This is a genomic window from Lentilactobacillus senioris DSM 24302 = JCM 17472 (assembly GCF_001436555.1).
GTDB classification, from domain to species: domain Bacteria; phylum Bacillota; class Bacilli; order Lactobacillales; family Lactobacillaceae; genus Lentilactobacillus; species Lentilactobacillus senioris.
This window is the reverse complement of the sequence record NZ_AYZR01000004.1, coordinates 230,687-288,357: the sequence shown is the minus strand read 5'-3', so window position 1 is coordinate 288,357 and position 57,671 is coordinate 230,687. Positions and strand designations below refer to the sequence as shown.

At 41.0% G+C, this 57,671-nt stretch carries 57 protein-coding genes and 1 pseudogene (1 of these 58 cut by a window edge); 27 read left to right on the top strand and 31 right to left on the bottom strand.

Features of this window, described 5'->3' with window-relative positions:
• The 3 genes from FC56_RS01720 to FC56_RS01705 form a co-directional block, all read right to left on the bottom strand.
• Positions 1-373, bottom strand: partial view of an ATP-binding cassette domain-containing protein gene (locus tag FC56_RS01720; protein ID WP_056977623.1) — the 5' portion only. It extends 248 nt beyond the left edge of the window; only the first 373 of its 621 coding nucleotides appear in the window; it begins with the start codon at positions 371-373; its stop codon lies beyond the left edge, outside the window.
• Between the two features lie 219 nt (positions 374-592).
• Positions 593-1,117, bottom strand: coding sequence for a helix-turn-helix domain-containing protein (locus tag FC56_RS01715; protein ID WP_056977622.1), 525 nt, complete (start codon positions 1,115-1,117; stop codon positions 593-595).
• A 344-nt stretch (positions 1,118-1,461) separates the two neighbouring features.
• Entirely contained in the window at positions 1,462-1,986 is a 525-nt protein-coding gene (locus FC56_RS01705; protein ID WP_056977618.1) for a helix-turn-helix domain-containing protein, read from the bottom strand.
• 210 nt (positions 1,987-2,196) lie between these two features.
• On the opposite strand from FC56_RS01705, the gene FC56_RS01700 reads away from it, so the two are divergent.
• On the top strand, positions 2,197-2,550 hold the full coding sequence (locus FC56_RS01700) for a hypothetical protein (RefSeq protein ID WP_054672042.1): 354 nt from the start codon (positions 2,197-2,199) through the stop codon (positions 2,548-2,550).
• 1,051 nt (positions 2,551-3,601) lie between these two features.
• Here FC56_RS01700 and FC56_RS01690 read toward each other — a convergent pair.
• From FC56_RS01690 to FC56_RS01645, 10 genes are all read right to left on the bottom strand, one after another.
• Positions 3,602-4,150, bottom strand: a complete 549-nt coding sequence (locus FC56_RS01690) for a ferritin-like domain-containing protein (protein WP_056977616.1) — start codon at positions 4,148-4,150, stop codon at positions 3,602-3,604.
• A gap of 11 nt (positions 4,151-4,161) precedes the next feature.
• The gene (locus FC56_RS01685; RefSeq protein WP_054672032.1) at positions 4,162-4,389 is read right to left on the bottom strand and encodes a heavy-metal-associated domain-containing protein; all 228 of its coding nucleotides are present in this window, start codon (positions 4,387-4,389) and stop codon (positions 4,162-4,164) included.
• A 23-nt stretch (positions 4,390-4,412) separates the two neighbouring features.
• Complete coding sequence (locus FC56_RS01680) at positions 4,413-6,332, bottom strand: heavy metal translocating P-type ATPase (RefSeq protein WP_056977614.1); 1,920 nt, start codon at positions 6,330-6,332, stop codon at positions 4,413-4,415.
• 192 nt (positions 6,333-6,524) lie between these two features.
• A complete protein-coding gene (locus FC56_RS01675; RefSeq protein ID WP_056977612.1) occupies positions 6,525-7,160 on the bottom strand; it encodes a pentapeptide repeat-containing protein in 636 nt (211 codons plus the stop codon).
• Positions 7,161-7,216: 56 nt separating this feature from the next.
• Positions 7,217-8,776 carry a metallophosphoesterase family protein gene (locus FC56_RS01670; RefSeq protein ID WP_056977610.1) on the bottom strand — a complete coding sequence of 520 codons (1,560 nt, stop codon included), beginning with the start codon at positions 8,774-8,776 and terminating at the stop codon, positions 7,217-7,219.
• A gap of 114 nt (positions 8,777-8,890) precedes the next feature.
• Positions 8,891-9,412 carry a peptide-methionine (S)-S-oxide reductase MsrA gene (msrA, locus tag FC56_RS01665; protein WP_056977608.1) on the bottom strand — a complete coding sequence of 174 codons (522 nt, stop codon included), beginning with the start codon at positions 9,410-9,412 and terminating at the stop codon, positions 8,891-8,893.
• Positions 9,413-9,859, bottom strand: a complete 447-nt coding sequence (gene msrB / locus FC56_RS01660; protein WP_054672018.1) for a peptide-methionine (R)-S-oxide reductase MsrB — start codon at positions 9,857-9,859, stop codon at positions 9,413-9,415.
• 352 nt (positions 9,860-10,211) lie between these two features.
• Complete coding sequence (locus tag FC56_RS01655; protein WP_056977606.1) at positions 10,212-10,925, bottom strand: TIGR00266 family protein; 714 nt, start codon at positions 10,923-10,925, stop codon at positions 10,212-10,214.
• 70 nt (positions 10,926-10,995) lie between these two features.
• A complete protein-coding gene (locus FC56_RS01650) occupies positions 10,996-12,414 on the bottom strand; it encodes an NAD-dependent succinate-semialdehyde dehydrogenase (protein ID WP_056977604.1) in 1,419 nt (472 codons plus the stop codon).
• 158 nt (positions 12,415-12,572) lie between these two features.
• The gene (locus FC56_RS01645; protein WP_056977602.1) at positions 12,573-13,487 is read right to left on the bottom strand and encodes a DMT family transporter; all 915 of its coding nucleotides are present in this window, start codon (positions 13,485-13,487) and stop codon (positions 12,573-12,575) included.
• A gap of 222 nt (positions 13,488-13,709) precedes the next feature.
• Between FC56_RS01645 and arsC the strand changes: the two genes are divergently transcribed.
• On the top strand, positions 13,710-14,111 hold the full coding sequence (gene arsC / locus FC56_RS01640; RefSeq protein ID WP_054669988.1) for an arsenate reductase (thioredoxin): 402 nt from the start codon (positions 13,710-13,712) through the stop codon (positions 14,109-14,111).
• Positions 14,112-14,173: 62 nt separating this feature from the next.
• Here the strand turns inward: arsC and FC56_RS01635 are convergent, their stop codons facing one another.
• From FC56_RS01635 to FC56_RS01625, 3 genes are all read right to left on the bottom strand, one after another.
• Positions 14,174-14,623: a universal stress protein gene (locus tag FC56_RS01635; RefSeq protein ID WP_056977600.1), complete on the bottom strand. Its 450-nt coding sequence runs from the start codon at positions 14,621-14,623 to the stop codon at positions 14,174-14,176.
• A 27-nt stretch (positions 14,624-14,650) separates the two neighbouring features.
• Positions 14,651-16,234 (bottom strand): Nramp family divalent metal transporter, encoded by a 1,584-nt coding sequence (locus tag FC56_RS01630; RefSeq protein WP_056977598.1) that lies wholly within the window; start codon positions 16,232-16,234, stop codon positions 14,651-14,653.
• Positions 16,235-16,351: 117 nt separating this feature from the next.
• A complete protein-coding gene (locus tag FC56_RS01625) occupies positions 16,352-16,813 on the bottom strand; it encodes a MerR family transcriptional regulator (protein WP_054669992.1) in 462 nt (153 codons plus the stop codon).
• A gap of 88 nt (positions 16,814-16,901) precedes the next feature.
• Here FC56_RS01625 and FC56_RS01620 point away from each other — a divergent pair, with 88 nt between their 5' ends.
• Positions 16,902-17,639, top strand: a complete 738-nt coding sequence (locus tag FC56_RS01620) for an SDR family oxidoreductase (RefSeq protein ID WP_054669995.1) — start codon at positions 16,902-16,904, stop codon at positions 17,637-17,639.
• Between the two features lie 53 nt (positions 17,640-17,692).
• Here FC56_RS01620 and FC56_RS01615 read toward each other — a convergent pair whose 3' ends face one another.
• Both FC56_RS01615 and FC56_RS01610 read right to left on the bottom strand, forming a co-directional pair.
• Entirely contained in the window at positions 17,693-18,181 is a 489-nt protein-coding gene (locus tag FC56_RS01615; RefSeq protein WP_054669999.1) for a MarR family winged helix-turn-helix transcriptional regulator, read from the bottom strand.
• 12 nt (positions 18,182-18,193) lie between these two features.
• On the bottom strand, positions 18,194-19,951 hold the full coding sequence (locus tag FC56_RS01610; RefSeq protein WP_056977596.1) for an ABC transporter ATP-binding protein: 1,758 nt from the start codon (positions 19,949-19,951) through the stop codon (positions 18,194-18,196).
• Between the two features lie 213 nt (positions 19,952-20,164).
• Between FC56_RS01610 and FC56_RS01605 the strand changes: the two genes are divergently transcribed.
• From FC56_RS01605 to FC56_RS01595, 3 genes are read left to right on the top strand one after another with little or no spacing between them, the layout of a single operon-like run.
• Positions 20,165-22,105, top strand: coding sequence for an OPT/YSL family transporter (locus FC56_RS01605; protein WP_056977594.1), 1,941 nt, complete (start codon positions 20,165-20,167; stop codon positions 22,103-22,105).
• A complete protein-coding gene (locus tag FC56_RS01600; protein WP_054670002.1) occupies positions 22,083-22,457 on the top strand; it encodes a PqqD family protein in 375 nt (124 codons plus the stop codon). The genes FC56_RS01605 and FC56_RS01600 overlap by 23 nt, the downstream gene beginning before the upstream one ends.
• 12 nt (positions 22,458-22,469) lie before the next feature.
• A complete protein-coding gene (locus FC56_RS01595; protein ID WP_054670005.1) occupies positions 22,470-23,909 on the top strand; it encodes a C69 family dipeptidase in 1,440 nt (479 codons plus the stop codon).
• A gap of 381 nt (positions 23,910-24,290) precedes the next feature.
• Here the strand turns inward: FC56_RS01595 and FC56_RS01590 are convergent, their stop codons facing one another.
• Positions 24,291-24,830, bottom strand: a complete 540-nt coding sequence (locus tag FC56_RS01590; RefSeq protein WP_054670008.1) for a dihydrofolate reductase family protein — start codon at positions 24,828-24,830, stop codon at positions 24,291-24,293.
• A gap of 90 nt (positions 24,831-24,920) precedes the next feature.
• On the opposite strand from FC56_RS01590, the gene FC56_RS01585 reads away from it, so the two are divergent.
• The 3 genes from FC56_RS01585 (at position 24,921) to FC56_RS01575 (ending at position 28,549) form a co-directional block, all read left to right on the top strand.
• Positions 24,921-25,898 (top strand): aldo/keto reductase, encoded by a 978-nt coding sequence (locus FC56_RS01585; protein ID WP_056977592.1) that lies wholly within the window; start codon positions 24,921-24,923, stop codon positions 25,896-25,898.
• Positions 25,899-25,972: 74 nt separating this feature from the next.
• On the top strand, positions 25,973-27,382 hold the full coding sequence (locus FC56_RS01580) for a C69 family dipeptidase (RefSeq protein WP_056977590.1): 1,410 nt from the start codon (positions 25,973-25,975) through the stop codon (positions 27,380-27,382).
• Positions 27,383-27,556: 174 nt separating this feature from the next.
• Positions 27,557-28,549 (top strand): amidohydrolase family protein, encoded by a 993-nt coding sequence (locus tag FC56_RS01575; protein ID WP_056977589.1) that lies wholly within the window; start codon positions 27,557-27,559, stop codon positions 28,547-28,549.
• A 107-nt stretch (positions 28,550-28,656) separates the two neighbouring features.
• Here FC56_RS01575 and FC56_RS01570 read toward each other — a convergent pair whose 3' ends face one another.
• The 4 genes from FC56_RS01570 to FC56_RS01555 all read right to left on the bottom strand — a co-directional run bounded on the left by FC56_RS01570 (position 28,657) and on the right by FC56_RS01555 (position 31,275).
• Positions 28,657-29,295 carry an isochorismatase family protein gene (locus FC56_RS01570; RefSeq protein ID WP_056977587.1) on the bottom strand — a complete coding sequence of 213 codons (639 nt, stop codon included), beginning with the start codon at positions 29,293-29,295 and terminating at the stop codon, positions 28,657-28,659.
• A gap of 206 nt (positions 29,296-29,501) precedes the next feature.
• On the bottom strand, positions 29,502-29,765 hold the full coding sequence (locus FC56_RS01565) for a hypothetical protein (protein ID WP_054670020.1): 264 nt from the start codon (positions 29,763-29,765) through the stop codon (positions 29,502-29,504).
• Positions 29,766-29,845: 80 nt separating this feature from the next.
• On the bottom strand, positions 29,846-30,259 hold the full coding sequence (locus tag FC56_RS01560) for a DUF697 domain-containing protein (protein ID WP_056977585.1): 414 nt from the start codon (positions 30,257-30,259) through the stop codon (positions 29,846-29,848).
• 191 nt (positions 30,260-30,450) lie between these two features.
• Positions 30,451-31,275 carry an HAD-IIB family hydrolase gene (locus FC56_RS01555; protein WP_056977583.1) on the bottom strand — a complete coding sequence of 275 codons (825 nt, stop codon included), beginning with the start codon at positions 31,273-31,275 and terminating at the stop codon, positions 30,451-30,453.
• A 173-nt stretch (positions 31,276-31,448) separates the two neighbouring features.
• On the opposite strand from FC56_RS01555, the gene FC56_RS01550 reads away from it, so the two are divergent.
• Both FC56_RS01550 and FC56_RS01545 read left to right on the top strand, forming a co-directional pair.
• The gene (locus tag FC56_RS01550) at positions 31,449-31,955 is read left to right on the top strand and encodes a MarR family winged helix-turn-helix transcriptional regulator (protein ID WP_056977582.1); all 507 of its coding nucleotides are present in this window, start codon (positions 31,449-31,451) and stop codon (positions 31,953-31,955) included.
• Positions 31,956-31,967: 12 nt separating this feature from the next.
• Positions 31,968-33,731: an ABC transporter ATP-binding protein gene (locus FC56_RS01545; RefSeq protein ID WP_056977580.1), complete on the top strand. Its 1,764-nt coding sequence runs from the start codon at positions 31,968-31,970 to the stop codon at positions 33,729-33,731.
• A 35-nt stretch (positions 33,732-33,766) separates the two neighbouring features.
• Here the strand turns inward: FC56_RS01545 and FC56_RS01540 are convergent, their stop codons facing one another.
• Entirely contained in the window at positions 33,767-35,239 is a 1,473-nt protein-coding gene (locus FC56_RS01540) for an amidase (RefSeq protein WP_056977578.1), read from the bottom strand.
• Positions 35,240-35,356: 117 nt separating this feature from the next.
• Between FC56_RS01540 and FC56_RS01535 the strand changes: the two are divergent.
• Positions 35,357-36,244 (top strand): annotated as a pseudogene (locus FC56_RS01535) (transporter substrate-binding domain-containing protein).
• A 12-nt stretch (positions 36,245-36,256) separates the two neighbouring features.
• Positions 36,257-36,958: an amino acid ABC transporter permease gene (locus FC56_RS01530; protein WP_056977576.1), complete on the top strand. Its 702-nt coding sequence runs from the start codon at positions 36,257-36,259 to the stop codon at positions 36,956-36,958.
• Between the two features lie 73 nt (positions 36,959-37,031).
• On the opposite strand, the gene FC56_RS01525 is transcribed toward FC56_RS01530, so the two are convergent.
• The 4 genes from FC56_RS01525 to FC56_RS01510 all read right to left on the bottom strand — a co-directional run bounded on the left by FC56_RS01525 (position 37,032) and on the right by FC56_RS01510 (position 40,762).
• Entirely contained in the window at positions 37,032-37,691 is a 660-nt protein-coding gene (locus FC56_RS01525) for an ABC transporter ATP-binding protein (RefSeq protein WP_054670334.1), read from the bottom strand.
• A 20-nt stretch (positions 37,692-37,711) separates the two neighbouring features.
• Positions 37,712-39,166, bottom strand: a complete 1,455-nt coding sequence (locus FC56_RS01520) for an ABC transporter permease (protein WP_056977574.1) — start codon at positions 39,164-39,166, stop codon at positions 37,712-37,714.
• 137 nt (positions 39,167-39,303) lie between these two features.
• Positions 39,304-39,831: a GNAT family N-acetyltransferase gene (locus FC56_RS01515; RefSeq protein WP_056977572.1), complete on the bottom strand. Its 528-nt coding sequence runs from the start codon at positions 39,829-39,831 to the stop codon at positions 39,304-39,306.
• Between the two features lie 70 nt (positions 39,832-39,901).
• Complete coding sequence (locus FC56_RS01510; protein WP_056977570.1) at positions 39,902-40,762, bottom strand: helix-turn-helix domain-containing protein; 861 nt, start codon at positions 40,760-40,762, stop codon at positions 39,902-39,904.
• Positions 40,763-40,899: 137 nt separating this feature from the next.
• Between FC56_RS01510 and FC56_RS01505 the strand changes: the two genes are divergently transcribed.
• The 7 genes from FC56_RS01505 (at position 40,900) to FC56_RS01475 (ending at position 48,393) form a co-directional block, all read left to right on the top strand.
• Positions 40,900-42,021, top strand: coding sequence for an acyl-CoA dehydrogenase family protein (locus FC56_RS01505; protein WP_056977567.1), 1,122 nt, complete (start codon positions 40,900-40,902; stop codon positions 42,019-42,021).
• A gap of 13 nt (positions 42,022-42,034) precedes the next feature.
• A complete protein-coding gene (locus FC56_RS01500; protein ID WP_056977566.1) occupies positions 42,035-42,811 on the top strand; it encodes an electron transfer flavoprotein subunit beta/FixA family protein in 777 nt (258 codons plus the stop codon).
• Positions 42,812-42,823: 12 nt separating this feature from the next.
• The gene (locus tag FC56_RS01495; protein WP_054670037.1) at positions 42,824-43,789 is read left to right on the top strand and encodes an electron transfer flavoprotein subunit alpha/FixB family protein; all 966 of its coding nucleotides are present in this window, start codon (positions 42,824-42,826) and stop codon (positions 43,787-43,789) included.
• A gap of 136 nt (positions 43,790-43,925) precedes the next feature.
• Positions 43,926-44,642, top strand: a complete 717-nt coding sequence (locus FC56_RS01490; protein ID WP_056977564.1) for an ABC transporter ATP-binding protein — start codon at positions 43,926-43,928, stop codon at positions 44,640-44,642.
• Positions 44,642-45,823 carry an ABC transporter permease gene (locus tag FC56_RS01485; RefSeq protein WP_056977563.1) on the top strand — a complete coding sequence of 394 codons (1,182 nt, stop codon included), beginning with the start codon at positions 44,642-44,644 and terminating at the stop codon, positions 45,821-45,823. Before FC56_RS01490 ends, FC56_RS01485 begins: the two co-directional genes overlap by 1 nt.
• Positions 45,824-45,844: 21 nt before the next feature.
• Positions 45,845-46,495 carry a TetR/AcrR family transcriptional regulator gene (locus tag FC56_RS01480; protein ID WP_056977561.1) on the top strand — a complete coding sequence of 217 codons (651 nt, stop codon included), beginning with the start codon at positions 45,845-45,847 and terminating at the stop codon, positions 46,493-46,495.
• Between the two features lie 95 nt (positions 46,496-46,590).
• Positions 46,591-48,393 (top strand): heavy metal translocating P-type ATPase, encoded by a 1,803-nt coding sequence (locus tag FC56_RS01475; RefSeq protein WP_056977559.1) that lies wholly within the window; start codon positions 46,591-46,593, stop codon positions 48,391-48,393.
• A 56-nt stretch (positions 48,394-48,449) separates the two neighbouring features.
• Here FC56_RS01475 and FC56_RS01470 read toward each other — a convergent pair whose 3' ends face one another.
• Together FC56_RS01470 and trhA are read right to left on the bottom strand one after the other, a co-directional pair.
• Positions 48,450-48,716, bottom strand: a complete 267-nt coding sequence (locus FC56_RS01470; RefSeq protein ID WP_054670044.1) for a hypothetical protein — start codon at positions 48,714-48,716, stop codon at positions 48,450-48,452.
• 82 nt (positions 48,717-48,798) lie between these two features.
• A complete protein-coding gene (gene trhA / locus FC56_RS01465; protein WP_056977557.1) occupies positions 48,799-49,443 on the bottom strand; it encodes a PAQR family membrane homeostasis protein TrhA in 645 nt (214 codons plus the stop codon).
• 150 nt (positions 49,444-49,593) lie between these two features.
• Here trhA and FC56_RS01460 point away from each other — a divergent pair, with 150 nt between their 5' ends.
• From FC56_RS01460 to FC56_RS01440, 5 genes are all read left to right on the top strand, one after another.
• Positions 49,594-50,103 (top strand): DUF1836 domain-containing protein, encoded by a 510-nt coding sequence (locus tag FC56_RS01460; protein ID WP_056977555.1) that lies wholly within the window; start codon positions 49,594-49,596, stop codon positions 50,101-50,103.
• 149 nt (positions 50,104-50,252) lie between these two features.
• Positions 50,253-50,702, top strand: a complete 450-nt coding sequence (locus FC56_RS01455) for a MarR family winged helix-turn-helix transcriptional regulator (RefSeq protein ID WP_054670051.1) — start codon at positions 50,253-50,255, stop codon at positions 50,700-50,702.
• Positions 50,692-52,071: a DHA2 family efflux MFS transporter permease subunit gene (locus FC56_RS01450; RefSeq protein ID WP_056977553.1), complete on the top strand. Its 1,380-nt coding sequence runs from the start codon at positions 50,692-50,694 to the stop codon at positions 52,069-52,071. The genes FC56_RS01455 and FC56_RS01450 overlap by 11 nt, the downstream gene beginning before the upstream one ends.
• A gap of 108 nt (positions 52,072-52,179) precedes the next feature.
• Complete coding sequence (locus FC56_RS01445; protein WP_056977551.1) at positions 52,180-52,872, top strand: NAD(P)H-dependent oxidoreductase; 693 nt, start codon at positions 52,180-52,182, stop codon at positions 52,870-52,872.
• Positions 52,872-53,051, top strand: coding sequence for a hypothetical protein (locus tag FC56_RS01440; RefSeq protein WP_054670054.1), 180 nt, complete (start codon positions 52,872-52,874; stop codon positions 53,049-53,051). Before FC56_RS01445 ends, FC56_RS01440 begins: the two co-directional genes overlap by 1 nt.
• A gap of 37 nt (positions 53,052-53,088) precedes the next feature.
• On the opposite strand, the gene FC56_RS01435 is transcribed toward FC56_RS01440, so the two are convergent.
• On the bottom strand, positions 53,089-54,612 hold the full coding sequence (locus FC56_RS01435) for an MFS transporter (RefSeq protein ID WP_056977549.1): 1,524 nt from the start codon (positions 54,610-54,612) through the stop codon (positions 53,089-53,091).
• Positions 54,613-54,793: 181 nt separating this feature from the next.
• Here FC56_RS01435 and FC56_RS01430 point away from each other — a divergent pair, with 181 nt between their 5' ends.
• Both FC56_RS01430 and FC56_RS01425 read left to right on the top strand, forming a co-directional pair.
• Entirely contained in the window at positions 54,794-56,644 is a 1,851-nt protein-coding gene (locus FC56_RS01430) for a hypothetical protein (protein WP_056977547.1), read from the top strand.
• A 72-nt stretch (positions 56,645-56,716) separates the two neighbouring features.
• Complete coding sequence (locus tag FC56_RS01425) at positions 56,717-57,589, top strand: DegV family protein (protein WP_056977545.1); 873 nt, start codon at positions 56,717-56,719, stop codon at positions 57,587-57,589.
• Positions 57,590-57,671: the final 82 nt, after the last annotated feature.

Genomic DNA, 57,671 nt, shown 5'->3' with positions numbered 1-57,671 from the left:
GCGAATACTTTTTAATTGGCAAATTGATGTAATCGGTCATTTTCCAAAAATTAATTTCGACATCTATTTCTAGGTCGGAGTGCCATAATTTTTTCACCAGTTTTAAATAATCCATTCCAGACATATTTTGATCAAGCCAATCAGAAGTTTCGTAATAAAAGACTTGGTGTTTGTGTTGGTCGAAAGGTAGTTGATCAAAGGTGACCGTCCCCTGATCTACCGCCTTTAAGTTGACCAGGGAATGAAAGAATGTCGTTTTCCCAGAACCATTAGTGGCGGAAATCAAATACGAGTTTCCCTTTTGAAACTGATAGCTAAAATTTTGGAGAATAACTTGGCGGGTGGATAGGGTTAGATTCTGAATGACTAGCATGTGATTGCTCCTTGAAGTTAGATTATTAATAGCATAGTTCATCTAATTAATTAAAAAGAGAACGTAGCAGTTTACATCGCTTGATGTAAACTGCTACGTTCTCTTTTTTGAGTTGCAAACCAACGATTGCAAGTTTGCGAATTAAGTTTGCATTAACCGTCGACAAACAAAAAAGTAAATAAGTCTACTCTAAATGTATCCTTGCTCGCATATTAAGCACTAATCAATTCTATAAACCTCAGTGTGGGTAGGTTCTAACCAATTATCGCTAAGAAAAATATACGTTCCCCATGCGCTGATCAATATGACAATGATACTGACTAAATAAATAGTTTTATGCAGCGCATTATACCTATTGTTTCGCCACATTACATACATTGGCAAAATAATTCCTACCGGGGGGACAATTGCCGAAGCAAGCACCAAAATTAATAGTATAAAACCTTCATTTCTATTCTGATATAGCTCGGTATTAATCTTGCCAAGTTCGGCCCGATCTTCTTTAATTTTTTGGTCATTATTTTTAATTTGTTTCCGAAGTTCTTCATTATTTTGTACTAACTCATCGATTGATTTTTGGTAGAGATCACTTAATAAAATTAAGTTGTCCATATCCGGATACGCACGACCATTTTCCCACTTCGATATTGACTGGCGGGAAATATGTAAGATGGTTGCCACATCATTTTGCGATAAATTTCGTGTTTTTCTAGCCTGTTTTAATTGAGACGCCACAGAATCCATTGATTAACTCCCTTACAATACAAATAACTACAAAGATAAAAGTAAACTTGATAACCCTCTAATACCGATATAAAGAATTTTTTTGCTCAGTTATCCCGTCTTATCATTAAAGTTGAACCTGTCGCAAAAAAACAAGCATAGCAATAACGTAAAGAACGATAGTAAAAATTCCGGAAAAGACAAGATATTTTAAATATAGGGTTTTATTAAAAGCGAAGTTAAACCCCTGCCCTACATACATTCCTACGTAGGCAGCTAGTAGTGCAATACCAACACAGACAATAAAGAAAACTATCATAATTTCTCCTATATTTTAATTAATAAAATCAGTATTCAGTTATTTTCTAATCAATTCTATAAACGGTTGTCCCTTTATCCAGCCAATTGTCGCTAATAATAACGTAGCAACTAATCAAGCTTATTATCATTACAATCAAAGATACTAAAATAATGATTTTGTAGAAACTATTATATTTTGAATTTTTGTAAAAAATAACATATAACGGCATTATCACCCCCACTGGCGCAACTAGGGAAGATACTAGAACCAAAATCAGCAGTATGAAGCCTTCATTTCTATTCTGATATAGCTCGGTATTAATTTTGCCAAGCTTGGCCCGATCCTCTTTGATTTTTTGGTCATTAGTTTTAATTTGTTGCCGAAGTTCTTTATTGTTTTGAACTAGTTCATCGATTGATTTTTGATAGAGATCACTTAATAAAATTAAATTATCCATGTCCGGATACGCCCGCCCGTTTTCCCACTTAGAGATGGATTGGCGGGAAATATGTAATATGGTCGCCACGTCATTTTGAGAGAGTTTTCGTTCTCGTCTGGCTTGTTTCAACTGAAGTGCTATGGATTCCATTATCATTCTCCTTTTTGGGGATAATGTAATGATACAACCCTCTCAATATATTTATAACCTATTTAGAAAAAAATAATCCAAAAAGCATATTTTTATTTTCCGTGAAAGTTGAATTAACTAGTAAAAAATCATCAGCTTTATTCATGAGATGTAATATGTGTTAAAATAATAGCGATATAATTATTAATACATAGAGACGGAGATTGATTAATGAAAAAATTAGGTATCATTATTACCACAGCCACGTTAGGATTAAGCTTATCAGCTATTTCCATTCAGCCAGCAGCAAGTGCAAGTGCTTGGACTAAAAAGGCACTTCCCCACAGATTACGTCACACTTGGTATTCAAAATATGGATATCGAAACACCATACACTTTTACGCTCATTCAGTTAAGTTCAAAGGAAACGGCGCTGGTATAGCAAGAGTAAAAAAATGGCGTTATATAGGTAACGGTAAATATCAAATGAAACTTAGTGATAGAAGTGGCTATCCATTCGGAGTTCATTATTTAGGTCGTAATCATATAACCGCATACACTATGGATCATTCTTACTTTAGATAATTTATTAAATATTCTGGTTATCTTAGCAGTTGTCATTAAAATCTAATTGTAATTTCATAGTAGTCATTGAAGTTATCTTAAATAAAAAGGTAGAGAAATCAATTTGGGTTTCCCTACCTTTTTGTTTATTTCACTTCTTTCAGACCAGCCAAGTTAAAACGACCGAGCATTGCTTGTAATTCTGCGATGTTATGATTGATGCAATTGGTTTGCAACTAGTTCGCAAACTTTAAGTTTTGAGAATAACTTAGGAGAACATAATAGTTTATATAGCAATGTAAACCGTTACGTTCTCCCCGATCAGGTTACCTTGAGATAAGATAAATCTATTGAAACTTACTTAATTATATAAAGGAGTCACCAATAACATGAAACTAAGATTTAGAAATTATATTATTTTTTAGTTACCCTGATCTTATCAGAAATCACCTTACCTCGGCTTTGGCCGTTCATATTTAGTTCTAGTTGGTCAGATCTAAAACAATCTATCTTTTTTATGTTAGTTGCTATTTGTTGTGGTGAAATCATTGAGAAATTAAAATTAAAATGAAAAATATCCGTTGGATTAAGTAGTCTTTCACTAGTAATAATTAACCATTCTAATTAAGGAGTGTTTTATGCCTACTAAGCAAAAAATAATTAAAAGTATTACTGTATCTGCTATTTTTATTATCATCTATTTAATAATGCTTACCTTTTTTCCAAGCGACACTGTCGAATGGCCTTACATGGCTGTTTTCATCATTGTTTATAATTTGAGTCTATGGATCTTCAATTAAATTGCGAACAATCAAAATGAAACTACGGCTTAAAATGGGAAGGAAATATAAAGTGAAACAAATACTATCAACTGCCACATTTGTAATTGGTCTGATTTTATTTCTAACACAAACCACAATGACAACCAAAATAATTGGCATTATCCTAATTATCATTGGTATTCTTACCGATCCGTGGGTAATCAAACATTGAAATTCATTTCGGGATAAACAGCAATAATTTGGCCATAAGCAACAAAAAAGCATTTCAGTCCAACTGAAATGCTTTTTATTTAATCTTCGTCATCCTCTTCTTCCAAGCCCGCCAAGCCAAAACGGCCAAGCATTGCTTGTAATTCTGCAATGTTGTGGTTGTTGCTACCTAACAAGGTGGTTAGGTAACCAGCTAAGACTGGTCGGTCTTCTTTTTCAGCCAACTTGATAGCCCGGGTAACGAAAAGGTTTTCGGTGTAGTAATCGTGAGCTAATTGATCAACGATTCGTTCAGCCGTTTCGTATTTTAACTCACCAGCCTCTTCTAACATGCTGTAATCTGCAAACTCTTGAGCGGTACTAGGTGCCATTTCACCTTCATCAATCAAGACTTGGCCCAATTCAAATAGTTGGGTTTGCGCTTGCTGCAATTGGTTTGCGAACAGTTCGCGAAGAGCGGTGCGATTTAAACCAGTAACGTACCAGCTAGCTTGCATCAATTTATGGCTTAAAACTTCTAAATTAGCGACAATGTGTCCCGTCATGGCTCCCGCGGTGGGAGTATGGTGATCCTGATCTGCTTGCGTTTGTTCTTTAGCCCACATTTGGGCTGGGGTTAATTCTGACATTTTTATTCCTCCTAGGCTTCTTTAACTTTCACGTTTTTAACTTCGTAACCGAGATTGGTAACCACTGCCGCCAATTGGTCAGCGTTCACTTGGTCAGCATCAAAATCGGCTTTAACTTTAGCAGCGTTAAACAGCACTTTGACCGTTTCCACTCCTGCTTGTTGCCCTAATGCGTTTTGAATCTTAGTCATACATGATGGGCATGACAACCCATCTAGTTGTAAAATCGCACGACTCATAATCATGACCTCCTCTGGATTATTTACTTAGATTGTAAGACATTGTTAGTTGAATTAACTTGATCTGCGTCAAGTTTTGGTTTTTTTACTTGGTATTTTAATAAGCGCATAGCGTTAAAAATCACGACGAGAATACTACCTTCATGAACTAGCATCCCACTAGCCATGTAGATGTAGCCCAGCATTAATCCGACTAATAAGAAGCCCACGGTCAAGATCGCAATCGTGATGTTTTCTCTTAGGTTGGCCATGGTTTTCTGCGCTAGGCCGTAACCATGCACTAGTTCCGCAAAATCAGAACGCATTAGCACCACGTCGGAAGTTTCTACCGCTACGTCAGTTCCACCTCCCATGGCGATCCCAATATCGGCAGTCGCAATCGACGGACTATCATTGATACCGTCCCCGACAAAGGCCACTTTATGGCCGGCAGCTTGTAACTCTTTGACGATCGTTAATTTGTCCTCAGGCAACAATTCTGCTTCTACCCGGTCCAATCCTAGTTGGTCCCCTACTGCCTGAGCAGTGGCTTGGTTATCACCTGTTAGCATGATTAATTGTTGGGCCCCTAAATTACGTAGCACTCCTAATTGGGTAGCTACTTCCGGTCTGATTTGGTCAGCTACCCCAATCAACGCAACTAATTTGGCGTTCAAGGCGACTAAGACCGTGGAGCTACCAGCTTGCTGCAGTTCGCGCATGGCGGCTTCTTGTTCTTTGGTGATTAACACCTGATTAGCAGTTAATAACCGTAAATTTCCCACCAATAACTGTTCGCCGTTTTCTAAAGTGGCGACTAATCCTTGCCCCTTGATAGTGGCGACTTGTTCAATCTGTGGCACTGCCACCTGTTCAGCGTGGTCAGCAGCGTAATCTATGATAGCTTTACCCAGTGGATGGTCAGATTGCTGTTCTACCTTAGCCACCAACGGCAACACCGCTGGCGCATTCCCATATTGCCGGTAAGCCGAGACGGTAGTTTCTCCGCGGGTCAACGTTCCTGTTTTATCAAAAACAAACGTATCGACCTTCGCCAAAGTAGCCATGACGTCGCCACCCTTAATCAAGACCCCGTGGTTGGCCCCGTTACCGATACCGGCCACGTTAGACACTGGCGCACCAATGACTAATGCGCCTGGGCAACCTAGCACCAGCACGGTAATTGCCAACTTGAAATCTTGACTGAACAGCCACACCAGTAGCGCTAGTACTAGCACCGCTGGCGTATAGTACGTTGCAAACCGATCAATGAATTTCTCAGCTGGTGACTTGGCGTCTTGCGCTTCTTCCACCAGTTCAATGATTTTAGCAAAGGTGGTTTCATCTCCGACCTTCGTCGCCTCAATTTGAACGGTTCCGTTAGTTAATAGGGAACCAGAAAAGACGGCTTCGCCTACCTGTTTCTTCACTGGCTTAGCTTCTCCAGTGATCGAAGCTTCATTTACGTAGCCAGCACCGGAAACGATCGTTCCGTCAACCGGTACTTGCCCACCAGTTTTGACTAACACAACGTCACCTTCATCTAAGAAATCAACGTCTTCTTCACTGACCGAACCGTCTGGTTGTACTACGTTAGCCGTGGTCGGTGCCATTTCAGTTAATTTCTTAATTGATTGGCGGGTTTTAGCTAACGTTTTGTTTTCCAAATAACTCCCAAAGAGAAATAGGAAAGTGACCACCGCTGATTCGGCGTATTCTTGAATGATAAACGCCCCAATTACGGCAATGCTGACCAGTAATTCAATACTAATGGTTTTATAGCGTAGAGCTTCAATCGCGTTAATCACTACCGGTATGGCGGCAATCACCGACGCTATCGCTAATAGCCATTGGCTAAAGGCTGCTGCCCCTAACCATTTGGCTCCCAAGCCCGCGACTATTAAAATTCCCGTTATTACCGTCAAATGATTCGTATGGTTTCTAATCCAACGTTCAAATTTCATCTTGACGTCCTCCCTTGTGTTGATGAGTTCAGTATAGGGGGCTTGGTTCGAAAAAAAATTGATGTGGATCAAGTTATGAAAAAGAAGTGTGAATAGTTCGATAAATTTTGAGTACTAATCCTAAATGGAATAATAGTTCGAGGTGATTTTCATTCCACAAAAAAAACGCCACCCATTTGGGTAGCGCCATACCTAATATTTAATTCGAACCCCTAAATAGCTATTAGCCAGCATAGCGGCTTGCTCTTCGGTCACTGTCAACCCCCGTAAAGTTTTCGATTCTAGTTCCAAAGTCGCAAACCGACAGGAGCTAAGGTCGAGGTTTTTCAGGCTAGTATCATACAACATTAAATTATTAATATCGCAGTCCACCAACTCTGTTTCCCGCAAATTATTATCACTGAAGTTAGCATCTTTAAGATTACAACTAACGAATTGCGTTTTGCGTACGTCTAACTTATTCAAGCCGGCTAGATCCAATAAGCAGTGGTCAAACAACACCTGACTCAGGTACGCTCCTTCTAGGTTAGCCCCCACTAACTTACAATCATAGAACTCTACACGATATAGAGTGGCATTGGTTAAGTCACAATTAGAAAAATCACAGTTTTTAAAAATAACATCGGTTAATTCTAACTTAGCTAACTTACTTTTAGTGAATTTAACCCGTTCAAACACCGCCGTTTCAATGATAGCGTGGGTAATTCGTTGTTTTTCTGCATTTTCATTTTGCACTACTTTGCCGCGCAACATGGAATCTATATCATCGTAAACTTCGGCGAAGGTGCCGGCCGTCAAACTTTCTGGTACTACTTTTGCAAACTTCATCTAGTAAGCCTCCTAAATTAGAATCGGAGTTCTAGCATACCAGATTATTCGCCAAATTAAAATTGCCACTGTTTTTTAAAATTAGAGCCTTGAAAGCCTAACCGATGTTGAGTCAACGACCTAGTTACTGGATTGATTTGGATAATCTCAAAGGCACTTTCGTTTAATTTACCGATTTGGCGTTGAGTTTTACCATCGCCACGATCACTAAGGCCGCACGTTACGGTTGCAAACTGCACATCGCCGCTGAAGGCCGCATCGTCCATATGAGTATGACCAGCTAAAAATCCCGCTACGTTGTGGTGTTGAGCTTGGTGATCCACAATAGCTTGATAAATTGCATGACTTTCTTGCGCAGCTGTCCCAGCAGCTTTACCGGTATTATTTTCAAACCGTCCGCCAGCATGCCAAAGATTGGGATCAATTCCGTTAACGGTGATGTGGTCAAAAATTACTATTGTTTTATCATCATCAATTTCTGCCAAAGTCTGTTGTAACCAGTTAATCTGGGCCTCACTGTAGTGAGTGTAACCGTGACGGAAAGTATTATAGTGTTCTTCGTCCCTTGGTAAATCCGGCATATCAAAACCATCCAAGACTAAAACGACTACCGAACTATTAGGAATATCATAACGGCCAAACACCGCCTGATTAGGATTTTGGTCACCAGTGGGGATATCTAGCCACTGATCAAATGCCGCCACCCGTAAATTCTGTGCGTCAGCATTGGTAATAAGTTGATTAGGATCATACCCCGCAACGTCACGGGAATATCCTGAATTATCGTCATGGTTGCCCTGCAAAACGATGAATGGCCGTTGCCCCATCTTCATGGCATCCATTGCTCGGGTAACATCTGATTCAGAATACTCTTTGGGTTGAATGCCATCGTTAACGTCACCGCCATGAATCATTAAATCCACTCCAAAGTTTTTGGCGTAATAACTCATTAATTGAATTTCACGAAGTGCTCTCATCGTTCCCGGAGTTTTCCAGCTATCAATGTGAGTATCCGCGATAAATGCAATCGTCACGGTCCCCGCATCCGCTGTTTGACTAATCTCATTATCAATTGCCTGCATTCTAGCTAATTCCGCAGCGGTAGGCGTTACCAATTCCTGAGATGGCACTTCTTCTACTGGAGCGCTACTATCGTCACCGTTAACATCATTTTTGCCAGAATGAGAAGTAGCTGTGTACGGCCAAACCGCTTCAATGGGCTGAGCCTTATTTTGGTCTTGAACATATGAAAAGCTCTCGAAGTAGTCATACTTGGGACTAACAGTTACCTGATTGCGAAAAACGTTCAGTGAACTTAGCGGGCCCAATGGCAAATACGAACCATCCCTTAACACCGCCCAAATTCGGTTATTAGCTACTACTTTTCCCTGATACCAGATTTTATTAACTGCACTTTTAGGATAATGATGTTCAATATTTAATAGTGATACATCCGGAGTCTTGTGACTATCGACTCCTTTACCGATTAATTTGATCCAACCCTGTGTTTCGAATTGGTGTCCCTTCAAATCCGCTCTATCATTAACACTAGTCAAGCTGGGCTTTCCAGTATCTTTACCGTGAAAATCACGAATTGAGTTGTTCTTACTGTCCATAAAGCTTCCCCCTTTAGAATTAAAATCCAACTTAATTATATGAAGTTTTCAAATGAAAACCTAGATTTTAGTTTATAAATCAAAAAAGGAGACAGTTTAGCTGTCTCCTTTGTGCTAATTATTCCAATTCTGTTTAATGAATTGCTCACGTCCACCCATTTCTTCAATTTTATATCTTAACGGGTTTTTACGATAAAAATCTTGGTGTTCTTCTTCGGCTACATAAAAAGGCTTTTCAGGCTCAATTTGGGTAACAATTGGTTTCTCAAATTTTTCACTAGCTGCCAACGCCGCCTTGGATTCTTCTGCCACTTGCTTTTGTTCATCAGAATGATAGAAAATCACTGGTCGATAGCTATCTCCTCGATCTTGAAACTGACCAGAAGCATCGGTCGGATCGGTTTGACGCCAATAAATGTCTACTAACTGGCGGTATGAAATTACTGTTGGATCATAGGTAATTTTAACAGCTTCAGTGTGCCCAGTAGTATGGGATGCCACCTGTTCGTACGTAGGATTGGCAACGTGGCCACCGGTGTAGCCGGCCACTACCGATTGAATTCCCGGTTGTTGATCGAATGGCTGAACCATACACCAAAAACAACCACCCGCAAAAATTGCATAATCTGCTGCCATTTACGCTTCCTCCTTATTAAACAATGCCAGATACTGACCGTAACCCTGTTCTTTGAGCTCTGCTACCGGAATAAATCGTAATGCTGCTGAGTTAATGCAGTAACGCAGCCCGCCCTTATCCTGAGGACCATCAGGAAAAACATGGCCCAAATGGGAATCAGCTTGCTGACTCTTAACTTCCGTGCGAACCATCCCGTAGCTAGTATCCGTATTTTCAGTCAAAGGAGTAATCGGCTTGGTAAATGATGGCCACCCACATCCCGCGTCATACTTATCTAACGAAGAAAATAACGGTTCGCCACTTACTACATCGACATAAATTCCATCTTGATAGAAATTATCGTATTCACCAGTAAACGGGGCTTCAGTTGCCGCATTTTGGGTTACTTCCCGCTGCAACTTAGTTAATTTGGCTTTTTGTACTGCAAAATCTGGTTTAGTTGTCATTTTCTTACCCTCCAGCTTAAATCTAACTCCGTAGTTAACCTACTATCTTAGCAGACAATCTTCAAAAAGCAATATTTTTGCTTACTTATATGAAGTGAGTGAAACTTTAAAAATTTAGGTGGAATTTTAAGTTCCATTTAAGCTGCTGTCTCTATACTTACAGCATAGTCAATTAGAAATTGGCTATACCCCCTAACTAAGCTGAAAATATGGTTACGAGTCTATCCCCTTATAAACATCCCCCTTGAATAAGAGATAGATAGAAAACTTCATGGTAAACTCCAATAATGTAGACTCGTAAGCCACAAAAAAACACGCCTGTTCCCGCAGGCGTGTTTTTCGTATGTCCATTTTAATCTGAAGATGAGGTATCTATTGGTAAATAAGGTTCTAAAATATCAGCAAGTGCCTGTAAATTTCGAGTTTGTACATAAACTCTACCCGTACCACTAAAATGGTTTACTAAACCCTCGCCAGTTTTAAAACCAATAAAGCCACTAGCAGCCTCAATATTATAATCTAAAGTTTGGGACCAAGCAGCAACATGATCATTATCAACAGCGTAGTCGTTAACATCATTAAGGTCTAGCGGAATTAGATCTCCATAAGCACTAACCAATAAAGTTCCTGTGCCTCTAGTTTCCATAATGAAAAAGCCTCCAGTATCGCCAAATAAAGCGGCACTGGTTTTTTGCCGAATCATATTATAGTTAACACTTTCGTCAGATGCTAAAAAGGCACCGGTGTTTAACCGCCATTGCTGTTTATCATTAGCTTCTAATTCCTTAATCACTCCTGGATTGCCAGGAGCAATTGCGATTTCACCACCATCAGCTGAAGAAGATGCGGTAGTAATAAAAATCGATTCTCCAGAAGTTATTCCCCGTCCTAGAGCGCTCATCAATCCTTTAAAACCAGTTTTACCATTACTATTTAAATGACCGTCCAAACTAACTTGACTATTAAAATAAATCATAGAACCATTTTCAATTTGAACTTTATCACCAGCACCCAAATGAATTTCAGCTATTGGAAAAGGCACATCGCCTTTTAAGTCGTAATTCATACTAGCTTCCCCCTTATTTAGTATCTAGGAGAAATATAGCACAGCTCAATTAATACTAACAGCAGTTAGCTTAGTCAGTAGCAACTAAGCCCCCAGCAACGTTACTTAAGTCAGGATGATCAGCTTTAACAATCAACTGTTCGTTAACAAATGCCATCATTCCCAATTCACTCATTTCTCGACCATAACCGGACTTCTTAATGCCCCCAAATGGTAATTCAGGTAAGGACGCCATGAAGTTATTTACAAACACCATTCCGGTTTCGATTTGACTAGCAACTTCGGCACCGTGATCAGCATCACCAGCAAAAACAATGCCCCCTAGGCCAAATTCAGAATCATTAGCCAAATCAATTGCTTCAGACTCAGAATTAACTTTATAAACTTGGGCTACCGGACCAAACATTTCCGTTCTAAAAGCCGGATTGTTCTTATCAATATCAGTCAAAATAGTTGGCATGAAGAACTGCCCTGGTAAGTCAATTGGTTCGTTGCCGTAATAAACGTTAGCGCCATTAGCAATGGCTTCAGCAACTTGGGATTGCAACTTTTCTTTGGCTTTTTTAGAATTCATTGGTGCTAACGTAGTGCTGGCTTTCATTGGATCACCAGGAACCACTGCAGCAAACTTAGCCTTCAGGCGACTTAAGAATTCATCGTACAAGTTAGCCGCTACGATAAACCGTTTGGATGAAGTGCAGACTTGGCCTGCATTGTACAAACGGGTCCGCCAGGCAATCTCAGCAACTTCATCAATATCAGCGTCTTCCAACACGATAAAGGCATCCATACCACCTAATTCCATCGTGTTTTTCTTCAAGTGTTCAGCTGCCGCAACGGCAACTGAGCGACCGCCCCGTTCTGAACCAGTTAACGCTACTCCTTGAACCCGTGGATCGGCGATAATTTCAGAAACTTGATCATAACCTAAGAATAGGTTGGTTAAACTACCAATAGGTGCTCCAGCTTCTTGAACCGCATTAACAAATGCTTCGGCGGATCCAGGAGTGTTAGATGCATCCTTTAAAATCATAGGATTCCCCACCATAAAGTTAGGAGCGAAGACCCGCATGATTTGATAGTAAGGGAAGTTCCAAGGCTCAACGGCCATGATGATTCCCGTGGCATGCTTTTGAACTTCTGCTTCTCCAGTAGCAATGGTTTGAATTGGAGTAGGCTTTAGCATTTCTGCACCATGCTTAGCAAAATATTCCGCAATCATCGCACACAATTCTACTTCGCCTTGGGCTTCTTTATACAGTTTGCCCATATCAGTAACTGCAATCCGAGCTAGTTGATTTTTGCGTTGCCGAAATTCGTCCGCAATATTCAATAAAATTTTAGCTCGTTTTTCCATTGCATCGTTTTTTCGCCATTCATGATACAAATTATCACTGACTGCTAACGCAGCATTAATTTGATCAGTAGTAGCATTGGGATAGGTCTTAACCACTTCATTGGTATATGGATTAACTGTTTGGTAAGCCATAGTTGTGCCTCCTAAATTTGTGATAAAAACAACAATAAAAAATAAAAGCCGACGGAGAACCCTCCGCCGGCCACGAACTGGTCTATTCCATGAAAAATGAAATGAACCGCTTTCATAACTGTAATAATAGCACATATATTTAAGAGTCACAAGGTCAGCTAATCACTAAACCGTTGTAAGATATAAATGGCGATAATAACCAAAATCACGCCGCCAAATTCAACCCAGTTAAACTTCATACCTAAGAACAAAAGACTCAAGATGAAGGTAACTACTGGTTGAGCAGCATCCACAATACTAACTGAAGCGGATGGGGCAAATTTTAAGGAATGTAAAATACACAAGAATGGCAAGATAGTTCCAACTACAATTACCGTACTCATTGACCATACTAACCGGGTGCTAACTTCTGGCACGTTAACCCAGAATGGGTTAAAGATGTTAAGAACTAAACTGGCGATTAAAAAGGCCCATCCCAAAACGATCATTGGGGAATAATATTTAGTAATTGGCTTAGGTAATACAATGTAAAATGCAGCGGTAACCCCTGAAAGTACACCCCAGATAACGGAAACCATAGGAATTGCTAATTGATGAATATCACCATGAGTGATGGCCAAGAAAACCCCAAGTAAGGCAACTACAAAGGAAACCAATTCTGCCATGTTAGGCTTTTCATGCTTAATCACAATCGCACCTAACACAATAAAAAGCGGACTTAAGTATTGCAAAATTGTTGATGATGATGCATTACCGGTTTGAATACTCATATAAAAAGTTAACAGGTTAGCCAGTAATCCTAATAAAGCATAGGCTACTAACCACCCTACCATGCGCCAAGATTCGAACACGGCAAAAATTTTCTTACCGTACATAAAAGCACTAATAACAATTAAAATTACTCCGGCTCCTAATGTTCGAACTGATAAGTACCAGCCAGCTGGAATATTTTCGCCTTGAGAAATCACTTGCAAGACGGTTCCTGAAACACCCCACATGATAGAAGCTAGTAGCGCCCATAAAATCCCACGGGTAACTTGGGAAGAGCTACTTAAATTATGATTAGTTTGCATTTTCAATCTCCATTCTCCATTCGTTTTTTCCAATATGATCTAGTATAGCATAGAGTTAGGTAGCTCGAAAACTGGTTTAGGTAAATATCAATTAATATAACTACGGTTAACTATATTTTCACAAAATTGGTCTATCCATTCATTTGAATTTCCAATTTAAATAAAATGCCTTTTTAACTTTTAATCTGCTACACTATAACCAAACTATCAAGGAGAACGCTAATGAAACAGGTCTATTTTTTATGCACCGGAAACTCTTGCCGCAGTCAGATAGCGGAGGGCTATGCCCGTCAATACCTAGGAGCCGATTGGCAAATTCAAAGTGCCGGAGTGGAAACTCACGGATTAAATCCCTTAGCCGTTCAAGTAATGCAAGAAGACGGTATCGATATTTCGCACCATACTTCTAAGTTAATCGATAACGACTACTTACGATCTAGTGATCTAGTAGTAACGCTCTGTGGAGATGCCCGAGACAAATGCCCTATGACTCCTCCCAGCGTACAAAAACAGCACTGGCCTTTAGCTGATCCAGCCCAAGCTCAAGGGACTCCAACAGAGAAGTTGGCAGTCTTTCGTCAAGTTAGAGATGAAATTAAACGACGAGTGCAATCTCTTTCATAATAAAAAACACTGAAAACCTAATGTTTTCAGTGTTTTTTATTAACTCATCTTTAATTACGGGGTTATCTAACCACCATCACCGAAATCGGTGCGTACTTAGCCATATAAGAGGCTTGTGATCCGAAATACTTCCGAATACCCGTTTTGGATAGCGAACCAATCACCAGTAAATCAGCATCCGCTGCTGGAATTACTTTCTTAACGATTGTTTCACCAGCCTCACCTTCAGAAATGATGATGTCCACGTTTTTAACACCAGCCCGCAAAGCGAGTTTACGATATTCATTAACGTGATCGTATAATTTTTGCCGTTGATCTTTTACAAAGTTCTTATCTAAAGCCTGGTAAACACTCATGTCATCGTCTTCAAGAATTGAAGTAATGATTAGAGTTGCATCATTTTGACGAGCTTCCCTAATTGCGTAGCGAAATGCCAATTGTGCGTCTTCTGAATCATCTACCCCGACTAAAATTCGTTTAAAATTTTTGTTTGGTTCTTGTTGTTGTGCCATTAACTACCAGTCCCCTCCAACTTTGATTTATTGTTTTGCTTTTTGTTCCGCTTCAGCTTGGACGTAACGTTGATTGCTGCGACGTAAATCCCAAATTACCCAAGCCAATAAAGCTAGCACTAATGCAATCGCGATGTAAGCCAATGTATCAGCTAATGCCAATTCAGATTGACTAGCACCGTCACCCATGAAGCCTTCAAATTGGCCGGGTAAGCCAATCATGTTCAAGTAGGTCAATCCAATTACCGAAATCCAACCAAGAATTTTGACAATTGTTGAGTTTTTGAACCGATCGTGCATTTCGTACTTACTATCTGTGAACATTAATAATGGTAACATTGAAAACGGTAATGCGAAAGCCAGAAAGACTTGCGAGTTATTCATCAAAGTATTCAGAGCTTCGTGTTGTTGAATTTCGCTTTGGTGACTAGTCATCATAACAGCGATGATAACCGGAACAACTGATAGCAAACGAGTTACTAATCTTCGAAGCCAAATTGGCATCTTCAAATGGATGAAACCTTCCATGATTACTTGTCCAGTTAAGGTACCGGTAATCGTGGAATTTTGACCAGAAGCAAGTAAAGCTACCGCAAATAAAGTTGATAAAACTCCAGAACGAGCAACCGTCTTTAAAATATCATTACTAAGGATATCTGGATTAGAAAGAGCGTCGTATAGACCGAAGAATGATGGATCTTTAACCCCACCATTCTTAAATACGGCTACTCCAACGATTAATAGTAAAGCATTAACAAAGAATGCCATGGTTAATTGAATGTTTGAATCCCACATAGTGAAGCGGACAGTCCGTGCCACGTCTTCTTCATCGTTATGATCCACAATTCTGGTTTGAGAAATCGCAGAATGTAGATATAAATTATGGGGCATAACAGTCGCACCAATGATCCCCAAGGCCCCCGTTAACGGAGTTTGTCCGCCAATGTGAGGAGTGTCGGCAAAGGTCTTAGTAGTTGGGACCAATCCCTTAACTACTCCACCCCAGTCAGGATCTGATAATGCTACTTGGTAAGCAAAGACCACGAAGATTACCAGGATTAAAGCAACCACCAAAGCTTCGATTTTCCGAAAACCAATTTTAGTCAATAAGAGCAATAACATAACATCTAAAACGGTAATGAAAACAGCAATGATTAACGGAATATCAAACAGCAAGTACAGCGCAATCGCCGCCCCGATAACTTCAGCAATATCAGTTGCCATGATCGCTAATTCTGTCATAATCCATAAAATAATTCCTAACGCCTTACTGGTACGGGTACGGATCATCTGGGCCAAATCCATTTGCGTCACAATGCCCAGTTTAGCCGCCATGTATTGTAATAGCATCGCAATTAAACTCGACATTAAGATAACAGACATCAAGAGGTATTGGAAATTTTGCCCCCCGGTGATTGAAGTTGACCAGTTACCAGGATCCATGTAACCTACCGCTACCAATGCTCCAGGACCAGAGTATGCTAATAGGGTCTTCCAAAATCCTTTTCCCTTAGGAACTTCCACCGTACCATTGATTTCTTCTAACGAAGGACCATTGGCGTAGTGGATCAGCTTTTCTTTCTTTTCTTTTTCAGGCTTGTTTTTTGCCATAGCTGCCGCCTCCTTTTTATTTCCAAAGACAATATTAACATATTTTAATTTAAAGTAAATGTTTTTCTTAGGAGCACCTAACTTTTATGATTGCCTATAGACGGGCATTTTCACCCATTATTTAGTCTCTAACTGGCCATCAGCTATTTGTTTCTCATATCGTTTACGTTCATTAGGGTCAACTATGTTGGTCCCGTCTAAGAAATGAATATCTTCAGTTCCTGCTTCCATCGCAGTTTGGTAATACCACTTTTTCCAACGTAAAAAGGCTAGGTTATCTTCTAACTGTTGAATTTTAGTTTCTAATTGTTGCTCGTGATCCGCTAAGAAATCGTATCGTTGTTCTAACGTCTCATCACCGGTCATGCACCAATCAATAAAAGTCGCAATTTCTTTAACCGGAATCCCAGCTTGCTTCATACACTGAATGACTTCAATGAAGTTTAAATCATGATCGGTAAATACCCGCCGGCCGGATTTATCCCGTTCTACAAAGGGCATCAACCCTTCTCGATCATAGTAACGAACCGTATCCACGGACACATCCATTTTGTCAGCAATATCGCTAATTTTATACATCTAAAAAAATTTCTCCCTTTTCCTTTACCTGAAGTTAACTTCAGGTTGTATATTACCACTATCAACTAGAAAGAGGGAAGAAATAACTATGAATAATCAAAAACCATTAGTCGTAATCACCGGTGCCAGCTCTGGATTTGGAGCCGAAATGGCTAAATTATTTAACCAAGCTGGTTACCCAATGTTACTACTAGGACGCCGTACCGAAAAAATCACAGCTCTCCCATTAAACTTCGACCAAATTATGGTGGAAGCCGTAGATGTTACCGACAAAGCTTCCTTTGAAGCTGCAATCCGGAAAGCAGAAGCCATTTACGGTAAGACCGATTTGTTAATCAACAATGCGGGAGTAATGTTGTTAGGCAACGTTTGGCGCCAAGATCCTAAGGAATGGCAGACAATGTTGGATACTAACGTTATGGGAGTGTTAAACGGGACTCAGATCGTATTAGACGATATGATGGAACGTGAACACGGTACCATCATCAACATGTCTTCTTTGGCCGGCAAAAAAACCTTCGTAAACCACGCAGCCTACGTTGCTTCTAAGTTTGGTGTTCACGGGTTAAGTGAAACCATTCGCGAAGAAGTTTCCGCTAAGAACGTCCGGGTTGCCATGGTGGCTCCCGGCGCAGCCGAAACCGAGCTATTAACCCACGTAACTGATGACGAAGCCCTCTCGGATTACGAAAGCTGGAAGAAGACGATGGGTGGCATTACCTTGGATCCAGTCCACGTAGCCGAAGCCGTTAAATTCATTTACGATATGCCACAAGAAGTTAATATTCGTGAAATCGATATTGCCGCAACCAGACAAGATTCATAATTACCTGTTTACTAAAAAAGCTGATGCCAAATTAGGCATCAGCTTTTTTAATGTTAACGATGAAACTGTTCTTTAATCATTCGGGCTTGGCGGGTCAATTCCGTCATTTCTGAGTCCAAATTAGTACTTAATGATTGAGCTTCCTGGTTGACCTTAGTCAACAATTCAACTAACTGGCACCGTTCTTCCTTACTTAAGTTAGCAAAAAGTCGTTCGCTCATTTGGTCGTACACTTGGTTTAATCTGTCAGTAATTTGCCGGCCCTTAGTAGTTAAATGAACGGTTAATACCCGTTTATCACTTAAGCTTGGTTGGCGGACAATTAATTCTTGGGCTTCCAATTGCTTAATACTAGCACTTACTGAACTGGGCCGAATATCCAGCATTTCAGAGATTTCAGCATTGCTAAGGCCATCATGGCGACTCAATAATTGCAGTAATCGCTGCGCTCCTCTACCGTGATGATGGGTTCTAGTAGCCATTACCGGCTGGTGGTTAATTTCTTTAAACAAACGAATTAGTTGAGTAGTTTCTTTTGACATAGTTTCTCCATCTTAATTAAATTGTGCTTGATATAATTTTGCGTAAGCTCCATTTTGGTCTAATAAGCTTTGGTGTGTCCCTTTTTCGACCACCTTACCGTCGTCGATAACAACAATTTGGTCGGCACCATATACAGTAGATAACCGGTGAGCGATTACAATCGTGGTTCGCGTTTCGGTCAAATTATCTAGCGCATGTTGAATTTGCTTTTCGGCTTCGTTATCCAAACTAGCAGTAGCCTCGTCCAAAATTACGATCGGTGCGTTCTTCAACAGTGCCCGGGCAATCGATAACCGTTGTTTTTGACCACCAGAGAGTTTTACGCCCCGTTCACCAACTTGGGTAGCTAGGCCGTCAGGTAATCCCGCAACAAAATTAGTCAAATCCGCCATTTCGATAACGCGTTCAACTTCTTCATCCGTGGCATCCTGCTTAGCGTAAACCACGTTATCACGCAGCGTTCCATCTAAAATAAACAGATCCTGAGAAACAATCGCAATGTGCCGGCGTAAGTCCTCTAATCGAAAATAAGCAATATTATCACCATTAATGGTGATTTGGCCACCATTTATATCGTACATTCGATCAATCAATTTAGTAATTGTAGACTTACCAGAGCCGGAGTGACCAACTAACGCCGTAGTTTTACCGGCTGGGACGTCAAACGAAACGTCTTCGATCGTCGGCATCTCGGAGTTGCCCAAATAACTGAAGTTGACATGGTCCAATTCTACTGCCAACGGTGACTTAGGAAACGCCACCGGATGATCTGGTTCTAAGATCGTTGGTTTAACTTGGGTAATTTCGTTAATTCTACCGTAAGATACCAATGATTGTTGAATTTGGTTCAATAGTCTCGTAAATGCCATGATTGGACTTTGAAGCATAGCCACGTAAGTTAAATATGCCACTAATGCCCCCACCGTTAATTGCCCCTTCATAACGAAGTAAGCCCCTAACGACAAAATGATCGCTACTTGTAGGTAATTCACGCCATCAATTAGTGGTGAGAAAATCGCCCCGTTTTGGGTGGCTTTAATCATATCACGCCGGTTTTGATCCGAAGCCTCGTTAAAACTTTCTTGCGCTAATTCTTCATTAGTATAGCTCTTAATTAGATCAATTTGAGTCAGTGTATTTTGCATTTGGTTGGACATTTTTGACTGGGACAGTCGGGCAGCCCGGTAAGCTTTATGAATTCGATCCCTGAAAACCCGATAAATCACAAACATTAACGGAAAAGTTACCGTTACCGCCAGCGCCATTTGCCAGTTTACGATATAAATAAAGACCAACACGCCCACAAAGGTGAACAAATTGCCAATCATTGACAGCATGTTGGAGGAAATCATACTTTGTAAGTTGTTAATGTCGCTAGTTAATCGCACCATCAAATCCCCGGTTTTGCTAGATTCAAAGAAAGCCGTATCTTGGCGCAATAAATCATGATACAAATCATTTCGCAATTCAGTAATGGCTGATTGACTCATTACCCCCATATAATATGAGGAAAAATAATTAAGTAACCCTAGAACCACTGCTGTCAGTAATAATCCCCCAATTACTAATGCTAGCCAGTGAAGATCCTTCATTGGAATTATTTTATCGATAATTATTTTTTCAAATTGTGGCATTACGAACTGTAAAGCCGTAATTAAGGTCAATGCTAAAATATTAACCACTAAAATCCACTTTTGCTTCAAGACTTTATTGAAGACAAACTTGAGCATATCTTTAGTGGTAACCTGCATTTCTTTTTGGTCATCCATTTAAGCCACTTCCTTTTTAAGTTATTTCGAATTTAGTTAGTTTATTAGTTAAAAACTAACGATAAACTATCTTATTCCATTTAATTTCGAAAGTCAATTAAAAGAACCGATTATTTTATCTTAGCAAATCGTTAAAAAATCGTATAAAAATTATCCATTTTGCGTTATTCTTAACAAGAAGTATTTTCACTACTTTGTAAGGAGGAAGGCCATATGGCTAAGAAACAATTATCAAAATCCGCTTACGGCGGCGTACCTGGTGACAAGTATGTTCCGTTCGTAAGCGAAAAGGACAACAAGGGTGGCAGTCCCGTTATTATGATTATGGGTGCTATCCTTGCTATTATTTTCGCAGCATCAACTGCTTATTCTGGAATGAAAGCCGGACTAACGGTTTCTGCTGGTATCCCAGGAGCTATTTTAGGTTCCGGGATGGTCAGCTTGTTTGCCCGTAAAAAAGGAATTTTAGGAGTTAACTTACTTCAAGGCATGTCCAGTGGTGGTGAAGCCATCGCCAGTGGGATGATCTATGTGTTACCTGCTATTGTTTTAATTGGTAGTAAAGTTAATTTAATCACCGGATTTTTAGTTGGGGTGGTTGCCGTTCTATTTTCACTTGGGGTATCATCATTAGTTTATAACTACCTCATTGTACAAGAACACGGTAAGCTTCTTTACCCAGAATCCATGGCTATTTCAGAAGCAATGGTTGCTTCTGAAACTGGTGGTGAATCCCTTAAGATGATGGGAATTGGTTTTGGAATTGGTGGGATCATCACTTTCATGACCACACAATTCATGGGCTGGGTCAACTCTATGATTTCTTTCAAAGGAAACAAATCATACCGTTGGCAAATGTCTACCGAAGTTAATCCAATGTTACTCGGGATCGGTTTTGTTATCGGTCTTGATGTTTCGATGACTATCATGGCCGGTTCTATCTTGGCTAACTTTGCAATTACTCCATTAATTAGTTACTTTACCAGCATGGCTGGTAGCAGTGCCCACGTTTGGAATGATTCAGCATTGTTAGTGAACCAAATGGATGTTTCCGGTGTTTCTGGTAACTACGTTAAATATATCGGTGCCGGAATGATGCTTGGTGGGGGGATTATTGGTGCTATTAAACTAATTCCTGCTATCACTGCTTCTATCAAGAGTACTTTAGATGCAAGAAAGAGTGCTAACGGCGATTCTAACGCTAACGGAATGATTTCCTTGTTAGCTGGTATTATCGGAATTTTCGTAATAAGTATCTTCTTTGCTAAAAACATTATGATCGTGATTGTCGGTGGAATTTTAGCCGTAATCCTTTCCTTCCTATTCGTTATTGTTTCTGCACGAATGGCCGGAACAATTGGGGCTTCCAACAACCCGGTTTCTGGGATGACTATTGCCTCATTAGTTATTATGACTTTAATCTTCGCAGTTGCCGGTTGGACTAGTACCAGCCATATTTCCATCCTATTAACATTTGGGGTTTTCATTGTTACCGCCATTTCAGTCGGTTCTGGTTACATGCAAACCCAAAAAGCTAGTTTTATTATCGGTGGTAACAAAAACGAAATGGCTAAATACTATGCCGTTGCTGGTACCATCGGTACTATTGTGGTTGTTGGGATGACAGTTGTCTTGACTCCTCAACTTCGTATTACTGGTGCTAACCCACCATTTGCGTTACCACAAGCTAACTTGATTGCTGCCTTAACTCAAGGAATCATGTCTAACAAGCTTCCTTGGGTCATGGTAATCGCTGGTTTGGTCATTTCTGTGGTACTTCTTATGTGGGGCCTTCCAGTTATGACTATTGCCCTTGGTTTTTACTTACCAATCTCAACTACTTCTATTATCTTCATCGGTGCGTTGGTTCGCTTAATTGTGGAACAAGTTTCTAAGCACAACAAGGCCCTTTCCGACAAACGAGTTCAAGGTGGGGTTAGTCTTTCATCCGGGTTGATCGCCGGTAGTTCTATTATTGGTTTGATCGGGATCTTCTTGCATATCTTCAACGTTATCAAGACTAGAACCCTTACCGGATTTGCCGCAAGTAACGAAATGGCTTGGATTGTCATGGCGATTATGATCATTGCCGTTATTATTCCAATCCTTAGAGTTAAGGAAGATCCTAAAGATGAAACGTCGGAAGAAAAATAAACAGGCTGATTTAATCACAGACGCTGAATTAAAAATAATGGTATACAAGAAGAATCCCGAAGCCCATTACACAGTTAAGGAAGGCATCGTCACCATCGAAAAGGACGAAGACCATCCCATCCAAAACTTTTTTCGTAAATTGCATTTTAAAATTCCCGCTAAAAGTTATTTGGAATTAGACCAGTATGGTAGCTTCGTTTTTCTAGCTATTGACGGTCACACCAGCGTTTACCAAATTGGTCAACGCTTGGCCGAGCAGTTCAGTGAGGCTGATGAATATCGCTACAGTCGCTTAATTATGTATTTGAATCAAATTGCCAACGTAAATCATTTAGTTGAAAGAGTTAAATAGGAGATTATAAATATGACAGATTTAGATCGTTTAGAAAACTCAGCATGTACTTCCATCATGGTTGGTAAAAAAGCTTCCATGGATGGCTCAACTTACATTTCTCGTAACGAAGACCGGGTAGTAGCAATTCACCCTAAGCGCTTCTTCGTCCAACCCGCTGTTACTGGCAGAAAAGAAACCTATGTTTCTCCATATAACCATCTAACAGTTCCAATGCCTGCTGATGGCATGCGTTATACGTCTACTCCTAACGTTGACCAAAGTGAAGGTCCTAACGAAGAAGACGGATTTAACGAAGCTAACGTTGGTGAAAGTGCCACCGAAAGTGTTTACGCTAACGAAAGAGTTCTTGCCTACGATCCATTCGTTAAAAACGGCTTTGCCGAAGACTCTTTGACCACTTTAGTATTACCTTTCATTCACTCAGCTCGTGAAGGGGTTGAATACCTAGGTAACTTAATCAAGGAATACGGTTCTGCTGAAGGTAACGGAATCCAATTCAATGACGAAAATGACGTTTGGTACATGGAAATTGTTACCGGTCATATGTGGGTTGCCGTTCGTATCCCTGATGACTGCTACGCCGTAGCTGCCAACCAAATTGCGATCCAAGACATCGATTTCGATGATCCTGACAATTACATGTGGGCAGACGGAATTCAAGAATTCGTCGCTGACAATAACTTGAATCCGGACGAAGACGCATGGAATTTCCGTCACATCTTCGGAACCGATACTCAAAAAGATCACCATTACAACACTCCTCGAGTTTGGTTTGCTCAACGTTACTTCAGTCCTTCACAGACTAAGGACCAAACTCCAGAAGATCCTGAAATGCCATTCATTCGCAAACCAGATCGCAAACTTTCTGTAGAAGATATTCAATACGTTTTGAAATCTCACTACAACGAAACTAAGTACGATCCATTGGGAAATGGTAGTGATTTTGATCGCCACGTTTACCGAGCAATCTCACTTTCTCGAACTGCTCAATCACACATTTTGCAAATGCGGGATAACAAGAAGTTCGGTAATGCCGGTGTGCAATGGGTTGAAATGGGAGTTCCTAGCTTCAGTCCTTACGTACCATTCTTTACTAACGCTACTGACACCGCTGAATCATACCGTGAAGTCCCTGAAAAGATGGACCTTAAGAGTTCTTTCTGGCTTTACGAAGCATTGGCTACAGTGGTTGAATCTCACTATAGTGAATTCAGTGAAGAAAACTTGGATTACCAAAAGAACCTATCAGAATGGGCTCGGCGCAAAATTGCTGAAGTCGACAAGGAAGCTGCTAACCTTTCAGGTGATGCATTAACCGAATACTTGACTAAGCAAAACAAAGAGATTGCCGATCACTACAACCAAGAAACTAAAGCCCTCCTCTTCAAGCTATTGACGGACGGAGCAGAACTTTCGAAGTTGACGTTCAAGATGGATCCAAACTTGTAAAGTGCTGAACCTCACGGGTACTTTCGAGTACCAATGAAAAAATGCTGAATAGTTCGATTTGCTTTTTAAATCGCTATTTGGCATTTTTATGTTGGACGGAAAAAGTAGTGAGGTGAAGCCGTTTTTAATTAAAGTGCTGGAGAGAAAAACTAAATTTCTAAAAGAAATTTTTAGTTGAACCTTCGCAAGGTTGGCTAGAGTTTTGTCTTTTGAAACTCAGCCGACTACTACGTCCGGGAACTAACGAGTTTCTAACTACAAAATAACAGGTAGTTCGGTGAATACCGCTACCTGTTATTTTGTAGTTAGGCGAGTTAGTTGAGTGCCAAAGCCGATTTACGAATTGCTCGTTAGCTTCAAAATTAATAAAGGTCACTCATTTCATTGAGTGACCTTTTTTTCATACTTCAAATACGCAATATCATTAATCTGTTTTGCCGATTTTAACACCATCTTGCGCTCTTGGGTTTGCTCGTTGAACAATGGAATTCCGCCACCCAGAATAGTTGGTAATACAGCAATAATATAGCTATCAATCAGATTGGCATTTACCAATGGTGCAATTAAGCTACTTCCGCCAATAATCCAAATACCTTCACCGGCTTCTCGACGTAATTTTTCGACTAATTCAACCACCGGTTCATTCACAAAATGCCGATCAGCTATTTCAGGCGTGGGGTGACTAGTCAAAATATAGCTTTGTTGCTGCTCATATGGATAGTGATCCGGCATCAATTCATTCACCACTTGATCGTATGTGGTTCGTCCCATCACCACTGTATCAACATTAGCCATTAAATTTTCATATTCATGATCAATACTTTCATCTCGTTGTGGATTCTCTAAAAAATTAATATTCCCGTTCGTTTTAGCAATGTAACCATCTAAACTTTGAGCAATAAATAGAACTACTTTACGCATCTCACCACTCCCTTTGCGCTATTATACATTAAAATACCTGTATGCTATGATGGAGACGGTTACAATTTTGAACGCGAAGGAGAAGACACTATGGAATTTCGGAAATTAGGAAAAACTGGTTTTAATATCAGTGAAGTTTCTTTGGGAACTTGGCAATTGGGATCCAAATGGGGTGAACCCTTTGATGAACAAGACGCCATCAAGACGCTAGAAGCTGCTTACCAGTCCGGCGTCAATTATTTTGATACCGCTGATATTTATCAAGACGGGCTCAGTGAACACGCCGTAGGTCAGTTCCTCAAATCCCACCCAGAAGTTCACTACTCCACCAAAATTGGCCGTAGAATCGAACCACACACAGTATCCAACTACACTCCTGACAATTTAATTGCCTTTGTAGAAAGTTCTCTTAACAATATGGACGTTGATTCCTTAGACTTAGTGTTACTCCACTGTCCCCCAACCGCCGTTTACTATGATCCAACGGTGTTTGCTACTTTAGACGAGCTCAAAGCCGAAGGTAAAATTAAAAACTACGGGGTCAGTGTAGAACGAGTTGAAGAAGCAATCAAAGCCCTTCAATTCGATATTTCCGCCGTTGAAATCATCTTTAACATGTTCCGCCTACGCCCAGCAGAAAACTTCTTCCGTTTAGCTCAAGAACACAACGTGGGAATCTTAGCGCGGGTCCCACTGGCTAGCGGCTTGCTAAGTGGTAAATATACCGCTCAGACTCAGTTCGGCAAAGAAGATCACCGAAACTTTAACCGCAATGGTGAATCTTTTGACAAGGGTGAAACCTTCTCTGGAGTCGATTATCTAACTGGAATTAAAGCGGCTGACGAACTTAAACAACGCTTAGGAACCGACGACTTAGCTGGAATGGCTTTACGTTACATTTTAATGTACGATGCCGTCTCAGCTGTCATCCCAGGAGCTAGCAAGCCAGAACAGATTACTCAAAACGCCGCTGCCGCTAAATTACCTGCTTTTACAGCTGAACAAATGCAGATTGTGACGGATGTTTATAATAAATACATCAAAAATCCAGTAGAATATCTCTGGTAACCACTGAGAGGCCTAGTATTTTGGCAATAAATGACCTACAATGATAATCAAACTAAGTAAAGGGATGAGCATTCATGACAAAACGCATCAAAGGTTCATGTACCACAATTCTAGCAGGTAAGGCGGCCACTATTGATGGCTCCACCCTTATCGCTCGGAACGAAGACGGTGCTGGACCATTAAATCCGCAAAAGTTTGTGGTGGTTAATCCCGAAGATCAACCTCGCCACTATCAAGCGGTACTCAGTTCAGTTTCAATGGAATTGCCTGACAATCCAATGCGCTACACAGCCACTCCTGACGCCACAGATGGCCACGGAATTTGGGCTGGTGCCGGAATCAACAGCGAAAACATCGCTATGACCGCCACCGAAACCATTACCACCAATTCTCGAATTTTAGGAATTGATCCATTAGTCGAGAATGGTTTGGGTGAAGAAGACTTCACTACTCTGGTATTGCCATACATTCACTCCGCTCGCGAAGGGGTAGAACGTTTGGGTGCATTAATTACTGAATACGGAACCTACGAAACTAACGGAATGGCCTTTTCAGACAAAGACGAAGTTTGGTACTTTGAATCCATCGCCGGCCACCACTGGGCTGCAATTAAAATTCCAGATGATGCCTACGTTGTTGCTCCTAATCGTTTCAATATTGATGACTTTGAATTTGATTCTGATGACACTATGTCCTCAACTGATTTGGAAGAGCTTATCAACAAGTATCACTTGAATCCTGACCAAGAAGGTTATAATCTCCGTCACATTTTCGGGAGTGCCACTATCAAGGATACCCGTTACAACAACCCTCGGGCTTGGTACGGCCAACAATACTTCAACCCCGAAATGGACACCTCTCCATTGGATCAAGATTTGCCTTTCATCTGCCGGACCGACAAGAAAATTTCCGTTGAAGATGTTAAATGGGTATTGAGTTCTCACTACCAAAACACCGTTTACGATCCATATGGAACTTTAGGTACCGACGAAGAAAAAGAACTCTTCCGACCAATCGGCATTAACCGAAACCAAGAACTTCACATCTTACAAATTCGAAATGACGTCCCTGCTGAAATTGCTGGCATTCACTGGCTAGCCTTTGGTCCTAACACCTTTAACGCCGTAGTTCCATTCTACTCAAACGTTAAGGACACCCCTAAGAACTACAAGAACACCACTGGTGAAACTGACCCAACCAACATTTATTGGTTAGGTAACATCATGGCCCTCATGGGTGACGCAGACTTCCCATTGTACGAAGACGAAGAAAATATCTTCGAACAAAATACCGTTGCTGGTTGCCGTAACTTACAAATTAAGGCCGACCAAGAAGTAGCTAACCAAACCGATAAGCAAGCTTACTTGGAAGACATCAACAACCAAATGGCAGACTTGTACCAAAAGAACGCCAACCGCCTATTGGGTCGCATGTTAGCCTTAGGCGAACCAAAGATGAAGTTACAATTTACGTTAAATGACTAACCTAAATAGTTAGCAACAAATAAAAAAGAGATAATAACGTCTACTTAATCGTTATTATCTCTTTTTTGTTAGTCGGAAATTTAATCTTAATTTTCGATTCTAATTACTTGAAAACCTGCTCTCTTTCTTGCATTAATAGTGTATGTACTAAATTAAATCAAGGGGGATTTATTTATGGTCAAAAAAATTGCTTTAGAAGAACATTACTCAGATCCAGCCACTACTAAACGGTTTACTAGTCCCGCAACTGGCAAATTCTTTGGGGAAGAATACTACGCTTTTATTGCCAAAAATTTATGGGGCAACGTTGCTGAATATGCAGACGATCTCCGCCAAACTGACATTGAACATGCAGTCATGTCTATCAACGGCCCGGGTGTTCAAGCGGTAACTGAACCAGAGCTTGCCGTCAGAATGGCTCAAAGAAGTAACGACCTAGTCACCGAAGAGTACGTTAAATTTGATTCCAAACGTTTCAGCGCTTTTGCTACTGTAGCTTTACAAGACCCTCAAGCCGCCGCTGATGAACTGGAACGAGCAGTTACTAAGCTAGGCATGAAAGGGGCACTGATCAATGGTTTTAGTGACCTGGCTAACAATCAAGTGGTCTTCTTAGATGACCCTTCAATGGAAGTTTTTTGGGCTAAGGCTGCCGAATTAAAAGTACCAGTATATTTGCATCCCCGTTCACCTCACGCCGATCAATCTGCCATCTACACAGGTTTTCCGGGATTAACTGGTTCTGCTTGGGGCTACACCCAAGAAACTGCAGTACAAGTCATTCGTTTAATGATGAGTGGCTTATTCGATCGTTATCCACATCTTCAACTAATTATTGGCCATTTAGCTGAAGGGCTACCATACAATTTACCTAGAACTCAAGAACGCCTTTATAAACAAAACAAAGGTACTATGGGTGGTCATTATGAACGGCCTTTAATGGATTATCTAAGAACTAACGTATGGGCCACTACGAGTGGGCATTTTAATACTTCTTCGTTCATGAATGCACTAGACGTAATGGGCGCCGATCATTTAATGTTTTCCGTTGATTGGCCTTACGAAACCAATAAAGATGGTGCCAGCTGGTTTGATCAATTACCAATTGATTTAGCGACTAAGGAAAAAATCGGCTACCAAAATGCTGCTAAAATACTTAAATTCTAACAAACAAAAGCTCACTCCTTGATAGGAATGAGCTTTTATTATGACAATAAAAACGGATTTCTAGAAGCTCACTGACTCCTAGAGATCCGTTTAATGTAAGTACCTAATTATTTAACTTTAAGAAATGATCCAGCATCGATCAAAATGTCAGAGTAACCAGCAACGGTATCCTTGTTAATGTCATAGTTACGTTGGAATTCGCAAGCAAGTTGTGGAATTGAAGTCATCTTGGCTCCTGAATCCCGCATCCGCATGATAGCAGCGTCACTAGCATCAATTGATGAACCCGCAACACAGTCAAGCACTGGATAAACTTCATAGCCTTCTTTTAAGGCATCCAAGGTTGGGAATGAAAGACAAGCTTCAGTCCATAAAGCAGCAATGATCAACTTTTTCCGACCTGTTTTGTGAACAGCATCGTAGAAGTTTTGATCTTCCCAAGCATTAATAGTCATCCGATCATAGACATCCATGTCCCCAAATTCTTCTCGTAATGCTGGGAATGTAGGTTCGTTGGCGCCAGATGTAACGTTAACTACTGAAGGTACGATAGGAACATTGTACAATTTACCCAAACGAACTAAGTCAACTACGTTCCGCATAATTTTAGCGGTATTAGCTGATTCTTGTGTTAGCAATTGAGTTGGTTGATAATCAATAACTGCAATCACTGAGTTATCTGGATCAATTAAATTATCTTCTTTTGGATCACGTTTCTTCATAGTATTCGGTTTAACAAGTGGCATATTATTTCCCCCTCTTTTATTGTATGTAACATGCCGTTCACTTTAATGAACAACCATAGAATAAAATTCTAATAGCCCTAAGTCAAAAGAAGTGACTCGCAAATCTTTCAAGCGACCTCTCTTCGTTGATTTTGATTGACTTTTATTCCCCACAAACTAAAAAACTAACGAAAACCATTTAATCATAGTTTCGTTAGTTTTTTTATTTATTGCTTTTCGTAATCATCGATTGCCTTTTGGTAATCTTTCATAAATTTATTGTACTCATCTTCATCGAAACGATCGTACTTACCGACTTCATGCATAATCTTTTTAACATCGTGAATTGCCCGGTGCTTTTCAAACCAAGCACGAGTTCTGTGACCTGCTTCCAAGTCTGCATCTTCTTTAGAAACGTTGGTATCTAAACGATCAAGTACTTCACTAATTTTATCTAATGCCTTATCTTCTTTTTGATCATAGTCTGCCATAATATAAGTCCCCCTTTATTACTTTACACATCAATGCTATCACCAACGTATAAAAAAGGGGGAGATTTAGCTCACTAATTTTACTTAGTAAAATTAGCCAAGTATTTAGAAATTACTTTCAATAAATCATTAGAATTATCAATGCCATCAGTTTCAAAAGCATTGGCAATCGCAAAACCTAATCCCTCAGTAACAGCAACGGCGGTGCTACCAGTAATCATCGCTCCGGTAACGGTTCCTACTCCCGGAATTAATTTGAAGGCATTTCCCACTACGCTTTTACCGACACTAGATGCCGTTGTAGCAGTCAACACCCCCTTGATCACGCCGCTAGATACTTTTTGGCCATAAGCATGATAAATTCTGGTAATCATTACGGTCTGAATCGGAATTAGTAACGCTGCATCAGCAAATGGAATTGGGGTAATAGCTACCCCAGCGGCGGCAGTAGCTGCGGTATGAATAGCAACCTGAGCCTGTTTTTTAATTTTCATGTTACTTCCCTTCATAAATCAAAGTCCAACATGCAACTTATGTGCTAACTATAATACTATGAAGTCCCAATAAATTCAAAGACGACTTAGAATCTAAAATGTAAACACCATTCGCGAACCGATCGCGAATTAACGCTAACCAAAAAACAACCTCTAATACCAATGACAGTCCCTTGGTTAGAGGTTGTTTCTTATAAAATAGCTTCGATTGTTTTTAATACTCCATTGTGATTATTATCAGCCACCGTCACATTTTTAACTTGTTGTTTAAATTCAGGCGCCGCATTTTGCATCGCAAAACCGTAAGGAGTCATCTTTAGCATCGCTAAATCATTTTCGTTATCGCCAAAAGTAGCAATTTCGTCAGTGGCAATCCCATAGCGTTCTTGCAATTGCTTAATTCCGGTTACCTTATCGATCCCGGCATTACCAATCAATTCGGTTTGAAAGCCGGAGTTTTGACTCGCCACCGTTTTTGGCAACGCTGCGCGTAAGGTTTGCGCTTGGTGTACGAAGTTACCGCCCATCCCAAACGTCACCCCTACCTTAGTGATAGCGTCATGGACTCTTTCACTAGAAAGGTGGGGCAAATCCGGTACTAATTCTATTTCACTATAGTAACGTTTCACCACGTCGACTACCTCCTTAGGAGTGGTGGCATCAACATAGGTTCTGCGCAATCCCGAAATAGTTTGCTGCATGATGGCTCCGGGTTCAAACCGTTCAGCCAAGATTCTTAAGATCGTTGCTAGATCAGCATCGCTTAACTTATCAACACTCACCAAGTCATTACCACTATGAACAATCGCTCCGTTTTGCGAAACAAAATCCATTTGGGTGGCTACTTCTGCAAACTGATTTTGGAGTCGTTGATACTGCGAACCGCTGGCGGCCACAAACTTAATGCCAGACTTAGTCATTTTTTGAAACAACCGTTTAAAGTGATCATGTTCGTAAGTATTCTCTGCGTTTAAAAAAGTACCGTCCATGTCGGTTACTACCATTTTAATCGTCATTCAAAAACCTCATTTCCATTATTGCCTTTATTATCGCTGTTCATTTTCCAAACTGCAACCATAGGAATTCAAAAAAATGTTTCGGTACCTAAATAAAACTCTTGCATTTTAAAAACCGACGTGTATACTTTAGATTTTGTTAGGTACCTAAATATATTTCAAGGAGGCATATTATGGCCAACCAATCTACTGAAGTTATTAAAAATTTAATGCGTATTATGAGTGCATTAAGAACTCACGGCGCTCAGCATTATCGCGTCCATTTCACCAGTCAAACCAGAGCTTTATTTATCATTTCTAAGCACGAAAATTTAACCAAGGGAGAACTCAGCGAGCTTCTTGATATTCGTCCCTCATCCACTAGCGATTTAGTTCGGAAGTTAACTGATAAAGGTTTTATTACCGTTACCGCCGACAGCAATGATAAACGCGTGAGTCGGCTAGCAGTAACCGAAGCTGGAAAAGAACTCCTCAATGAATCAACTGGCACTGATTTTGATAGTATTGCCCAAAATCTAACTCAAGGATTAACCGCTGAGGAACAAGAAGAGCTTAACCAGTTATTAACCAAAATGCTAGCTGGTCTAAAAGCAGAAGATGGCGAAGATGAGGATTTTTCATCACCATTTGGACCTCACTTTCCACCATTTCACCGTGGCTTTTTCAACCGGTTCTTATAAAAGGAGATCAACATGCGTCGTTCAATTGATTTTGATGAGGACTCAGCCCTCAATCAATCTTTCACCTGGGACAAATTTATGGCCCTCCTCAACCAATCTAAGCCCCAAATTAAATTACTAGTCATTGGTTTTTTAATTAGCTTAGTTTCCACCGGTTTTAGTTTAGTCATCCCCCTCTTCACCAAAAACCTGGTCGATGGCTTTTCTCTCAAAAACATGAACCTTAGTTTTATCGCCATCATCATCTTCGCCTTTTTAATCCAAGCCCTAACCAGTGCCATCTCCAGTTATATGATGGGCTATATGGGTGAGCAAACCGTTTCTAATCTACGTGAATTAGTTTGGCACAAACTCGTTAACCTTAAAATTACGTACTTTGATAACCATCAGACCGGCGAAATCACGAGTCGTTTGGTTAACGATACCACGGTAGTTAAATCGTTGGTAGCTGATCAATTGCCCTCTTTTGTGAGTGGAATCTTATCAATGATCGGTGCGTTTGTGGTGTTATTCTTGATGGATTGGAAACTCACGCTCGTGATTTTAATTGCCGTACCAATCGTAGCCCTGTTGATGGTTCCCATCGGCAACTGGATGCGCAATATTTCAATTCGGATGCAACGTCAAACAGCAGAATTCAATAGCACTACCACCCAAGCGCTAAGTGAATCTCGCTTAATTAAGGCTTCTGACGGTGAACAAACCGAACTAACTCGTGGTGATAATGGAATTCATCAATTATTTGATACCGGGGTTGCCGAAGCTAAGATTATGGCGATCATCAGTCCCATCATGTTGTTAGCCATGATGGGGATCCTAGTTACCGTTATTGGATACGGTGGAGTCCGCGTTCAAAATGGAACTTTAAGCATTGGTACTTTGGTTGCTTTTTTACTTTACCTCTTTCAAATTATTGCCCCAGCCACTCAGTTTTCTCAATTCTTCACCCAATTGCAGAAAACCAAAGGCGCCACTGCCCGGCTGGATGATTTGTTAGAACAACCTGTCGAAGATTTGACTGCCGGCAAAACCGTTGATGTCGCTGGCAAAACCTTAACCGTAGATAACGTCAGCTTCAGCTATGATAAGGAAAATCCGGTACTGCAAAACGTTAGTTTCACTGCTCATCCCAATTCAGTGGTTGCTTTTGTTGGTCCTAGTGGTTCCGGAAAATCAACTCTATTTAGCCTATTGGAACGTTTCTATCAGCCGGATAACGGTACTATTACGATTGCGGACGAAAATATAAACACTATCAATCTTCAATCTTGGCGGTCTCAAATCGGCTACGTTTCCCAAGATAGCGCCATGTTAGTTGGTACAATTCGGGATAATTTAACCTACGGATTAACTCGCCCAGTAAGTGATGATGAACTCTGGCACATTTTGAGCCTCGCCTATGCTGATCAATTTGTTAGAGATACTCCAGAAGCCCTGAACACCCAAGTTGGCGAGCGCGGCGTTAAGGTTTCTGGTGGTCAACGCCAACGGTTAGCCATTGCTCGAGCATTCTTACGTGATCCTAAGATTTTAATGTTAGACGAAGCAACAGCTAGCTTAGATAGCCAGTCAGAAGAAATGGTGCAACGCGCCCTCAACAATTTGATGAAAAACCGGACTACGTTGGTGATCGCCCACCGACTTTCCACGATTGTGGACGCCGATAAAATCTTCTTCTTGGAACACGGGGAAATTACCGGTCACGGTAATCATAAAGAATTGTTGGAAAAACATGAATTGTACCGGCAGTACGTAGCGGAACAATTTAAACAATAAAATAAAAAACCGTCAATAAATTGACGGTTTTTTATTTACTGCTCCGTTTCATGCAACATCTTAAACATGCCATTCATTTCAAATAGTCGACCCATTTGTAGTAGCGTAGCTTCATCACCCTTGCGAGCCAGGAACTGAATGCCTAACGGTAACCCGTTAGTAGCCATTCCAGTGGGTAAACTAATCGCCGGTTGACCAGTTAAGTTGGCTTGTTGAGTAAACGGCGATAGCGCCAAACTTCGTTCAAAGAATCGATAGATCAAATCTAACCGTTCTTGGCGGTTGAGATCAGTGACGTGGCGCATTTGTTCTGTTACTTCAGGGCTAACTAATTCATAATCTAACCGTGGTGCCGTGGTAGCAGTAGTGGGCGTTAAAAATAGGTCGATCTGGGAATACAATTGATCCATTTGGTAGCTAGCCGCATCCCATAACTCAAAAGCATGGCTATAGTCTTGAGCCCTGGTTAACAGCCCAGCTTGATAGATTACCCAGGTCATTAATTCCATGTCGTCCATGGTAACGGCACGGCCTAAACTTGCTTGAATACCATCAAACATAGCTGCCGTTTCTCCGGAGTTAACAATATAATAACTTTCCATCATTTTGACGCCGTCCAACGGATTTTGCATTTCAACAGTTCTGATTCCGTTAGCTTTCAAAAAATCAACCGCATCTAAAACTGCATGCTGAGCGTCTTTGCTGACCGGGGTCCCGACTGGTGATTCTAACGTGTAACCCACTGTGAACTCGGTTGGTAGGGGTTGCTGACTAGTCTGCAAAAAGCCTTGTGAGTACAATGGCGTTTGAAATGGCGCGGCTGGTTGAACGGTTTGCAAACTATCTAATAACTGGGCAGTATCCCTAACCGAACGAGTTAAGCCGAAGTTAATCGACGCTCCTTGCCACCCCCGCCAAGCACCTGGGCCGGCAGGAACGCGTCCTCTCGTCGGCTTTAAACCAATTAAGCCGGAAAACGAAGCTGGGATTCGAATTGAGCCACCACCATCGTTTCCAGCAGCTAATGATACCCAATCGGCGCTAACAGCGGCTGCTGAGCCACCGGATGAACCTCCTGGAGAAACTTCGTGGTTACCCCATGCACTTTTAGTGGGACCATATAGCTCTGGGTCGGTAACGTTTTTGAAGCCAAACTCCGGTGCGTTGGTTTCTCCTAAAATTATGAATCCAGCCCGTTGAAGTCCAGCCACAAAATTATCAGTTGTGGTCGCCACATTAGCCTTGAGCAGTTTTGAACTTGCGGTGTCTGGTTCGCCTTTTAATGATTGGCCTAACCCTTTGATCAAAATCGGTACGCCTGCAAAAGGTGCGTCCGTTTTCAACGCGTTTTCAGCTTCTTTCAACGCAGCCGTTTCCCTTAAATGAGTCACCGCATTTAGTGTTTGATTTTCAGCTTTAATTTTGGCTAAACTCCTTGCTACCAGCTCAGTTGAGCTGACCTTTCCCCGTTTAATTAATGCAGCCAATCTAGTCGCGTCCTCTGCCATTTTACTCATCCTTTCTAGCCTAAACCATGTGCACAAAATAACTTGTTTCCAGCCCCTTGTAAAAGCGCTTTCAGTAAATTATACTAACATTAATTCAGTATGAAAGGAAGAAAGATAATGATACATATTCGTCGTAAATTCACTCTTGTGTTAGCTCTTTTAGTTTTAGTCTTCCCCATTGCCTTGGCGGGGTGTGGTTCATCCAAGTCCGCTAGCAACTCTTCTAGCGATAAGCTTGCCAAGCAAAAGACTTTAGTAGTGGCAACTTCCGGAACCCTTTATCCCACTTCATTTCACGGTGACGATAAAAAGTTAACCGGTTTTGACGTGGAAGTCGCCAAGGCAGTCGCCAAAGGCCTCCACAAAAAAATTTAATTTAAGGAAATGGACGTTTCCGGTACTATGAGCGCTTTAAATAACGGAACCGTTGACATGGCCGTTAACGATTACAGTATTAGCAAAAAACGGGAAAAGCAGTTCGCCCTATCTACCCCTTACAAGTTTTCATTTGATAGTATGATTGTCCGCAAAAAAGACCAGTCTGGCATCCACAGTTTTGCAGATTTGAAAGGCAAAAAGACCGGTGGTGAAGCCGGAACCAGTTACCAACGCTTAGCTAAGCAACTAGGTGCTACACCAGTTAACTACGACAACGTTTCTAATGATGTTTACTTAAAAGACGTTGCCAATGGCAGAACCGATGCTATCTTAAACGATTACTATCTTCAATCTATGGCACTTAAAGCCCTGCCAGACATGAATAAAAAATTAATGATTCCAAGTAACTTGTACTTCGCTACTCAAAACACTAAAAACGGCTCCGGAATTTTAATGAAAAAATCTAACACGGCTTTAAAAGATGCCGTTAATAAGGAACTGGCTAAGTTATTAAAAAACGGAACCATTAAGAAAATTTCTGCCAAATATTACGGTGGCGCTGACGTTACCAGCAAGCCGAAGGTCCACATCGCTAAGACTTTCACCGTTAAAGATAGCGAACAGTAGGCCGGTGAGGTAATGAACGACATTTTAACCCACCTATCCATTCCTAATTTCTTTAACGCCCCACTTGCTTGGCATTCTTTGCCGTTTATTCTTAGCGGCCTCCCAATGACTATTGAGTTAACAATCGTTAGCTTTATTGGCCAGATTATCCTTGGCACACTACTAACTTTGGGCCAAATGAGTCACTATAAATGGCTGCACTGGCTTTCACGAACCTATATTTCCTTTATGCGGGGAACCCCCATCTTAGTTTTATTATTTTTGATTTACTTTGGACTACCGTATACTGGATGGCGGGTAGCAGCATTTCCAGCGGCAGCGGCAGCGTTTATCCTTAACGGTGCGGCTTACGTTTCTGAAATTTTTCGATCCTCATTATTAGGGATAGATGAGGGCCAATGGGTGGCCGCTCAATCATTAGGAATGACCCATTTTGTGACGATGAGAGATATTATCTTGCCTCAAGCCATGCGGACTTCTATTCCAGCAATGGGCAATGTTATCTTAGACTTATTCAAGGGGACTTCCTTAGCAGCCATGATCACCGTTACCGAAATGTTTATGAATGCTAAAATCATCGGTGGAGATAATTTTGACTACATGACGGTTTATCTAGAAATCGCATTGATTTACTGGGCCTGTTGTTCTATTATCACCGCTGGACAAAATCATTTGGAACGCTACGTTAACCGAAACATGGTGAATCAGCATTAACGTTTCCGCTTTTCAGAAGTCTCAGTTCCAAATTAAAAAGAGTTTCGTCATTTTAAAATGACGAAACTCTTTTTTAGATAATACTTTGGAATTCATTATTGGCTAATTTAATTTGTTCATCGCATTGAGCTGCTACATCCGATTCGTGAGTTACTAAGATCACACATTTACCTTCGGAATGAGCTAGCTGTTGAAATTGTTCGATTATAGATTGAGTATTTTGCTCATCTAAATTACCAGTAGGTTCGTCAGCAACTACTAAGGGCGCATCACAAACCATAGTGCGGGCAATTGCCACCCGTTGCTGTTGCCCACCAGACAAATGGGTGACGTTACGATTCACGTCCTCTGCAGCAATCCCCACTCGGGTTAAAATCTCAGTAGCATACTGTTTATCGTCCTGATGCTGGGAATTGGTAATGGCCATAGCGGTCATTAAATTGTTTAACGGAGACATATAGGTAAAAAGGTTATAAGCCTGAAATACCACAGAAACATCATGACGGCGATAATTGGTTAATCCAATTTTCTTTAGCGGTTGTCCTTGATACCAGATGTCTCCGACCTTGGGTTTATCCAATCCCGCTAAAAGAGATAGGAACGTAGTTTTACCAGATCCACTACGACCAACGATTGCATAGAGTTTACCAGCTTCAAAGCTTAAGTTCACATCTTTAAATAACGGTTGATTACTACTGTTGTACCAATAGGTTAAATCTTTTGTTTCTAGCATTGCTGTCATCGGGGTTCCTCCTAATCATCAATTAATACTTTTTTCGGTTCCGGTCTTAATACTCCAAACGAACCAATCATTACCGCTAAGAACATTATTACTAATCCAAAACCACCTAATTGGCCCAGTTCAGTTGCGTTTAATTGGGTTTGCAGCTTAGTTTGTTTAGCCTTTTGAGAATTTGCAGTACCACCCATATGACCACCGGTTGGAGCTCCACTAGGCCGGCCGCCGCTTGGCACACCGCCACCTCCGGGTTGACCGGTTGTTTGCGAACCTGTCGAACTGGTTTGCGTTGTCTGAGCCGAAGAAACTAATTGCTGGCCTAATTTGTTACCTACGACCTGTCCACCAGCCCCAGCAATTACCAATGAAACTATCAGCACCATCACCATTTCCGTAAAGAACTGGCCGATAATTTTCCAACGTGCTTCTCCTAGTGACAGTAATACTCCAATTTCATAACGCCGTTCGCGAACCATTAAAATTACTATTAGCGCTAAAATAATAGTTCCAGCTACCGCTACTAACCAAACGATCTTGTTGGCAAAACCACTAACGGCACCCATAGATTTTTTAACCGTTTGGTAGCTAGCATCATCTGAAGTTAAGCTATAGGTATCAGTATCAATCACCTTATCCCCCGCTTTTTTCACCGAACTAGTTTGCGTAGGATTACTAATATTAAAAGTTACTGAGTCAGCTGTATCCTTGTACTTACTACCTTTAACGGTATTAGCCAAGGTATACGAAGTATAAATCGTATTAGCTGGGTCGTTACCCATCATCCCAGTCGAAGCATTAGCAGAAGCCTTATAAATTCCGACAATTTTAAGTTTGTAGGTTTTCTTGCTATTGCTAATATTCTTTAAAGTGATTGTGTCACCAACCTTGAGATTATCCTGTTCAGCCAGTTCACTTTCAATCACCGTATTATTGGTATCCTCATCATCAGCAGTTAAGCCCCGGCCAGAAGTAATCTTGCTACTCTTAGACTTAAAGCTGTCCACCATGCTGGTATCAGTGACCCCATTGATAGTAATGTCACCAGTTGATGAGCCACCTCCCATTTTGCCCATCATTCCAGAACCAGCACCGCTAGTAGAAACCGTATCAAATGATTTTGCATCGGCAGAACTATTTACCATTACGTTATAATTAGAAATATTGCTATTTTTCGCGATTTCTTTAGCATCACTTAATTTAACTGGTGTCATACTAATTTTGCCTGGCCTACCATTGCTGCTAGACGAAGAACTCGACTGCATTTTTTTAAAAGCGGCTTCCCGATTGGCTGAGAGAGTTAGAGTAGAGCCCACATTTTGTTTAGCCTGTTCTGTTGCCTTATTGGCAGCGTTGCTGATTAATAATCCAGCTAACACAAACATTAATATGGCCGCAGTGACCAAAATGAGCAGGGTAGTCCGCCCCCACTTAGCGAAGGTGTTTAACCATGCCCGTTTAATAAAATTCATTCTTTTCACGTCCTTTAACTGATTTGTAAGTACGCGAATTAGATTAAGGCGCTTAACTTTAAATTGACTTAAAAATAAAAACCGAGGATCCCATTTACGGACAATAAAGTCCGGTATAGTTGGGTTCCTCGGTTTATTTAATTATCTTTAGGTGCCGTAACCGTTGCTGGTAGGGCAAATTTTTGGAGTGCTGCTTGATATCCAGCAACTAATCCTGGCTGTCCGGTAGTCAGCACGTGAAAGGTCATCCCGGTTAAATCCGTCAAATAACCACTATCAGTAAAACCATTTCGCTGATAGAATCGGTACCGTTTTTGCCGTTGCTCCTCATTGGTTGCTCCAGCATTCGTCTGTTCACTTTCCAAGACAATTCCATCTGGATATTGCCGCTTTAATTCGGTTAGGATTTTAGAACCCCACCCTTGGCCCCGCTGTGCTGGGTCCACTGCCAAAAAAACTAGATAAATTGAAGTTGGCGTTAGCTCATAGAAAAAGGCCAAGCCTAAATTAATTCCTGCCTCTTGAATGATGTTCATATGAACGGCCGCTTCTTGATTTAGATCAACCAACTCGGTAAACGGTTTGCGCTCTGCAGCTGGAAAGGCTCCATCATAAACTCGCACCCAATAGTTTCGCAGCGTTTCATCAACATTTACAAATTTCATTTTCGTTGCTCCTCTAAATAGTGTGTGAGAAGTATCGTACCATACCTAGCGCTAAAACCCCAGGTGGAAATTAGGAGCTTAATTGTTCCTTTAACCTAGTGATTTTATCTAGTAATTTTTGGTTACGGTTAAATTTAGCAAAGGCCGTAGCATCGGCTAAAATTTCAGCTAATTGCGCTTGGGGCCGACCAGCGTGCACATAGTTTTCAGCTAATTGGTATTGAGCTCGCGCCACGTAATAGGTGACATGATTTTGAGATCCCAGGTCAATAACCTGTTCTAACAATGGATTGCTGGTAGCCACCTCAGCTTGTTGGCCGTAAAATTCGCCGGTATAAAATAACATGCACATCGTTTTCCAAATATTGGCTTTAGCATCAACCGTGGTAAGCCGTAACTTATTGGGAACTTTTTCAAAATAAAATCTAGCTCTGTTAATATCTGCCTGGCGATCATAGGCAATTCCCAAGCCTACGTAAGCTAACTGAGAATAAATGGTTCGGTGAGCTTCGTCTAAGCCATTCAAAATTTGGTCAAAACAAAAAATTGCATCAGCCGGATTGGTTTTGCTAAGCGCTAATGCAAAACCCTTGATAAATAAATATTCCATTTTTAGGTTGTTATCCGTTAATGTAGCCTCACTAATCGTTGCTAATTCCGTTAGCACCAATTGATATTCACTGGTCACCAAGTTAAACCCAATTTCTTCCAATTTGGCAAATAGTCGCTGCCGATCAACTTCGGCATTGGGAAACAAATCGCTTAAGGACAAGCCTAACCGATTACATAACTGGGTTAAAATTTTAGTTGAAATCATCTTGCCGTTATTTTCAAACTTACTAATAGTTGCTTGTGTACAAATTCCCTTAGCCAGTTCACTTTGCGAATAACCTAATTTTTTTCTTTGTGCTATAAATTTATCAATATTCATTATATTTTCCCGCCACATCTTAGTCTCAAACCATTATACCAAATTAATTTCGGATTTTTTATTGATATTTATTATATTAAAATATATAATTATGGAATAATATAGTTTGTGAATAAAAAAGCAAAGGACTGATAATCATGACCAACCAACTAGTAATTGCTAACCAAATGTTGCAACACATGATCACAGAATTTACCGCTAACGAATTGGCTCCTTTAGATATGCAGATTGACCAACAACAGGATTACCCTGCCGGTTTGTTCCAAAAAGTTGTTGATAATGGTTTGTTAGCCACTACTCTGCCAGCAGAATATGGCGGCGCTGGTTTCAACTTCGAAGCTGCTGCCGAAGCCTTAGAACGAATGGCCACTGGTAATGCCAGCATGGCAGTTACTTTGGAAGGTCATTTTAAAACTATCGAACAGTTTGTTAAATACGGTTCACCAGAATTAAACGCCAAATACTTGCCTTCCGCCGCTCACCGAATTTTTGCTTTTTCCCAGACCGAACCATCTGGTGGTTCTAATCCTACCGGAATCAGCAGCCGGGCTATTCGCCAGGGAGATAACTGGGTCATTTCTGGCGACAAGATTATGATCACCAACGGTGGTTTAGCAGAAGTGTACTGTGTTCTAGCCAAGACCGAAGATGATCGCCTCGCCGTATTTGTAGTCGATAAAGACATGCCAGGGTTTAGCTTCGGTAAGCGCGAAGATTTTATTGGACTTCGGGGGGTCCCAGTTGGTGAAATTGTAATGGATCACATCGTGGTCCCTAGTTATCACCTACTCGGCGAGGTCGGTCAAGGGCTTGAAATTGGTGACAATGCTCACGCGGATGCTCGAGTATTAATGGGCGCAGTTTTAGCGGGAATTTTAGATCACGAACTAACCATTGCGGTCGATTATGCTAAGGAACGTAAAGCGTTAACCACTCCCCTATACCAATTACAAGTAACCCAACAAAAAATCACTGACGTTGCCATCGCCAGGGAAAATACCCGTAACCTTTATCAATCTGGCGCTAGCAAAAAAGTAGCCGGACAAGCATATGATGAAGTCGCTGCCATGGCTAAATCCTATGGTAGTCGCGCTGCCGTTTTGGGCGGTGACGAAGTATTACAGATATTAGGGGGTTACGGCTATAGTCGCGAATACCCAATTGAACATTTAATTAGGGATGCTCGGGCCATGGAACTAGCCGAGGGCTCAATCGAAAAAATGAATTTAGAAATTACCAAAGCCGAAATTAATAAATAGGAGGGGCAGCCACATGAAAATCATCGTTTGTATTAAACAGGTTCCTAACACCGATAGCGTCAAATTAGATCCTAAAACTAATAATTTAGTTCGCTCTGGAGTGGATGGCATCATTAATCCTTACGACAAAAACGCTATCGAAACCGCACTACGTTTAAAGGAACAAGCTGGTGGAGAAGTAATTTTACTTAGTATGGGTCCCGATAGTTACGCTAGCTCTTTACGTGAAGGCCTTGCTATGGGCGCAGATTCCGCGGTTCTATTAAGTTCTCGGGCCTTAGGTGGAGCAGATACTTTGGCCACTGGTTATTCATTAGCCCAAGCAATTCAAAAAATTGGAGCCGTTGATCTAGTCCTCTTCGGACGCCAATCAATTGATGCAGATACTGGTCAAGTAGGTCCGATTGTGGCTGAAGAATTAAGTCTGCCACAAGTAACCTTTGCAGACAAATTAGAACTACTAGAAAACAATATCATTACTGGTAGTCGCCAGTTAGACAACGCCACTCAAAAGATTCGAGTAAGCTTACCCGCAGCGGTTACCGTGGGGGCAGATATTAACCAACCTCGTTATGCCACCCCGGTTAACATTATGCAAAGTTTCGTTAAGCCATTAACCATTTGGTCTGAAAAAGATCTAAGCCTAGATCCAACCCAAATCGGTCAATCCGGATCCCCCACTAAAGTGACAAAAGTTTATGCCCCGGAAGTTTCTGCTAAGCAAACCACTATGCTTGCTAAAGATCCAACAGAGGCAGTCAATGAACTACTGTCGGATTTAGATTACTAGGAGGAATTCATTATGGATAATCAAGAAATTTGGGTATACATTCAATTAAACGGCAGTAAAATTGAACCCACCAGTTTACAATTATTAACCAAAGCTAAATCAATCTCTAACCAAAAATCGGTAGTGGCAGTTTTACCTGAAGCAACTAATTTTGATGCTGAAACCACTGTTAGCCAATACGGCCCAGATAAAATTATCACTATCAAAGATGATCGGTTTGTTAACGCCACAGACGCTGAAATCGCCGATGCTCTCTTTCAAATTACCCCTGACGTACGTCCCAATAGTTTTTTATTTCCAGCCACGGTAGTTGGTAGATCAGTAGCTCCAAGATTACAAGCTAAGCTTCAAACTGGATTAACCGCTGACTGTTTAGATCTGTTTTTTGAAGATGATCTTTTAATCCAAGCAAAACCTACTTATGGTGACAACATTATGTGTGACATTATTTGTCCTGATAGTCGACCCCAAATGGCAACTGTTCGGCCCAATACTTTTAACGCTCAATTGGATTCTACTAAAATTCCTGAGATAATTAATGCCGAATTTACTTTCCATCCTGAAACTCAAATGACGGTTACAGAAACCGTTCCAATGATCAATAGTTCTGCGAATATTAGTGATGCGAATATAGTTATTGCTTTAGGTCGCGGTGCCAACAATCCTAAAACCATCGAATTAGCTCACCAACTAGCAGACCAACTTGGCGGTATGGTAGGTGTGACTCGTCCAATGACTGATAATCCAGAATTTGGTCACGAACTTCAAATCGGTCAAAGTGGTCACACTATTGCCCCAAAGCTATTAATTAATTTGGGAATTTCTGGGGCTGTTCAGTATATAGTAGGAATTAAAAACGCTAAACAAGTGGTTTCTGTCAATACAGATCCTGATGCACCTATTTTTGCTGAATCTGATTACGGTTACGTTGGTGACGCCACCGAATTTTTAACTGCTTTATTAGCCAAAACTAAATAATTATCCAAAAATCATTTACCTTTGGTGAATGATTTTTATTTATAGTTTCAGTGAGTTGACACTCACTTCGAAACCTTTATACTGAAATTAAAATTTAAAGTGAGTCACCACTCACAAATTTTAGGAGGCGATTTACGTGTCATTAGCAGTTGCCGTCACCAACGTCAGTAAGCACTTTGCCAATCAGGTAGTTTTGGACAATATTAATTTACAAGTCACCAGTCACCAAACGCTGGGGTTGATCGGACCATCCGGAGCTGGAAAAACCACCCTAGTAAAAATCATCATGGGAATGGACGATCCAGATACCGGAGAAGTCACTGTATTAGGTAAACCGATGCCTAATCGAGAAACCTTAGCCCAAATTGGTTTTATGGCTCAAAGCGATGCATTGTACGAACTATTAACCGGCCGAGAAAACTTAACATTCTTTGCCGAATTATTTCATATTGCTAAAAAAGACATTCCGGCGCGCATTGAATATGCGGCTGGGACCGTCAATCTCTTGGAATTTTTAGATCGGCGCGTCAGCAACTACTCTGGTGGGATGAAACGCCGGCTATCGCTTGCACTAACCCTATTAGCAGATCCCGATTTACTAATTTTAGACGAGCCTACGGTGGGGATTGACCCCGAGCTTCGGCAACAAATCTGGCAAGAACTAAACCGGCTACGGGATAACGGCAAGGCCATCATCATTACCACCCACGTAATGGAAGATGCCGCTCAATGTGATAACTTGGCGATGATTCGCGACGGTCACTTCATCACTTCCGGTACTCCGGATGAATTATTGGCCAAGTACCACACTGATAGTCTGGAAGAGGTTTTTGTGAAAGCGGGGCAAAAATAATGAGTATCTTAGCCGTCTTCAAACGAATTTTCAAAGAAATGATTCGTGACAAACGCACCCTAGCAATGATGTTCATTGCTCCATTATTAATGCTTGGTTTGATGTACTTTTTATTCCAGTCTGGTTCCGATTCTACCGCTGACTTAGCCGTGCACAACGTACCTACCGAGGTGGTCAAAGCCATTGACAACAAGCAAGTTAAAATCCACCATGTTACCAGCGACCAATCTGCTAAAGAAATAATCCGGCAAAATCACTACGCTGGTTACCTCACCGCCAAGGGCGATCAATTGATAATGACTTACGAAAATGCAGATCAAACCCAAGCAGGCATTTTAAAACAGAGTATTCAGGGTGGGGCAGCTAAACTAAAAATTCAGCAATTAGCTAGCGTGACTAAACAGCAAGCTTCCGCCTTAAAACAAGCTCAAAAGCAACTGCAAACCTTAAGTGCGCGATTACCGCAAACTAGCGCAAACCAAAGCGCGAATAGTTCGCAAACCCAAAGGAGTACCTCTAACCTAAAGGCCCCTACTAATTACACCACCAAATCTCACTATCTGTACGCGAACGGCAATGCTTCATTCTTCGTTACCATGCTACCAATTTTTGTTGGTTTCATAGTCTTTTTCTTTGTTTTCATGATTTCCGGCATCTCATTATTAGGCGAACGAAACTCCGGAACGCTTTCCCGGTTACTGGCTACTCCCATCAAACGCAGCGACATCATTTACGGTTATTTAGGTGGTTACGGTTTGTTTGCGATTTTGCAAACCATCATCGTCGTTTTATTCTGTGTCTGGGCGTTACAAGTCCAGATCTTAGGTAGTCTGTGGTTGGTAATGGCCCTTTGTATTTTAATTGCTCTCGTTGCATTAGCGATGGGGCTTTTCATTTCTTCGTTTGCCGCCTCAGAATTTCAAATGATGCAATTCATCCCGCTTCTCGTCATTCCACAAGTCTTTTTCTCAGGGATCGTTCCTGTGTCTAGCATGGATAATTGGTTGCAAGTTATCGCCCACTTCATGCCTTTATATTACGGCGCCAGTGCTTTAACTGATGTAATTCAACGTCAAGCTACCCTGATAGATATTTGGGAACCAGTTACGGTACTAATTGGCATTTTAATTTTCTTTGTAATTGTCAATATTTTCAGTATGCGTAAATACCGAAAAGTTTAATTTAATGAAAGGACTGACTTTATGCCCCCTACCCCACTCAGGGATTTATTCCAAAACAATCTGCAAGATGACCAAGAACTACCCGCCAAGCAAAAGCAGGTACTACAAGCTGCCCTCGATCTTTTTGCCGTTCAAGGGTTTGATAACACCACTACTAAACAAATTGCTACCTTGGCAAACGTCAGTGAAGGAACAGTTTACAAACGGTTCAAAACTAAGGAACAACTCCTCACCGCCGTATTAAAACCAATCATTACTGATGTCACTCCTCAGATGGCATCCGAATTTAAACGGGTGATCACTAACCACCCATTTGAAAGTATCTCGGATTTAATCATTACAATTGGCAAAGATCGCCTTCAATTCGTTTGGGATAACCAAAAGGAACTCAGAATTCTACTGGGAGAAATCTTAAAACAAACCCAACCAGTTAAAGAATTTACCCAGTTAATAACTACTACAATTGTGCCAGCAGTATATCATCAATTTGACCAACTCAAGGAACGGAACAAGTTAATCAACTGGGATAATGAACGCATTTTTCAATATATCATTTCCGTTTTATTGGGATATGGAGCCCGAATTGTTATCTTCTCTTCACCCATTGAATTAGAGCAAACTCTGACTGAAACAGCAGAATTTTTCGAACGAGGATTAGCACCCAATAAATAGCTAAAAAGGCGCAACGCTCAAATTAGACAGTGAGTTGCGCCTTTGTTATACTCTGGTTAGATAATAACGATTATAAACTACGGAGGATGGCCACTATGCAAAAATTCAGTGATTACAAGCGTCTTTGGTGGGTCCTAGGAATCGGAATTGCCGCGTTAATATTAACTTTTGGGTTTAACCAAGTAAAAGCAGCTCAAATCCTAGTTACCGTCTTAGGTTCTATTCTAGCTCTTTTGATGTTCATTGATATGGTTCAAACTCTGAGAAAGGGAAATTTTGGTGTGGACTTATTGGCGATCACAGCGATCGTAGCCACGCTAGCCGTTGGTGAATTTTGGGCAGCTTTGATTGTATTGCTAATGTTAACCGGTGGTGACGCTTTGGAAGATTACGCTGCTAATAAAGCTAACGCAGAATTACATGAGCTAGTTGCTAATTCACCGCGAGTAGCCCACCGATTAGAAACTAATGAACAAGTCATTGATATTGATGTTGATGCAGTTAAAGTGGGTAATCGCTTAACGGTGAGGCCCGGTGAAGTCGTACCGGTAGACGGTCAGTTGCTTGCCGGAGAAACTACGGTTGATGAGTCTTCGTTGACCGGTGAGTCTCGGCCAGTGGATAAACTTGCTGGTGATTTAGTAATGTCTGGAGCAGTTAATGGTGACAATGCCATCACCTTGTTAGCGACTAAAACAGCTGCTGACAGTCAATATCAAAGTATCGTTAAGTTAGTTCAAGAGGCTAATAGTCAGCCGGCTCACTTTGTCCGCATGGCCGATCGTTACGCCGTTCCGTTTACCCTCACTGCTTACGTAATTGCCGGGGTTGCCTGGTGGTTGTCTGGTGATCCAGTACGTTTTGCGCAAGTACTCGTGGTAGCTTCGCCTTGTCCTTTGATTTTAGCAGCCCCAATTGCTTTTGTATCTGGTATGAGCCGCGCTAGTCGTAACGGTATCGTGATCAAAAATGGTTCAATAATTGAAAAAACCGCCGCGTTAAAATCACTGGGATTTGATAAAACCGGTACCATCACTAAAGGCCATCTTACTATTGATCAAATCAATTCAGAAACTGGCTGGTCACCAACAGAATTACTTTCTCTGGCCGCTGGAGTAGAACAACATTCTGGACATATCCTTGCCCGTTCGCTAGTCAGTGCTGCCGGTGAAAACATTCCTCCGGCTACTAACGTTCAAGAAGTTACCGCTCAAGGAGTCTCAGCTACAATTAACGGCCAATTAGTTAAAGTAGGTAAAGCTAGTTTTGTTGCAGATGATGCTCCGCAAGTCGACGCCACTAGTGTTTTTGTATCAGTCGATGGTGATTATGCCGGTTACATCACCCTTACCGATGAACTTCGACCAGAGGGACCAGCGGTAATGAGTGAACTTCATGACTTAGGAATTCATAACCTAATGATGATCTCAGGAGATCGCCGAGCTATTGCTGAGCAAATTGCCGCAGAAGTGGGGATTGATCAAGTCTTCGCTCCCAAGCTTCCCGCTGAAAAGATTACTGTGTTAAAAACAACTCCTAAAGACCTACGACCAGTCGGAATGGTTGGTGACGGAGTTAATGATGCTCCTTCCCTAGCCACTGCCGATGTTGGCTTCGCTATGGGGGCTTACGGAGCCACTGCAGCCAGTGAATCGGCTGACGTGGTAATTATGAAGGATAACCTCGGATTAGTGCCAGCAGCGATTAAAATCGCTAAGGATACGATGCTTATTGCCAAGGAAGCGGTATTAATCGGAATTGCAATTTGTACCATCTTAATGTTAATCGCAGCTACCGGAATTATTCCCACTATTATTGGGGCCCTATTTCAAGAAGTAGTAGATACCGTCACTATTTTATACGCTCTTCGTGCCCGTGGAATTCGTAAAAAACTATAAATAAAAACCAAGATACTACCAACTATCAGGTATTATCTTGGTTTTTATTTTTCATATTAAAACCACGAAGTCAATATGAAGTCACTAACTATCATAGTTACAGGAATTAATGCAGCTGATAGACCAATAATTACAGCACAAATTACGCACCGCTGATACAAGTAATAGACCAACATCCCTAAGTACCACATCCCTAAAACCACACCGACTAACTTTCCAGATATTTCCATATCGCTAGCATATATTAGCAGCAACGAAAAAATTACATTAGCAAATATAGCCACCATCGCAACGATCCGTAAGTCATAACCCTTGAAATTCACTATAAATCGTCTACCTTCATTAAAATTACAATTAATCATTCGCTATTAATTATAATAACATTTAGGTAAAAAACAACTATTACTAAATATTTAAATAAATAGACAAAAACATCAACAATGTGCCAGCCATTACAAAGAAGTGCCAAATCAAATGTAACCCTGGAAACTTCGGAAAGCTGTAAATTACAGCGCCAACTGTAAATACGATTCCCCCTGATACCAATAACCAAAATCCCGTTGGATCGAGACTGACATATAAATTTTTAGCTAAGAACATACATAACCAACCCATAATAACATAAATGCTGGTTTCTATTTTTTGGTGTTTACCATGCGACAAAATGTGAAGGGCAATTCCGGAAAGGGCCAATACCCAAACCGTCAGTAACAACCAATTACCTGCTGGACTATTAATAAAAATAAGGCAGTATGGTGTATAGGTCCCCGCGATTAACAAGAAAATATTACTATGATCTAAAATCTGAAAAACGCGGCTAGCCTTAGTAAACACAAAGCAGTGAAATAAAGTCGATGCTAAATACAGCCCTAGTAAGCTGACCACATAGACCACTAAACTAGCAATTTGTATTCCGGTTAAGTGAGTGGAAACTCCCTTACTAATTAAAAAACCACCTAAAATAGCACTGGCGATTAAGCCAATTCCATGGGTAATAGCGTCTAAAACTTCATACACAATCTGAGTTGACTTATTAAATGTTACTTGCATAGTACCCCTCCTTATCTAGTTTTAGAATACATAAAATAGTTTCAATAGTCAAGATTAAGTAGATTTTAATTCCACATTAAAAAATGATTAATTTTTATTCACTTTATGGGTATAATAAGAGCTATCAACTAGTACCAAAGGAGGCATATCGTGGATTCAAAATCATTCGAGAATTGGTTAGCAGAATATCGGCGTTTGCGCTTACCTAGCTGGGAAGAACTTTCCCCGTTAGATTTATATATGGATCAAGTTATTGACGAGGTCAACCAATACATAGTTCCCCTAACTGATACATCGATTACTAAGACCATGATTAACAGTTACGTGAAGAAGGGACTAGTCAACAAGCCTATCAAAAAACGTTACGGGCGTCTTAACATTGCCCAAATCATTGTCGTTAGTCTAATGAAGTCCACTTTTTCTTTAGACACTATTAATCGGGGGATTCAAATATCTAGGGACGGAGTAAAAGTTCCAGATAACTATTCTAAGTTTACCGTGTTATATAACGCAGAAATTGCTCAGTTAGAGGCTATTCCATCACAGCCGGTTGATGATTATCAGATTATGGCAATCAGAGCCGTGTTATACCAAACAATCGTTAAACACTTGGTTAACGGAAACGCAGCTGCTGATCCAATTATTGCCAAAGCCCAATAATTAGCAGTTAACCAAGCATCTAAAAGGATTTCGTCACGTTTTTCGTGATTAAATCCTTTTTTATTTGACAATTATTTTCAAAACCATTATGATAGCACTTGTCGTTATTTTATGTGCAAATGCACATATTTTTTTAAAGGAGGCTACTCATGGGTTCAAATAGCAAGGGTGATCAGGTGTTAGGAATTGGTATTTTAAGTCGCATTATCAGTAATTACCTCAATAAGCAGCTCAAACCGCTGGGGCTCAATAACAGTAATTACTTCTTTATTTTCTTCATTGCTGATCATCCTGGCGCATCCCAAGATGATTTGACCAAGAGTATGTTTCTAGACCACAGCACAATTGCTCGTTCCGTGGCCAAGCTAGTTAGCTTAGGGTTGTTAGAAAAGCGGGTAGACGCTGGTGACAAACGTACCAGTCGTCTGTTTTTAACCCCTCAGGGAGAAAAACTACAGCCTCTCCTTCATAAACTAACGGTAGAAGCCGAAGAACAAGCTTTTGGCGTTTTATCAGAAGCAGAACAACAAACCGTTTTGCCGTTACTATATAAAGCCGCCAAACTCAATGAAAAAGGGAGAATTCAAAATGCAAAATAGTTCAGACAAAATGGCTACTAAAGACGTCATTGCCATTGTTGCCGCAGCCTTAATGGCTTTCTTAGGTGTCCTCATTGAAACCGCAATGAACGTCACTTTTCCAACTTTAACCAAACAATTCAACGTACCGCTAGCAACGGTTCAATGGGTAACCACTGGTTATCTCTTGATGGTTTCCATTATCATTGTTTGTTCAGCTTACATTAAAGGTAGATTTAAAGAACGTAATATTTTTATTACCGGAGTCATTTTTTCCATTGTCGGTGATTTAATCTGTGCCTTAGCCCCTCAATTCACCATCCTACTTTTAGGTCGGTTAATCCAAGCAGTCGGGACCGGGATCGTTTTACCATTACTGTTTAACATCATCTTAGAACGTGCCCCTATGGCCAAACGAGGTATCTTCATGGGGATCGGGGGCTTAGTTGTTTCCCTAGCTCCTGCATTAGGACCTACCTTTGGGGGAATCGTTGTCTTCTTCTTAAGCTGGCGAGATATTTTCTGGATCACATTACCACTAATGATCTTAGGTTTATTACTTAGTTTTTCAATCGATCAAAAGACCCCCCTTCGCAAAGAAAAATTCGACTGGTTACGCTTAATCTTCTTAGCCATCGTCTTTGTCAGTCTTACATTAGCCTTCAACTCAGTTAGTGCTTTAGGTTGGCTCAATTGGCAACTAGCCTTAGGTTTAGTAATTACAGTAATTGCTCTTTGGATCTTCGTTGTCATTTCTAATCATTCTAGTCGTGTCTTAATTGATATTAAGATCTTTAAGAATCGGGTCTTTGACTTTGCCCTATTAGCTTACATCTTCATTCAAGTAGCAAATATCGGAATTAACTTCGTATTACCTAACTACGCCCAAATTGCGGATCACGATACCTCATTGACTGCCGGTTTAATCCTACTTCCTGGGAGTTTAATTTCTGGACTATTAAACCCCGTTTGGGGCCGGATGTACGATAGTTTAGGGGCCAAAAAGCCAATTGTTACCGGAAATACGGTTTTCTTCGTAGCCATTGTCTTATTTGCTGCTATTAGCATGAACATGAGTCCAATGATGATTCTCGGAGCTTACCTCCTATTTGCTATCGGGATGACTATGTCATTTGCTAATACTATGACCTATGCATTAACTGCTGTGGGCCGTGAATCCGAAGCCGACGCCAACGCTTGGTTTAATACCCTTCAACAATTTGGTGGCTCCATCGGAACTGCAATTGCATCTAGCTTCTTAGCTTCTGGTAGTGGCCACGGCGCCGCAGCCGTGATGCAATCAGGAACTCAACACGTTTTCATCTTTATGGGCGTTTTGATCTTGATTAACTTCATTAGTTATCACTACACTTTCAAACCAACTAAATAATTAACTAAATAATTAACTAAAGGACACTTGCGGGGTGTCCTTTTTGTTTGCGGTTAACTTTTACAACCGGCATGTGTTATCCTATTAGCTAGCATTGGGAGGTTATTGATGAAAACTTTAATTATTGTTGCCCACCCAGAAATCGAAAACTCACAAACTCAGGAATTTTTGTATCAGGGGGCGCAAGCCATGAACGTGGAGTGGCATCATTTAGATGCCATTGCCCAACTAAATGTCGAAGCAGAACAACAACTACTGAGAACTGCGGACCGGATCATTTTTCAGTTTCCCCTTTACTGGTACGCTGCGCCCGCTAGCCTAAAGGACTGGGAAGATACCGTTTTAACCAGAAACTTCATTTATGGTGATGGACGCTTCCCGTTAGCCAACAAGGAACTGGGCATCGTGGTAACTACTGGCAGACCACTCAAAGACTTTCGTCATGGTGGTACTGAAAACATCACCATCGATGAAATGCTGGCATCGTTACGGGCGGTCGGCCATTTAGCCCAAATGAAGATTCTACCGGCTATGCCAATTGCTCAATTTAGCTACCAACAAGAAGCGGAGCAAATGCAGTTATTAATTGACTATCAGCGTTACTTAACCCAACCAGCCCCCGATTCTTTAGCTAATCGAGAAACCTGGTTCGCGAACCAGTTGCCGAAATTCATCGCTAAATTGCCAGCGGCTGATCAATTTACTGGCCAATTAATCGCCGATACTTTCGCACAAAATCAAGCCGATCTCGAACAGCTTCGAGATGCTTTGAATTTACTTAAGGAAGGAGAGGAGGACTAATGGCTGAAAATACCGATTGGCTGTTACAGCAAGTTGAAGAGTTAAAAAAGAAGCAACCGGCTTACGAAGACCGAGCTTTTTTAACTGCTCTGCAAACCGTTATTAAGGAACAAGCCAGCCGCTCTGCCCAGATTCAAGGTGAACTAGACGGTCGACTATGGAATCCAGGAAAATGGTAAATAAAAGAACCTGAGACATATGTCTCAGGTTCTTTTATTAATGCGCCACCCGGTTACGGTGAGCAGTCAGCTTAGATAATAAGTTGACTGGCTTAGTTGTTAAGCTAGTCTGACGCTGTTGTTCATAATAATTAATGCCTTCAGTAACAATCAAAATCACTAGGGATACCACCATAATTTCGTGAATTCCACTATGTAAAATTCGCCGCATAGTGGGCAATAAAACTTTAGGTAGTTGTCCTACCGCGCTAGCATCACTGAGTTTGTTCATCATTTTTATGGTTACTTGCCCATGAACCTGCTTAATTCCGGTAAAGAGCGCATGGTTTAAAATTACCCCGTAAATTGAGGCCATAAACATTTGGCTTAACATCCGAATCAAAAAACTAAACGAAGTAGCCACTGGAACATCTTCTTCATCAGCGTCCTGTTGAACTTTAACTTGTAGTTCGTTAAAGCAAACCCCATTGCCAAAGCCTTCAAACATTCCGGCGATCAATAATACCCAATAAGGGGATTTGACTCCTACGAGAGCTAAAATCGCAAACGCGATCGCAATCATCACGATGCCGACACCAATTACTTGGTTTGGATTTAACTGTCGGCGCATACTTGGAACCGATTCAGAACCCCCGAAATTGGTAAAGGAACCGGGAATTTGGGTGGCCCCACCAATAATAGCCGTGGTGCCTAATAACCCTTGGGCCCACATTGGAATGTAGATATTAAAGCCGATAAACGCGCCCCAAACTAACATAAAAATCACAAAGTCAATTACTAACGCTTTGTTCTTAAACAACCGACTTGGAATAATCGGGTCCGCCACTCGTTGTTCCACCACAAACATAGCAATAATAAAAGCAATCCCTACCCCAATCAACAGTAAGACTACTGAAGTGGTTAAAATACCAATTTCTTCAACCCCGGTCAATAAGGTAACCAAGCCAATAGTCATTAAGGTAGCTCCTAAATAATCCACTGGTTGGGAGTGATCGGGTACTTGAGAACTCTTAAAGAAGATCTGAACGATCAAGATTGCTAATAGTCCGATAGGCACATTTAGATAAAAAACCCAATGCCAACTCCAAGTATCAACAATCCAGCCACCAGCCAGCGGGCCAATAATACTAGTAGCACTGTAACTAGCGGTCGCAAACCCTAATACTTTCATTCGTTTTCTAGGATCAGAAAACAACTTGGCGTAAATAATGTAAGGAATCGAAGTCATCCCGCCGGACCCCATTCCCATGATGGTCCGTGCAACAATCAAGAAGATAATGTTAGGTGACATCCCTTCCAAAAACGACCCAATTACAAACAACAGGGTAGCAATTTGAAAAGCTGCTTTATTACCAATATGTTCACCTAACTTACTCCATAACGGCGTAGTTACTGCCGTCCCCAACAAAAAAACCGCTACAATCCACCCCATCAACTGCAGCCCATGCAAATCACTAATGATTGCTGGCAAGGCCGTATTGATGATGGTGCTGTCCAATCCGTTCATGGCGTTGGATAACAGTAGCGCAAATGTAACTATAATGATGCTTCGTTTTGACAAAATAAACTCCTCTTATTATTTAGTTGTTAGCTTATATAATATAACTAATCAAACCATAGGAAAAGACTATTGAAAAATCTTATGCTTGCGGTTCGAAAACCATTAATTTGAGAAGTTTGACAGCCAATCTAATCTCCATAGTATAATGAGCACAGTTAGAGGAAAATTGGAGGATACATACATGCTTAGTTATTTTGCCCTCATTGCCTTAGTCAAATTATCCGGATTAATCATCCCGTTAATTTGGTTATTGATCATTGGGACCAAATCAGTTCGCCGGTGGGGTCTCATCGGCTTTGTACTTTTGTTTATCATCACCTATGTCAACACGTATTTTGCGCTACCAGACCTAGCCTATCCGTCTTTAATCGATAGTTTCTTAACCGGTTTTGTGGTGGGGATGATTGCCGTAGCCGTTTACCGTTGGTTTACCAAGGGCCGTGGCGACCAAGTAGTCGATGCTGCTAAGGAATCCAAATCTCCTTTAGTTAGTCGCATCGTTTCTCAATTAGGCGAAACCTTTGGCTGGTTCAGTCGATTAGCCATTGTGGGGGCCCTTTCCATCGTAGTATTAGTAGCCCTTAACAGTGTGGCTAGATTAATCACCTATATGAACCCCACCCCTTCAGTTAAATCCATTAAAACCGAAGTGGTGAACAGCACCAAAGGAGCTCCGATGCCCGTCATCAAAAATTCCGATGAAACCCCGGTAGTAAATGCCCCGCAAACCATTTCCACGGACATGAATAACTCCCTAAATAGCTTTAAAAATTCCAACGTTTACGACTTAAACGCCATGCGAGTTCAAATGTATCGCAACCACATGGTTTACGTCGCACCAGTTGAATTTTCTGGCGGCTTCTGGCGTTACATTCACTATCAAAAAGTTCCGGGTTACTTTATGACCAACGCTACCGATAAAAATGCTGACCCTAAGTTCATCAGCAAACCCATGCGTTACACCCCTAGTGCTTACTTCAATAGTGACGCTGATCGCCGAATTAGTGCTCATTCATTGGGATACACTATGGTTGGTAAAACTGCTCAATTAGAAGTCGATAACCAAGGCACCCCCTACTACGTTCGAACCTTAGCCAAACCAATTTCGTACTTCAACCGTAATTACGACTATACTCACTACAAAGTTGCCGTTTTAAACACGGTTACTGGTAAAGTTAATGTTTATAGCCCTAACAACGTTCCTAAATTTGTAGATATTGCAGTCAGTCCAGACTGGGTCAGCAAAGAAGTTTCCATGTTTGGTAAATACCGCCATGGTTTTTGGAACGCCACCCAAATCGGAGGCCACAGCGACGTTATGCAACCTACCAATGCCGGGACAGAAGGAGGAGATACTTTAACCCCTTACGCCTACAAAGGTCGCATTTACTACTTCACCGGAATGACTAGTATCAATACCCATCAAAGCTCAATTCTTGGTTACTCCTTTGTGGACGCTCGAACTAACACCCTCCATTACTATCGAGAACACGGCAATGTTATGACTCCCGAACGAGCCATTTCCTACGCCCAACAAGATATTAATCCCCAAAACTACAAGGGAACCCTGCCATTGCTGTACCGCGTAGGTGGTCAACCAACCTGGGTAGTATCCATGTTGGATCGGGACAACAACTCCTTCATGAAGTATGTTTACCTATTAGCAGACGGTAATAACCAGAGTGGCACCTATGCAGTCGGTGATGATGCTAAGAGTACTTTAGCTCTTTATAACGCCCGACTAGGAAACAAGACGGCCGAAACTAATGATGTGGCTACCGAAAAAGCCGTTTCTGGAACGGTGTACCGATTCTTAAAGGATGATAAGCAATTGTTATTTATGCTTAAAAATAGCGATGTGGTGTACTCACTAGCCACTGACGACAAAGATTTCCAAGCCATCGACCAATTTATTCAAGAAGGCGACAAAGTGTCCTTTAAGGTCCGCTCCGTCACCGATAATCAGGTCAACCAAATTGATGCCAAAACCTTTGTTGATCATCAATTAAAGTCAAATAGCAAAACTAATTAACGCCCTTAACTTGACTGATAACTATTTTTTCCCTAAATTGGTAGTTATTACTGTAGATTCGAGGTTAATCAAATGAGTAAAATTGCAATCGTGACTGATAGTACTGCTTATCTCACTTCTGATGAAGTGGCAGCGATGCACAATGTTTTCGTAGCACCGATTTCATTCACTATGAAAGGACATGTTTATATCGAAGGGGTTAGCATGGATAACGATGAGTTCTATACTACTCTCCCCACCTTGGACAAATTGCCCACAACTGCTCCGCCTACTCCGCAAGATATGTTGTCACTTTATGATAAGATCGCTGATCAAGGGTACGACCAAATTATTAGTATTCACTTAACCTCTGGAATTACTGGTTTTATTAACAACCTAAAGATGTTTACCCAAAATTATTCCAAAGCCCAGATTGTGATTTACGATTCGCATATCACCATTGAACCAATGGCCTACTTAGTGCGAGTGGCGTCTCAGCTAGCCAATGAAGGTACTGATTTAAAAACCATCCTGGATAAGTTAGACGAACTACGCGCCTCCATTGGGGTATTCTTCGTAGTTGATGATCTCAAAAACTTGGTCACTGGTGGCCGGCTAAGCAATTCTGCCGCTTTTGCGGGTGGATTGCTCAAAATCAAACCGATTTTGAATTTAACTGAGGATACACACCAGATTGTTCCAATCGGCAAAATTCGAACCATGAAAAAAGCCCTCCAAAACATTGAGGATCGCTTTGCTGAAGTTTATCAAGATACTGATTATCCATTACACGTTATGCTTTCAGGAACTAATAACTTAAAAGCTATTGAAGATTGGCAGGTTGATTTCAGCAGTCGCTACCCCGATACCACTACTGAAGTGGGTCAAATTGGCCCGGTAGTTGGTACCCATATTGGTAGTAATTCGTTTGTTTTATCCTGGATCAAGGAATACTTTACTGAATAATCTAAAAGCCCAATACTTAGTTTCAGAATTGGGCTTTTTATTTAGTTTTAGTTCTAAAGCAATTTGACTGATAATTGCCCCT

Excerpts from the sequence above, each read along its gene's own strand:
- FC56_RS01715 (WP_056977622.1), bottom strand. The coding sequence starts at position 1,117 with ATGGATTCTGTGGCGTCTCAATTAAAACAGGCTAGAAAAACACGAAAT.
- FC56_RS01705 (WP_056977618.1), bottom strand. The coding sequence starts at position 1,986 with ATGGAATCCATAGCACTTCAGTTGAAACAAGCCAGACGAGAACGAAAA.
- FC56_RS01700 (WP_054672042.1), top strand. The coding sequence starts at position 2,197 with ATGAAAAAATTAGGTATCATTATTACCACAGCCACGTTAGGATTAAGC.
- FC56_RS01690 (WP_056977616.1), bottom strand. The coding sequence starts at position 4,150 with ATGTCAGAATTAACCCCAGCCCAAATGTGGGCTAAAGAACAAACGCAA.
- FC56_RS01685 (WP_054672032.1), bottom strand. The coding sequence starts at position 4,389 with ATGAGTCGTGCGATTTTACAACTAGATGGGTTGTCATGCCCATCATGT.
- FC56_RS01680 (WP_056977614.1), bottom strand. The coding sequence starts at position 6,332 with ATGAAATTTGAACGTTGGATTAGAAACCATACGAATCATTTGACGGTA.
- FC56_RS01675 (WP_056977612.1), bottom strand. The coding sequence starts at position 7,160 with ATGAAGTTTGCAAAAGTAGTACCAGAAAGTTTGACGGCCGGCACCTTC.
- FC56_RS01670 (WP_056977610.1), bottom strand. The coding sequence starts at position 8,776 with ATGGACAGTAAGAACAACTCAATTCGTGATTTTCACGGTAAAGATACT.
- msrA (WP_056977608.1), bottom strand. The coding sequence starts at position 9,412 with ATGGCAGCAGATTATGCAATTTTTGCGGGTGGTTGTTTTTGGTGTATG.
- msrB (WP_054672018.1), bottom strand. The coding sequence starts at position 9,859 with ATGACAACTAAACCAGATTTTGCAGTACAAAAAGCCAAATTAACTAAG.
- FC56_RS01655 (WP_056977606.1), bottom strand. The coding sequence starts at position 10,925 with ATGAATTACGACTTAAAAGGCGATGTGCCTTTTCCAATAGCTGAAATT.
- FC56_RS01650 (WP_056977604.1), bottom strand. The coding sequence starts at position 12,414 with ATGGCTTACCAAACAGTTAATCCATATACCAATGAAGTGGTTAAGACC.
- FC56_RS01645 (WP_056977602.1), bottom strand. The coding sequence starts at position 13,487 with ATGCAAACTAATCATAATTTAAGTAGCTCTTCCCAAGTTACCCGTGGG.
- arsC (WP_054669988.1), top strand. The coding sequence starts at position 13,710 with ATGAAACAGGTCTATTTTTTATGCACCGGAAACTCTTGCCGCAGTCAG.
- FC56_RS01635 (WP_056977600.1), bottom strand. The coding sequence starts at position 14,623 with ATGGCACAACAACAAGAACCAAACAAAAATTTTAAACGAATTTTAGTC.
- FC56_RS01630 (WP_056977598.1), bottom strand. The coding sequence starts at position 16,234 with ATGGCAAAAAACAAGCCTGAAAAAGAAAAGAAAGAAAAGCTGATCCAC.
- FC56_RS01625 (WP_054669992.1), bottom strand. The coding sequence starts at position 16,813 with ATGTATAAAATTAGCGATATTGCTGACAAAATGGATGTGTCCGTGGAT.
- FC56_RS01620 (WP_054669995.1), top strand. The coding sequence starts at position 16,902 with ATGAATAATCAAAAACCATTAGTCGTAATCACCGGTGCCAGCTCTGGA.
- FC56_RS01615 (WP_054669999.1), bottom strand. The coding sequence starts at position 18,181 with ATGTCAAAAGAAACTACTCAACTAATTCGTTTGTTTAAAGAAATTAAC.
- FC56_RS01610 (WP_056977596.1), bottom strand. The coding sequence starts at position 19,951 with ATGGATGACCAAAAAGAAATGCAGGTTACCACTAAAGATATGCTCAAG.
- FC56_RS01605 (WP_056977594.1), top strand. The coding sequence starts at position 20,165 with ATGGCTAAGAAACAATTATCAAAATCCGCTTACGGCGGCGTACCTGGT.
- FC56_RS01600 (WP_054670002.1), top strand. The coding sequence starts at position 22,083 with ATGAAACGTCGGAAGAAAAATAAACAGGCTGATTTAATCACAGACGCT.
- FC56_RS01595 (WP_054670005.1), top strand. The coding sequence starts at position 22,470 with ATGACAGATTTAGATCGTTTAGAAAACTCAGCATGTACTTCCATCATG.
- FC56_RS01590 (WP_054670008.1), bottom strand. The coding sequence starts at position 24,830 with ATGCGTAAAGTAGTTCTATTTATTGCTCAAAGTTTAGATGGTTACATT.
- FC56_RS01585 (WP_056977592.1), top strand. The coding sequence starts at position 24,921 with ATGGAATTTCGGAAATTAGGAAAAACTGGTTTTAATATCAGTGAAGTT.
- FC56_RS01580 (WP_056977590.1), top strand. The coding sequence starts at position 25,973 with ATGACAAAACGCATCAAAGGTTCATGTACCACAATTCTAGCAGGTAAG.
- FC56_RS01575 (WP_056977589.1), top strand. The coding sequence starts at position 27,557 with ATGGTCAAAAAAATTGCTTTAGAAGAACATTACTCAGATCCAGCCACT.
- FC56_RS01570 (WP_056977587.1), bottom strand. The coding sequence starts at position 29,295 with ATGCCACTTGTTAAACCGAATACTATGAAGAAACGTGATCCAAAAGAA.
- FC56_RS01565 (WP_054670020.1), bottom strand. The coding sequence starts at position 29,765 with ATGGCAGACTATGATCAAAAAGAAGATAAGGCATTAGATAAAATTAGT.
- FC56_RS01560 (WP_056977585.1), bottom strand. The coding sequence starts at position 30,259 with ATGAAAATTAAAAAACAGGCTCAGGTTGCTATTCATACCGCAGCTACT.
- FC56_RS01555 (WP_056977583.1), bottom strand. The coding sequence starts at position 31,275 with ATGACGATTAAAATGGTAGTAACCGACATGGACGGTACTTTTTTAAAC.
- FC56_RS01550 (WP_056977582.1), top strand. The coding sequence starts at position 31,449 with ATGGCCAACCAATCTACTGAAGTTATTAAAAATTTAATGCGTATTATG.
- FC56_RS01545 (WP_056977580.1), top strand. The coding sequence starts at position 31,968 with ATGCGTCGTTCAATTGATTTTGATGAGGACTCAGCCCTCAATCAATCT.
- FC56_RS01540 (WP_056977578.1), bottom strand. The coding sequence starts at position 35,239 with ATGGCAGAGGACGCGACTAGATTGGCTGCATTAATTAAACGGGGAAAG.
- FC56_RS01530 (WP_056977576.1), top strand. The coding sequence starts at position 36,257 with ATGAACGACATTTTAACCCACCTATCCATTCCTAATTTCTTTAACGCC.
- FC56_RS01525 (WP_054670334.1), bottom strand. The coding sequence starts at position 37,691 with ATGCTAGAAACAAAAGATTTAACCTATTGGTACAACAGTAGTAATCAA.
- FC56_RS01520 (WP_056977574.1), bottom strand. The coding sequence starts at position 39,166 with ATGAATTTTATTAAACGGGCATGGTTAAACACCTTCGCTAAGTGGGGG.
- FC56_RS01515 (WP_056977572.1), bottom strand. The coding sequence starts at position 39,831 with ATGAAATTTGTAAATGTTGATGAAACGCTGCGAAACTATTGGGTGCGA.
- FC56_RS01510 (WP_056977570.1), bottom strand. The coding sequence starts at position 40,762 with ATGAATATTGATAAATTTATAGCACAAAGAAAAAAATTAGGTTATTCG.
- FC56_RS01505 (WP_056977567.1), top strand. The coding sequence starts at position 40,900 with ATGACCAACCAACTAGTAATTGCTAACCAAATGTTGCAACACATGATC.
- FC56_RS01500 (WP_056977566.1), top strand. The coding sequence starts at position 42,035 with ATGAAAATCATCGTTTGTATTAAACAGGTTCCTAACACCGATAGCGTC.
- FC56_RS01495 (WP_054670037.1), top strand. The coding sequence starts at position 42,824 with ATGGATAATCAAGAAATTTGGGTATACATTCAATTAAACGGCAGTAAA.
- FC56_RS01485 (WP_056977563.1), top strand. The coding sequence starts at position 44,642 with ATGAGTATCTTAGCCGTCTTCAAACGAATTTTCAAAGAAATGATTCGT.
- FC56_RS01480 (WP_056977561.1), top strand. The coding sequence starts at position 45,845 with ATGCCCCCTACCCCACTCAGGGATTTATTCCAAAACAATCTGCAAGAT.
- FC56_RS01475 (WP_056977559.1), top strand. The coding sequence starts at position 46,591 with ATGCAAAAATTCAGTGATTACAAGCGTCTTTGGTGGGTCCTAGGAATC.
- trhA (WP_056977557.1), bottom strand. The coding sequence starts at position 49,443 with ATGCAAGTAACATTTAATAAGTCAACTCAGATTGTGTATGAAGTTTTA.
- FC56_RS01455 (WP_054670051.1), top strand. The coding sequence starts at position 50,253 with ATGGGTTCAAATAGCAAGGGTGATCAGGTGTTAGGAATTGGTATTTTA.
- FC56_RS01450 (WP_056977553.1), top strand. The coding sequence starts at position 50,692 with ATGCAAAATAGTTCAGACAAAATGGCTACTAAAGACGTCATTGCCATT.
- FC56_RS01445 (WP_056977551.1), top strand. The coding sequence starts at position 52,180 with ATGAAAACTTTAATTATTGTTGCCCACCCAGAAATCGAAAACTCACAA.
- FC56_RS01440 (WP_054670054.1), top strand. The coding sequence starts at position 52,872 with ATGGCTGAAAATACCGATTGGCTGTTACAGCAAGTTGAAGAGTTAAAA.
- FC56_RS01430 (WP_056977547.1), top strand. The coding sequence starts at position 54,794 with ATGCTTAGTTATTTTGCCCTCATTGCCTTAGTCAAATTATCCGGATTA.
- FC56_RS01425 (WP_056977545.1), top strand. The coding sequence starts at position 56,717 with ATGAGTAAAATTGCAATCGTGACTGATAGTACTGCTTATCTCACTTCT.